The sequence below is a fragment of the Lysinibacillus sp. NPDC093197 genome, assembly GCF_044754025.1.
In the GTDB taxonomy this organism is placed as follows: Bacteria; Bacillota; Bacilli; order Bacillales_A; family Planococcaceae; genus Lysinibacillus.
Window position 1 is genome coordinate 815,502 of sequence record NZ_JBIVOH010000002.1, and the last position, 46,750, is coordinate 862,251.

Sequence of the window (46,750 nt, forward strand, 5' to 3'; positions counted from 1 at the left end):
TTGTCTCCAACGATTTCCTGGCAAACTTAAAACTGTTAACACTACTTTTGAACCTCGTTCATAAGCTGCATCCAAGTCTGCTTTTAATGCTTCAAAATCTTCTTCTACAATACCTTCATAATGATCTACATTACCAATTAAAAAATCTTTTTTGGGATTTGAATCTGGCTGATCATTAAATAAAAAATCTCTGTCCTTTGACCATTTATCTGGAGCTAAGCGTATAAATTCGATGTTTTCTTTATTAGCTTCTGTATAGTTTTCTGGTATGGATTTTGAATTCATGAAATTGGTACCTTTTTTCTGTTCATCCCAAAATGATAACTTGCTTGCTAGTGTACCTGCCTCTATATTTATTTGTTTTTCTTCTTCCTGTTTACTAGCACATCCTCCTACGAGTAATAGGACAAAAACTATAATTAACGAAAGAATACTCCTTTTCGAACGATTTTGATTGACTCTCATCTCCTCACCTCACAAGCATTGTAAAATACTAATGTCACAAGCATGTCACATAAAAAAATTCATTAATTACTACGTTATCTCTTATGTATATAAAATAGTCATATTAAACACTTGGTACAATGCTTTTTGAACGAGGCAGTATTCAAGATACAAGGTGATAGAATTCTACAAAAAATTTAGCAATGATAGCCTAAAAAGCCAATTTCCCAGCATTTTAGGAAATCGGCTATCAACTTTTTTAATATGAAAATAATCCACATTATTCTTTGCATACCTTACTGTTGTTAACTCAAAAATAATTAAGAAAGTTCATATCGAGGTGTAATACAGAATTCGCCAGCAGCTGGTAGTGCTACTGTTGCACCTGTTGCAAATACACGAATCGTATCGAATCGTGAAATTGTAAAAGTAAAGGCTCCTCCAATTGGCACTACAGTTTGTCTAACGACAGTACCACCCGTTCCTGCAACAGGGTCAGCTCCCTTTACAAATTGAACAGTAAGAGGGAAGTTACCAGTATTTTTTATAAATCCGGACGCAAAAATAACCTCGTTTGCATTTGTAGCGTAAATGATTTCAGCACCAACTACATCGTCACCTGCAACTGTGAAACTATTACATACTTTATCTTGTACATATTTTTTAGGCTCGCAACAACTAAAGTTACCGACAATATTTCCAGAACTTTGACACATAAATTATTTTCAACTCCTTCTAAAGTAATTTAATCGTTCTATATAGTAAATGCTTTGTGTTAAAAAGAATTTAGACTACTGTAACGCTATATTTAAAAGCCCATAATATTTTTAGTTGCCTATCCTTTCCATAATAATTTAAATGTTTGAAGTTTCTTTTCAAATTAATAACCAATTTCTACTTAATGCTTTATAAACCTTATTAAAGCTAGGAATTAATGCTCAAACATCGCCGTGACCACATTAATTTTAAGAACATAGTCTAGATAAAACTATTACTTTGAAGGGAGGAACAAGGAGAATCATGAAAAATGAGAAACCATCCGTTCATTGTGTAAAAGTATCTAAACTATATGATTGGGTTAATAAATCAACGGTTATAAAGTTAAAAGAAATTATTCAGCTAGATCAAAAAAAGTTTGATGATGTGATTTGTTGTAATTTTTCGGTTCCAAGTGGCGAATTGGAACGCACCATTTTATGGACAACGTACGGCATTAACCAAATTGGTGGCTCAATTTGCATTAATTTTAAAAGTGGCCATGGTAATATTTTATCTGTATTTGTTAATGGTGGAAAACAAGCAGAAATTAACGAAGGTAGTTCATTTTCAGCAACCTTTACACATCTCGAATCTATTGAAGTCCAATGTAATGGCGAAAATACGCCAAGCTGCCACGGGGAATTTAAAATAATGTTTCATTATCACCCAAGCGATGATTACAAAATAAATTCAACGAGAGATATTAAGAAAACAATTTGTTATGTATGTGATTGTCATGGGAATCCTATTACTTGTGATAGTAGTTGCTTAATTACATGCAAAGAATTGACATGTTCAGAAAATAGAGAATGCGTTCAAGTTAAGGATGAGCGAGGAGAAACTATTTTACTTCATACAGTTGATTTTTTAGTAGAAGGTTTTATTTGCGTTCAATTTATAAATAATAAAGGTGAAATTTGTTCTAAATATATTTTTCCATTTTCTGAAGTTGAAACTGTTCTTTTATGTGCCCCTCCCGATACAGAAATTAATTCTAGAGTAATCGATGTTAATTGCAGAACTCATATTATTCCGTCATCTTCGTTTTATAACAATACAAATTGCATAGAGTTGGTTATAATGCTTTCGATTTGTCAAAGCATCTATTCCTATAATAAGGTCATCATTGAACTTATGGCCACTCTTTGTCAACCACGTAAAATTACTGATTTGCATTCAGAAGTTCAGGAAAATGTTCCACTACAATCTTTAATTTCACCACCAATTATATAGGTAAAAGTTCTCCCAAAGGATTTCGAAGATATTTTCCGAAAACCTTTGGTTATTTGATGCTAATAACATATTTTCATAAAGTACTTTCCTCTAATTCCTCTTTGCTTCTAGTTTTGTGTTTGTGCGCATTCATCACCTCATACCTCTAATAATTTTATCGAAATGCATTATGTCTGCTAACGTAAAAAACTTTATACGGACGAGATTATCTTTGAAATAGAAAATCCCTCTTGTTCAAACTAGTTGAGAAGAAGGATGAGTAATTGCTTAACAAATATTACGTTTTAAGAGGACTAATCCAATAGCTATGAAAGCCACAATGGAACATACAATAAACATAAAGGCATACGATGAATACTGTACGACCACTCCCATTGCCAAACTCCCAAATGAAAATCCTAAATCATAAGTTGCAAGATAAACCCCTAGTAAAATATGTTTTTTCTTTTCTGGAATGGCAAACGATATGTAGGTCACAATTGTAGGATATAACATGGCAGATGCTAAACCATTAAACATAGCAGAGAGATAAATGAAGTAGCCAAGATGTTCCCCGAAAGCTAGCATTGTTGTTCCAATGCTGGATGACAAAAGTACAAGTATAATGAAACTCGGATGCCAATGTCCGTCAGAGGGGATTCGTTTTCGCAAAATAAAACGACTTCCTACTACGACAAGCGCTTGGATAAATAAATATACTGCTAGATTCCCAAGATTGAACTTTAACATATATAGAGGTAAAAACGTCGATATTGCACCAATTATTGTAGAACCTAATATCATTGTAATAGCTGCAATAACGAGTCCTTTACTACTTGTCGTTTTTTTGACTGCACCAAGCAATTCTCGAAATGAAAAAGCAAGAACTGTCTTTTGCTGATTTGGTAAAGGTGCACGAAAAAATAATAATAGAGGCAAAATCGCTAATACAACGATACAACCAAATAAGTATTTTGCATCTAATTGTTGCCAAAGATTTATAGCCAATATAGGACCATAGAGAGAAGGCATAACTGTTGAAAGAGTATACATTGACATGCCTTGTCCACGATCTTTATTTCTTAACAAGTCACTTATGCCTAGTTGCATCGACATTGAAAAAAAGGCGAGTACGATTCCCTGCAACACTCGCACAACGTAAAGGCTATGAATACCAAATAATATATAAAGCGTAAGTGTGACAGCATGCCCTATTAAAAGCCATTTCATCATTTTTTTCACACTATACTTCGCAATCATCTGGCCTGCCCACGGTCTTAATATCATACATACAAACATGGTGATGCCCATTATAAAGCCTATTTCACCTTCAGAAAAACCACTTTTCTCAGCTTGCAGTGGGAAAATAATTGTTAAAATTGAAGACGCTGTGAAAAATAACATAGACAATAAATAGAGTTGAAGCATTGCTAAAGAAAGTGGTGTAAAAGTACTTTCCATTAAACTACTATTTTTACCTGTCATGATGTTACGCCTACCTTTTACTTTATAACCTCACATTACATTCTCCATCATTCGATTGAGAATCATTTTCATTTAACGATATAGTAGTCTATTCTCTTTTTTTCGTCAATAACTTTTAATAATTTTTCGGAAGAGAAAAATACACCTAACCCAAGGTCTTTAGCGGAAAATATTTTCTTTAGTTTCCTCCAGGATTTCTTTCTTATTTACTATTTTATAAGAAAAACAAAACAGATTTGCCTCGTTTCTTTTCAATTTACAAACAAAGATATATGTATATAAAATAGATAAAAAAGTAGTTATGGGGGTGGAGTAATGCATAAAAGCAATAGTTCATTCATTGTAGCGTCTACAAATATTATCATTATATCTTTAGCCCAAATTCTTTATTGGACATTCCTAGAAGACTCAATAAATATGATGATTTATCAATTTTTACTTTTCCCATTTACCTTAGTGTTGATTAATATAATTTTTTGGTTTAGCAAATTTAAACTACAGTTTTATCAACACGCACTTTTTGCCTACACTGCGTTCTTTAGTTCGATTATTATTACGTTTATTGCAGTTCTATCAACTCCTGCTCAAGAATTGCCACCTGGCGAAATTGTATTATTTGCAGATGTGTTATTTGTTGTCATTACAATAACAATACAGATGATTATCTTGTTGTTGTTAAATTCCATAATTTATGTGGTTTATAGAATCTACCATTCCCGAAATAAAATTTTTAATTAAGGTTGATAATATGTCAATAATGTCCCTTTAGTATTGAAAGCATTAATACATAAAAAACAATAAAGCATGATATGCTCCCAGGTGTAAGCGTATAAAACAAATAAAATTTTGAGAGCATATCAATTGGGATAGTGAGGTGCTTTCAAATTAGCTCCTCTTTACTTCCAAAAGGTATTTACTTTGTATTACATAGCAGTTGTATTTTTAATGGAGGACATCAGTATTATTTGTAATTACAATGTTTTCTTTACTAATATTTGCTTCCTCCGAATCTTGTTTGAAAACATTGATGATTCCATCTACTACGTTTTGAATAATTTGGTCATCAAATGTTGACTCCGTGCGTAGCACAACTGAACATGTTATTTCTTGATTCTTTGTATCGCCTATATTTGATTCAGAGGTTGCCGAAACTAGCACATCTTCACCTTTTAAACCTGTTTGTTCTGCTATGAGTGATTGTATATCTGCTTTTTTTTCGTCAAACCACTTCATTGTTTCTTCATCGACTTTTTCCATAATTGATACCTTCATTTCACCATTTGGCAATATCTCAGTCAATTCACTTGTAACCTCGGGTTTCGGTTTTGGTTGTCCAATAAGATAGTACGATACAGCAAAAGTCACAGGAAGCATAGAAAATAGTATTGTTTTTTTAGATTTGCTATTCATCGATATCACACCTTTTTAATTTACTTGATATGAATAGTTAACTACTAAAGTTCCACCGACAAGGCTTCCTAATGAAACATCATTGAAATTTATAGTTTTATCCGCTAGAAGAACACGTTTATATGAGATATATCCTCCCGTACTTACAATAATATTATTGTTATTTCTTATGTAGGTGTTATTATTTCCTACGCTATAGCCAGAAGGAGGTGTACCAATTATAGAAACATTATTTACCGTTATTCTATATACATCTTTTCCAGGAGCAATTGGACTACCCGTAGTATAATTCACAGTATATATAGTTACATCTCCAGAGCCTACTATGTTCGTAAGTCTTAAACTATAATTATAATTTGTATTTGCTTTAATAGAATCTCTACTACTACCAATTGCTCTTGTTCTTAAAACCTCTTGATTAGAAATTTCAGCATTTACAATAACCCCTTCTCCAACTGGAATATCATAAACTAATGAAGGTTGATTATTAAAATCTTGATTTGCATGTTCATTTAAGTAGTCAAATACAATTCCTATTCTTCTATCAATTTCTTCTTGATCAATATCAATATCATTTTCATTCCCATAATTGACTTCCGAGGAAATTGATTCTGCTAAAGCTTTATTTTCTCCTATACCTATTGAAACTAATAATAAAAGTAATACAAACATGAATTTTTTCATAAATTTTTCACTCCTATATTTTTACTTTAAGGATGTTTACGTTATTTCTTTACTTTTTATAGATTCTAGTAGAGAAATAGTATCACTAGGCAAATTTGTATTTTTCTAATGTACTCCGCTACACATCATTTGTGTAAAAGCGATAGAAGACAAACAACTAAAAAAATTCATTTACTTAAGTTTAACTACTATTAAATTTCAAATGAATCATCATACCTATTCAAACTCCTTTCAATTTCTTTAATAATTTATCAGAAATTTTTTGTTTTTTCAATTAATAATAGAGGGAAATTATTAAATTTTTTTCACTTTGATAAACTTAAGTTAAGTGCAACTCAGGAGCTGCATATACAATCGAAGATGATAATAACCGATTTTTCGATATTCTAATACAAACTAAAGATCTTACTTATACTACTGATTCAAACATGTAGCCCTCCACTTCCTCAAGATAAAATAGCAATACACACCACACCAACTCCTGGTCTATCAACATATAAAATCCATGTCATTATTACTCGGGGTATGCTATGGTAAATTATCGAAACAATTATATTAAAGGTGGATAATTATGTTAGAAGTAAGTGAAAGTAAGTTAGCACAATATGTTGTACATTATGTAAGCGAAACCCTTGTTTTAGGAGAGGAAGCATTTTCTCAACCTGAGGTCATGCTAGAAGCAGCGTTTACACAATTAGCATTTAACAAACTAGACTTTGAGCAGCAATATGAATTTTTTCATGAATCAAATATTGGATTAAATGAAGTGTATACGTACGTGAAAGCCATTTTTGATGAGGAAGCTAGTTTCCTTGAACAGTCCAAACATATTGCCACGCACTTACATAGTGCATCTGGTCATCCAAATATTAAAAGCGGCGAGTTATTTATTGGACTATTTGACAATTGTTTTATGTCGACAGAGGTAAAGAAAGTTATTGCCATTGTCAAAATTGAAGAAAAAGAAATGTTTTTAGATGTAAAAAATGAACAAAATAAAGTGACTGTCAATGGCATCGACGGCATTAATGTAAAGAAAATCAATAATATGGCCGTCATTGTAGATATGGGGGCAGACGAAGCGCCAGTTGTCTTTATGAAAACGAAAAAGAAAGAAGATGTCGTTTACTGGCAAGAACGTTTTTTGAAAGTTAAAGTAGCTGATGAACATTATCATAAAACAAACTTAGCATTAACTGAATGTAAAAAATTTATTTTAAAAGAAGAGAGTTTCTCCAATCCCGAAAAGTTGGGTCTTTTAAACAAAACGCTCGATTATTTCCGTAGTGAAGAAGAATTCCAAGTAAACGACTATATTGAAACTGTATTTGAAGCAGCTGATTCAACGCAAAAAGATATTATCGTCAATTCAGTCAAGCCCTACGAAACTGTAATTTCCGAAAGTGCCATTGCAAAAGCTGAGAAAAGCTATAAACGTAAAATCAAACTGGATTCCGCAATTGAAATTCAAGTGAACGTCCGTGATATTGAGCAAATGGATGAGCTAATTGAAGTTGGCTTTGATGAGGAAACGAATCGCAAATTTTATAAAATCTATTTTAATGAAGAAGTATAATCCGAAATAAGAGTCTGAGACAAAAGAGGAAAAGTGTAAGATTGACTGCAATCAATCTTACACTTTTTGTATTGCTGTTAATGTCCGTTACAGCGGGTTTACTGGCGATTCATGGACTATTAGTGGCGATTTCCCTTGATTTCCTGGCGATTCACCAGCTTTTAGTGGCGGTTTCTCCTGCCTTACCGGCGTTTCATGGACTTCTATCGGCGGTTTCTCCTGCTTTACCAGCGTTTCATGAACTTCTTTCGGCGATTTCTCCTGCTTTACCGGCGGTTCATGAACTTCTATCGGCGATTTCTCCTGCCTTACCGGCGATTCACGGACTTCTATCGGCGGTTTCTCCTGCTTTACCGGCGGTTCATGAACTTCTATCGGCGGGTTTCTCCTGCCTTACCGGCGATTCTGGAACTTCTATCGGCGGTTTCTCCTGCCTTACCGGCGATTCACGGACTTCTATCGGCGATTTCCCCTGCCTTACCGGCGGTTCATGAACTTCTATCGGCGATTTCTCCTGTTTTACCGGCGATTCATGAACTTCTATCGGCGATTTCTCCTGCCTTATCGGCGGTTCAGGAACTTCTATCGGCGATTTCTCCTGCTTTATCGGCGATTTACTTACCGCTGCCAGCTCTTTTGCATCTTCCGTATATACATAATTTGACCAATATGGTAGGCATTATGCGTTGTCACATTCCCCACTACTTGCCACCAATTTGCATTAAAATACCCTCTTACTTCGCTTTCAAGCTGTTGTTCTGATAATAATTCTTGCCAATATAAAAGGACTGTTAATAGCTGTTGCTGAAGTTCAACGAATGTTTTATTTTCTGAAATGGTAAACGTACTGTCATTACTCCCTACCGCCTGAACTGCATGTATACTATTTTCTTTATATCTCGTTTGCCACGTTTCATTCCAATAAAGTAAATGCTGTACAATTTCAGCAATACTATTACTTTCCTCACTTACCTTCCAAGAAGCTTCCTCCTCTGTCAGATTTTTAACAGCCTCTGTCAAAGGGACGTACCAGCTTGGATCGTTTGCATTCGCTAACAACTGATCGGATAAAACATCTTTTAGGTGAAACATTTACCCAACTCCTTCTTTTCCTTAATGTTAATCATTCGCTTCGAGATGGGAATCCCCTCTTTCTAAAGATCAACCGAAGTCAAAAAGATGCTCAAAAAGGATCGCCTCCCTTTTGAACATCTGAACTTTATTTCATTGGAATTTTCAATTCAATATTTTCTCCAATAGGATTGTAGAAATAGACTATCTTTATTTTGGCTTTACCATCGTAGTTTTTAAAGGTTTCCGTTGAGTATAGATGTTCATCATCATCTGAGTACGAGCCCCTTGCAAATTCTAACACTGTGCCATCTGCTTTTATAGCATTCGAAAAAAACGAATGGCTCCTCATGAGATTATCCCATTTCTTTGCAGCAGTTTTTAAGCTTTGTCCCTCTACAGCTATATCCCAATCTAAATAATCTGGTTTTGATATTATTTCCTGTGTAGCAAAATCAACTTCGATAAAATCTTCACCCTTTGGCACTGCTTGAACAGCACCAATCATCAACGTCAATTCCTGTGGATCATTAAAATAATTACTTTGCAAATATACCGTGAATTTTCCATTGGCATTATAATATGTTGATGAGCGATTTCTAAGTGTTTTTCTACGCTCACCACTTTCCGTTTCGACTGCAATATCATCCAGTGCTAATATTTGCATTGTATTGTCTTCGTCTACTTCAATATCGAGTGCCATTTTTAATGGTGACTGGCGAATTTGTGTCACCGTAAATTTCTGACCAGCGACATCAACTGTACGATTCGCAGTAAATACTTTCTCCTTGGCGATATCATTTTGTAAAGTAAACGGAATCGTCATTTCAATATTCCCTTTTTCTTTATCATTAAAGTGAAAAATTGCTTTAAAATCCTTTGAAGTATAGGCGATAGGCTCTAAAAAACTAAAATCGACTGAAGATGAGATGTTTGTTTGATTACTTGCATTATGAGTAAAAGAACAACCGCATTCAATTTCATCCTCTCCTTGGAACAATTGCACTTTCTCCAAAAATAATTCAAATGGCGCATCCGCATCATAGTAAAGGACAAATCCCGAATAATCTGCTATAACCCCTTGCAATGTAAGCGATAAGCCATCTTTATTTTGCGTCACATTGATTTCTTCATAGTAATGATTATCCACAATATCTTTTATCCCTTTATCTCTTCCTACCGCTAATACAATAGCCTCGAGACCAGGTATTTTTGCAACATAGCTTGCAATTGTTGGCGATACGCGAATTGAAAATAAAAGACTTAAACAACACAAAAATACGATTGCAACCGAAGCAATTCGCTTCTTTGTTCTTTTTTCTCGCCTCACTTTACTCAATGCATTAACCCGAATTTGTTGAAGTTTGTCCTTTGGAACGTCAATCGGTAGTTTACTCATAGCCAGTCCTCCTTTTCTCTTGCGAAGGTTCTAAGTTTTTTTAGAATGTGATGAAGCTTAGACTTTACAGTACCCTCAGGAATATGATTGAGTTCGGCAATTTCTTTATTTTTTAGTTGCTGAAAATATTTCATATAGACGAGTTGCTGCTCTGATAAGGTTAATTGCTCTAACAATTTCTCAATATCTGAGTAAATGGCCCATTCAAATAAGTGATATTCTTCAATTTGAACGGTTTGTTGGCGTTTACGTAAATGATCTTTACAACAATTGATTAAGACACGCACGAGCCATGTTCTGGCATATTCGTGCTGTTGAACGGTATGCATTTTTTTAAGTGCCTTATAAACTAGCTCCTGCATTACGTCTAAAGCGTCTTGCTCATTTTTCATATATGTAAAAGACATGCGATATAAAATATCTTCATCCATTTCAATAAGAGAAAGTATCGCTTGATGATCCCCACATATAGCACGTTGTGTGATTTCAAATTCCATCCTTTTCGCCTCCTTCCTTCATTAGACTGTAAAATACTTCATTTCGTTCAAAAATTTTAAAATATTTATTATGTAAGAAATCATAAACTATTTGATAAATAAAAAAATCCATTTCAAAAAGTCTTTAAAATGGATTCCTCTATAACTTAGCTATATTTTAATTTCCTAATATCCTCAATTAGTATTTCTACATCTTCCTTTTTAGTTGCCCAGCTAGTACAAAATCTTACAACACTTTGCGTAGCATCGAACTGTTCCCAAAAGGAAAATGAATAGTTCTTACCTAATTTAGTTAACACATCATTTGGTAAAATAGGAAACTGTTGATTTGTTTTCGAATCATATCTTAATGAATAACCTTCTTCAACAAATGCCTCTCGGATCATCATCGCCAGTTCCACAGCATGATTAGAAATCTCATAGTATAAGCCATCTTCAAACAATGTTTCAAACTGGATTCCTAACAGTCTCCCCTTAGCGAGCATTCCTCCATTTTGTTTGATAAAATAGCGAAAATCCTTTTTAAGATTATCATTTATGATGACTACTGCTTCCCCAAACATTGCACCTACTTTCGTTCCACCGATATAGAACACATCACAAAGTCTAGCGATATCTTCTAAGGATAAATCGCTATCTTTGGACACAAGACCATATCCTAATCGAGCTCCATCCATAACCAATGGCAAACTACATTGTCGGCAAACTTTGCTTAACTCCTCTAATTCGGATTTACTGTAAGTCGTCCCATTCTCGCTAGGATGAGATATGTAAACTAAGCCTGGCTGAACCATATGTTCATGCGTGACATCATTCCAATGCGCATCATATAATTCTTTTACTTGTTGTGCTGTAATTTTGCCATCATCACTCGGTAAAGTAAGTACTTTATGACCTGTGGCTTCAATTGCGCCTGTTTCATGTACAGCAATATGACCTGTAATAGCAGCAACTGCACCTTGATGTGGACGCAAAATGGACGCGATAATTGTCGTATTCGTTTGAGTTCCTCCAACTAAGAAGTGCACATCTGCATTGTCTGCACCACACGCTTTTCGAATGTAAGATCTGGCTTTATCACAATGTTCATCCATTCCATAACCAGGTGTCTGCTCTTCATTCGTTTCGATTAGTCGGTTCAGAATTTGCTTATGAGCACCTTCTGCATAATCACTTTCAAAACGTATCATTTTATATTTCCTCCAACATATTTAATTTCTTTTGAATCATTAACATAGAGGCATGTATTTCGTTAATCTCCATTGGTGACAAACCTTGCAGTAATTTCACGATTTGTTCATCAGATTTCTCATTGAGTTGATCAAATAAAGCAAGCCCTTTAGGTGTCAATCGAATCAATTTTGTTCTGTTATCCAGTATCGATGATTCTTTACTAATTAGTCCATCATTACTAAGCTTAGTAATGATTCTGCTCATGTAACTACGATCAATATTTAGATTTTCAACTAAATTGTTTGAAATACACTGTTCCAACAAACCAATCTCAACAATTACTCGTGCCTCTGTAAAAGAATAACCGGTATCCAAAACATGTTTATCTAATAACCCAAGTAAATTCGTATAAAACCGATTGAATTGCCGTATATCAGCGATAATATTATCATTTACGTTCATATTCGCATTCCTTTATTTGTGGACTATGTCAACAAATATTAATGAATTTAGTGGACAATGTCAACATTTTTTGAAGTAATAAGGTATCATTTGTTCAATAAAAAAAGAGCTGCTTATGCAACTCAATGATTTGCGTTTATAAAGTAGACTAGGTGATCAGTCCATTTGTCGTTCTCGTAGATGAAACCTTTCCTTGTACATTCATAGACCATTCCAACACTTTCTGCCAATTTTATAGACGGTATATTATCAATATTTATGTGAGCTTCTATTCGATGATAATTTAATTTTTCAAACGCTAAATCAATCGCTGCTTTTACAGCCTCTTTACCATAACCTTGTCTCCAAAATTGGTTATGGATCGTATAACCGAATCTAGCCCATTGAAATTCTCTCCTCATAATTGTCGAAAAGTCTATAAAGCCAATATGAGTATTATCGACTTTTCTAAACACACCAAATATATATACTTTGTCATCAACAGCCAGTTGAAAATGTTCTGTAACTAAATCATGAAACCATTCTTTCGTACAAATACTCATATCTATTTTACCTTCATCGTATTTATGCTGAGAAGGTAAACGATTTTCATATTGGGAAAGCCAAGTAGAATAATCTTCCTCTTCTATTAATCGAATAACTAATCTTTCTGTTTCGGTTTTTATCTTATTCAATCAAACACCTCACTCCTTATTTATAAAATTCTCCACTTTCCATAAATACCCTTCCTCCCAAACCTTCACCTGTTGTCGCCAAAATAAGGACCTCACGATAGTGAAGTCCATTAATATACTATTTAAAAACCGAATTTCATATAATAGTTATTTCTACGTTACTCCTTCTTTCGGCCAATTCTAGAAATAAGATCCACTGCCCCTAACAACGATGGTATTAAAATCGGCAACATTATAAAGCTTAGTAAGAAAAGACCGAGTATAACAGTCATGGCTACTTCTATAAGCGTAATGACCCCTGAAGGAATCAATGCCGCAAATGTACCTCCTAGAATAATAGCTGCTGAAATCACAACACCACCGATATGCCGTGCTGCATTGACAATCGCTTCTGTAGAATGACCTCCCGACTCTTTATAACGCATCATTAAGAAAATACTGTAGTCAACGCCTAACGCTACAATCATGATGAAACTAAAGAACGGTACATTCCATCCTAGCTCACTTACATTTAATAATTGGCCACTTATTAACTCACTCATTCCAAGTGAAGTAAAATATGCTAATACTAATGATGCTATAATAAAAATTGGTTTCAAAACTGAACGAGTAATGATGATTAGAATAATCCCAATCCCAATTAGCATAATAGTTGCTGTTCGGGTGAAATCCCCACTCGCAATCTCTTCAAGATCTACATTTTGAGATGTTTTTCCTCCGATTGCTACCTTCACATTACTTAGCTCACCATTTTTGATAAAAGCCTGCACTTCGTTGTCTACTCGCTTAATAATTGTCATTGCTTCTTTTGAATATGGATTAACGTCTAATATGATACCGATTTTAGCAATTTTTCGATTATCAGACATATACATATTCAACGATTTTTGAAACTCATCACTTTCTAAAACTTCTTGCGGAATATAGAATTTCTCAGAAGCATTTGATTCACTAAGACCCGATAAATAATCTCGGGCATCGGTTAAACCTGTGCTAATTTCATTTAAGCCTTCCGTACTTTCTGTTAATCCCGATTGTAAAGATTGCATTTTATCTGCTAAATCAGTTAGACCTGTAAGTAGTTGTTCTTGCCCCTCATTAATAGTCGTCAAACCTGACTCAAGGGCAGGTGTTTGACTTCCAATTTGTCTGGAACCGTCAGCAGCTGATTGCAATCCTTGCTTTAAGCTCGATGAACCTTCATATAGTTGATTCACACCAGTTTGTAATTGTGAGAAACCACTGCTTACTTTGGCAAGTGAAGCATTTGCTTCTCCAAATGAATTCATTACCTCATTATGCTGTGCTCTCAATGCTTGTAGTTCCTCTGATAATTGTCCTAGCTGCCGCTTTCCAGCTGAAGCAATCTCAAGTGTCGTTTGTACATTCACATCATTAGACAACTCTGGTTTTGATTGTACTAAAGCGTTCATTAACGCTTCAATTTGTTCAAAGCCATTTTGGGCATTTTCAATGGCTTGACTAATGTTTGAAAAATAGGTGTTATATGAGGTTAAACCCTTTTCGATTTCCGTATAACCATTCAATACTTGTGACATCGACACCGATAAAATATTCATATTTTCTTTTACAGATGCTAAACCATTTTCTAAATCTTGAGCACCACTTGCGCCAGCACCTACACCGTTCGATAATTGATTTACGGCATTCCCTAAACTAGAAACACCTTTTTTCACTTCATTTGTTCCATTAATTAATTTTTGGATATTTTGTACACTACTTGTGTCTGTTTGGTTGAAATGTTGCTCGGCTGAGGCCAACCCAGTATTTATTTTATCAACACCGTCATTCGCATCGCCTAGACCATTATTTAATGCTTTTGTTTGCTCAGAAATATATAAGTCATCTATTTTTTCTCCTGTTGGACGAGTTACAGTCATTACTTCAGATACACCGTCGACCCGTGATATTTGTTCAGCCAGTTCATCTAATGCTTGTAATGATTTTGCATTATCCAATGCATCCTCGGACTGAATAACAAGGCTAGCTGGTGAAGAAAATCCAGAAGGATAGTGCGCTTCAATAACATTGATTCCTTGCTTAGAAGCAAAACTATCATCTACTTCCAACAAATCATTGTAACTTAGCGCATTACTATAATTAATGACAAATGGAACACACAGGATAGCTATAAAGACTAGAACTAGTAAAGGTCTTAAAACAGACGTCTTAGCTAAATATCCCCAGATTTTACTATCACTATGTCCATTAAACGTTTTAACCGGCCAAAACATCTTCTTCCCTAGTAATGCCATAAAAAATGGATTTAAGGTCATTAAAACTAGTACAAGTACAGCTACCCCTATCGCTACAGCTGAACTTGCTTGGTATAAACTAAATTCTGCTAAAAGAAGGGTCATAAAACCAATAAACACTGCAAGTGCACTATACAGGACGGTTTTTCCAGCAGTTTTATATGTTACTCGAACTGCTGTCCAAGTATCTTCTTGCTTCACCAGCTCTTCTTTGAATCGTGTGAATAGTAATATATTATAATCCGTTCCGATACCGAATAAGATTACGACTAAAAACACTTGCGTGAAATTAGAGAAAGGGTAATTAAACTGATTTACTAAGTGCGCAATGATTCCTAGCGATACTAAATAAGAGACTCCTACAGATATAAGGGAGATGAGCGGCACTATTGGAGATTGGAATACAAGAATGAGCACAGCAATAATAAAAATAATCGCGATTACTTCTGTTTTCTTAATGCCTTCTTGCGTTGATTGCACAAAATCTTCCATTACAAGACTGTTTCCCGTCAAATATGTGTCTACTTTCTTATTATCTACAATTTTATAAAGTTCCTTTGTTACCTCAGAAATTTCCCTATCAATTTTCTCTACTGAAAGCTGTGCTAAGATAGTAGTTTTATCTTGAGAAATGAGTTGATTAGCTGTTTGTTCATTATCTAAATGCGTTACAATATCATTAATACCAAGCTGTAATCGTTTATTTTTTAATTCATCAATTATATTTCCTACATCTTCTTTTTGTTCCTCTGTAAATGCTTTATCATTACCACTATTAAAGACAACGATAATTTGATAACTTTCTCCATTACCTTCATCCATTTGATTAAGCATATCCTCCGCTAGATTACTTTGGGCACTTTCAGGAATCGTAATTTGTCCTTTTTCTCTTACCAATTGATCTAAATTCGGCATCGTCGCAACAATAATAACTGTAACTGCTATCCATATAACGAACGAAGCTAATCGCCAATTCACTACTTTCTTCATGATTATCTCTCTCACTTTCAGTTCACTAAATAAAGGTTTATTTTGTTTTTTTTAAGTCATCACAAAATCGTACAAGTGTATACTTTTGATTATAGATACAGTATACTTAGCCTCATAAATGGGAGCAATGTTCAATTTTCGCCTATATGTACAACTTTGAACATTTCCTTATAATAATGTTCAACTTTTAAAAAAATTTTAGGAGAGAAAATAAATGAGTGGGAAAGCAGAATACAAAAGCGCTATTCGATCAAGAAAAATGATTAGGCACGCATTTATTGAATTAGTGTTGGAAAAGGATTTTGAAAAGATAACTGTTAAAAATATTGTAGAAAAAGCTGAAATAAGTAGAGGGACATTTTATGCCCATTACGCGGATATCTTAGCTGTCATCGAAGAAATTGAAAATGAAATCATGGGGAAAATGTTGGAGTATCTCAATGATTTTAGAGCCATCGAATTAATTCAAAATCCTATGCCATTTTTACTTAAAATGAACGACTTTTTACAGCAAGATATTGAATTTTATCGAAAGTTAGTTTTTGTACAACAGGCACCTTGCTTTGTAGTGAAACTAAAAGACGTTCTTGTAGAGAAAATAATGAGTTATAAAGAAACAATTCAATCCGAACAAGAACGTCAAGAATTTATGTTACGTGTTCATTTTTTAGTAGGTGGGCAAATGTCGGTGTATCAGGACTGGTTAGCAGGAAAAATCGTCTGTTCTTTAAAAGAGCTAACAGAGTCTGTTAGCGAAATTATGATTCAGGGCTTTCAAACTTATACTTTGAAATAAAATGCTATACATATCAGGAAAGAAGCTGTGAGTGCAGCTTCTTTTAAGTTGTATTAGCAACTTGAGATTTATTTGGATTAAATCCATTAAAGTCGTCGAATTTCCAATTTATGTTTATCTTTTTGTAGTGGTAATTCTCATCGGGTCATTTTTCAAAGCGTTGCTAAAATTTCCTTTGCAATTTCATCAAGTTCTTCTGCAAGCTCAACTTCTGTAGGGGTTTCGGCCACCCTCGTTAAATATTCTTTAAACTGCTCTCTTGACTCTAATGGCAATTCAATAACTAAAAAGTGAAGAATAAACCACTTCCAGTTATCATCATCTGAAGATAAAACAGCATGTACATGGGGGACAATTTCTTTAGGGAAAGTTAACAGAATTTCCAATATACCGGGTGCAACTGGCCAGTTCATATCCTGCGTAAATACGAGTAGCTCAGGCAATAAAGACACTAGTATATTGCTATCCAGTTTTTTAATTTCTTCAACCTTATCGACATCATGTTTATTTCTTGGGAGGAAAACTTCAAACTCTTCCAAATTCAGCACTCCTTCGGTTCTTGTACATAGCAATTATTATTGCACTCGGCTACACCGTTAACTGGGAGCTATAACGCAGTTAATTAATCAACCATTTCCCAAAATTGAGAGGCCGCTTTGGAAACTTGTTGGCCCTTTAATTTAACTAATACAGGCTCTAGATGAAAATCAAATTGTTTCAATTCAAAAAGCGTTGTATGTTCTAAAAATGGTGATGTGTAATCCATTCTTGGAATAACGGATAATCCTAATCCTCTACTAACAAGCGCCTCAACCATCCTCAAATCTTTACACTCAATAATGATATTTGGCTTAACCTGATGTTCATCAAACACTTTGAAGAGGTCTTCATGAAAGGAGAGGCCTTCCATTGATCCTAGCATTATGAATGGAAACTGGGCAATCTGTTCAATCGTCACATGCTGTGCTGAAAAAGATGTTGCCCAACTTTTAGGGATAATCACAGCGGTTGGATGTTCTTTTAATTTTTTCATCTCATACTGTTCGTTATTGCCCAAGCGTAAAAGTAAGGCAACATCAATCTCTCTTTGCTCGAGTCTTTTTAATAATTCTTCTGAATTCCCTGTTACTATATTCATCTTAACATTCGGATATTGTGTTCTAAACATACTGACATAGTCAATAAGCATGTTCGAACATGAAGATGATACACCAATACTTACTGTTCCTCCTATACCTTGTTCAATTTCTTGAATTCTCTGCTTTACATCTTGCATTTGCATTAGCATTTGATTGGCATATTGATATAGTATTTCACCTGTTTCTGTCAGCTCCCATTTTTGACGATACCGATGAATTAATGTTGTGCCTAAATCATTTTCAAGCTTTTTTAACAACTGACTAAGCGGTGGTTGCGCAATATGTAGCACTTCTGCTGCTTTCGAAATACTTCCTTGTTTCACAATTTCTTTGAAGTAATATAGTTGTCGAAAATCCATTTCATCTCTCCGTTATATGTTTTTTAATATGATTAGTTTATCATATATATATTTTTCATATCTTGAATTTGGCATTATAATTCTATATATAGTGCTTATATTAAATAGGAAGTGAGAGATATGATGAATCATCAGATTAAAACCTTGAAGCGTATCATTTTGTACGTGCTCGGGTTATTTTTTATGTCGATTGGTATTAGCCTGTCGATTCAAGCAGGATTTGGCGTATCGCCTGTATCATCTTTAGCATATGCAAGTACACTAACGACTGGTTTATCGGTTGGTGTGACAATGGCACTTGCAAATGTTTTGTACATTATTATTCAAGTAATATTAAGTAAACGAATGGCGTTAACTGAATTTGCAGGTCAATTCATAATTTCGTTTTTATTTGGGTTCTTAATGGATGCAGCGCTCTCTGTTGTACAACTTTTCCCTACACCTGAAACAATCTTTACTCGAATTGTATTTTTAATTATTAGCTTATTTGTTATAGCAGTCGGCTTAATGGGCTATACAACTGCCAAACTTCCATTAATGCCGTACGATGCGTTAACTTACGCAATTAGTGGAAAATTTAAAATAAAATTTGGTAGAGCAAAAATTTCTATCGATTTAATAAATATTTGTGTGGCTGGTGGAATCTGTGTAATTTTCATTCATTCATTAGGCTCAATAGGAATCGGTACACTTATTGCCGCCTATTTTATCGGCAAAATTTTAGGTTGGATACTACCAAAATATCAACAACCTCTTCAACAATGGATATTTAAAGCAGAGAGGACTTCCCATGGATTTATACAGGAAAAGGAGAACGTGTAATTGTAGATGTACATTTAGCAAATAGGCAAAGGATGGATGCGGGAGGAAGGTCGATAAACTATGATGCCTTGAGCCCTTGTAATTATTCATTTATAAAATTAATATCCAATAGTTCAGGCACCTATAGTTTGCATCTTCACCATTTGTTTCTTATTAATTTTGAACGCTTTGATTTGCGACTATATCTTTTTTCATATCACTCTTTTTTGTATAGTATGAAAACAAAAAACATCCCCCTATTGCTATGACACTCCCTATCCCTTGTATCCAACTCATTTTTTCACCTAATAGTAGAAAAGCTAAAATGGCAGTAAATATTGGATTAAAATTTAGGAAAACGCCTGATGTTGTTGAACCTATATTGTAAACACACATATTCCAAAATAGCATACATACGACTGTTGCTAATACGCCTGTATAAAGAAGCCCACAAATGAAAGAAGTATCTATATGGGAAACAGTAAATCTAGGTATGCTTATTGGTAAAAGCATTATTAGTCCAAAAATAGCTGAGTATAAAGTAGACATTAAAGCCGAAGTTTTGGCCATAGCCCACTTACTACAAATTGTATAAATTCCCCATATACATACTGCAGCAAGCATCCACAAATCTCCTGTATTAAACTTCAATGATAACAAGTAGTCTATTTTCCCTTTTGATAGTACAAGAATGACACCACAAAAGGAAACACTCATTGCAACAATTTGTAGCATATTCAATTTCTCTTTCAAAAATATAGCTGAACAAGCAGCGATGGAAATCATATTTAAAGTTGATATTAAGCCAACATTTGTTGCAGTTGTCTGCTCTAATGCTAAAAACTGTAGAAGGTTAAATAGAACAACACCTGTTAACCCCATTAAAACTAAAGGAAGTATTGCATTTTTTGGAGGCAAAATCTTTTTTTCTTTCCACCATACAATAGGCACAAGACAAATGACAGCGATCATCCATCTCAAAGTCGTCAGGGTGATAGGTGAAGCATGTTCAACAAGCGTTTTACTAACAACAAAACTTCCTGCCCATAATAAACAAGTTGAAAGTAACAAAACATAATACTTCTTCACCTTTTATTCCCCCTTCTTCCAAACAGATTTATTCTTCTACAGGTTCTTTAGGACCTTGCAACTCTAATTGATAAAAATCTAAATCTAGCCAACTATTAAATTTAAAACCTGCTTTTTTAATAGTACCTGAATAGACAAAGCCAAAGTTTTTATGCATATCAATGCTTTTCTCATTTTGAGCATCAATTCCAGCAATTAATGTCATGTATTCTCTTTCTGTTGCAATAGCTATTAATTCTTTAAGCAATGCCTTTCCAATTCCATTTTTTCTATAGTTTTTATCTACATAAATAGAATGCTCAATCGAATATTTATAAGCTGGCCACGCTCTAAAAGGACCAAATGTCGCAAAGCCTACCACTTTTTTATCTAGCTCATATACGAGTATGGGATTTCCCTCCTGCATCTTTTGGTCATACCAACTTTGTCTATTTTCCAGAGTTTGGGGTTTATATGTGTATACAGCAGTCGTATGGAGAATTGCATCATTATAAATGTTTAAAATGTCCATTAAGTCCTTTGGCGTTGCTTCTCTTATCATGTTTTTTCTCCCTTTCTTTTTCGCTTTATTTGTAATCCTCCTTTTATATTAAATCTCTTCATTCATAAGGTAAAATTGAACTTTTTATCCCCTTGCTATAGACTAAAGTTATAGCAAGAAAAGAAGAGTGGGTGAGGAAATGACATTTCAGCAATTTCGTTATCTTGTAGAGATTGCCAAACATAATTCAATTAGTAAAGCCGCTTCAGCACTTTTCGTAACACAACCTAGTATTAGTAAATCAGTGCGTGATTTGGAAGCAGAGCTAGGGATTACAATTTTAGATCGAACGAACAAAGGGGTAGTGTTTACAAAGGAAGGAACTGAATTATTGTTTTATGCGAAAATGCTACTGGAACAAACGGAGGCTGTTAAACATCATTTTGATAAAGACAAGAAAATGGGCCTAACGAAGTTTTCTATTTCATCACAACATTATGGCTTTGCAATTGAAGCTGTTGCGAATTTAATGGAGCATTTTAAAGAACGAAAATATGAGCTGGCAGTTCGTGAAGGTAAATCTACAGACGTTATTGATGACATCTATTCAAGCAGAAGTATTATTGGTATTTTATCTGTAAGCGAATTAAATAAACACTTTTTTGACCGTCATTTCATTTCCAAAGCTTTACTATTTACTCCACTGACTTCATTGAAGCAGCACGTCTTTTTACGCAAAGAACATCCTTTAGCTCATTTTCAAACGATTACATTTGAACAATTACGAGACTATCCTTATTTAAGCTACCAGCAGGATGATATGCTTTTACATTTTGCAGAAGAAACACTCCATGTCAATAATATTGAAAAGCTAGTCTATGTAACAGATCGTGGCACGATGAATAACCTATTGTCTAATACGAATGGATATAACCTTGGAACAGGGTGCATCGTGAATAATTATATGAATCCCAACGTCATCTCGATTCCGTTAGAAGAAAGTCATCTAATTCAAGTAGGATACGTGAAGCGAAATGATGTATTTTTGCCAGAAGAGCTTCTAATATATCTCGACTTTGTAAAATTAGCATTGGAAAAATCGATGCCTAAAGAAAATTAAAACGCTCTTTCTTTTACTGAAAGAGCGCTATGATGCGTAGTAAAGCCCCAGTCAAACATTCATTAATCTAAAAAAAGAGCTGCACATGCAACTCAGTTTTTTTATAAGATAGTGCCCAGCTGTTTGAATAAAAATATCAGTAGCTTGTTAAAAATACTTTTCCATTCGTTTTTTTAGTCGATTCAACTGCGTCAATCGCCTTGTTAAAATCCGACAAGTCATACTTCGAATCGACCATTTTTAAACGTAATTTTTTTCCTTCTATTAGCTTTATCAAATGATTAAAAGTTTCTTGCCATTTACTTGTTGAGACATTTTTATTCCAATGCCGTAAATGAAATATATTCGCATTCACTTTTGCTTGATTGACAATAGCTGCCCAATTTACTTGTATCCCAGATAAAAGACCAATAGTTAAAAATTGACCATTAGGGTGGACACTGAAAGCTAATTCATTGCCATCTGTACCTCCAATAGAATCGATTGCAGCATCTGCCCCCATTCCGTTTGTTAATTCCATAACGGTTTCAATTAGAGCACTTTTTGAGGTATCAATTACAGCAGAAGCTCCAAGTTGAAGTAGTTCCTCTGTATAGTCATTATTTCTTGTCACTGCAATCAATTGAAAACCCAAAATATTAGCAAATTGCGCAATAACATGTCCAATAGCAGAACCACATGCATTCACTAATAAAACATCATTTGGTTTTAACTTTAAAACTTCCGAACAAACCACCCACGCAGTAACTGGATTGATATACATTTGGGCAGCTGTAAAATCATCAATAGAATCAGGTATAGGAACGACAAATTCTGCCGAAGTCTTTACAACCTCTTGCCATGTACCTTCCCCTCGTAAAGGTAATACTCGTTTACCAATAAGATTTTTCGAAACAAAAGGACCTACATCTTCTACAATCCCAACTCCTTCATAACCAGGAATGTTAGGTAATGAAATACGATGGGCATACGATCCTCTAATTGGAATTAAATCAGAAGGATTAATAGGTCGAACCAACATTCTTACAAGCACTTCATTATCTTTAGGTCGTTCAATCGTTTTATATTCAATTGTTAACACTTCTTTAGGACAGCCAAATTCGTTGAATTCAATATACTTTGCATCCATATTATTAAGGCTCCTTACATTTTGAAAAAGTTTGAGTACAATAGATTCTTTTAAGACCAGTCTATTTTAGCAAGTTAAGCTTGTTTCGTAGACATCGCTTTAAATTTCTGTAGTTTCATAAAGACGGGTTAGCCTCTTCTCTTTTCGTACTTCTAACACTTGTGGTATAAAAATACCTAATAAAATACAAACAATTCCAAGCCATTGCAAAGGAGAAACGACTTCATGAACAAGAGTAATAGACGCGATAACCGCCGTTGGTAGTTCGACAGCTCCTAAAATTGTTCCAAGGCCTGTCCCGACTTTTGGTATACCAGTGGAAAAACAAATGACTGGTATTACGACACCAAAGAAGCCTAGGATTAATGCATATTTCCATAATCCAGCCTGCAGTGTACCATCAATCAAGTAAGTCGGGGGGAAAACTAAGCAAACAAATAGTGTTGCACTCGTTGTCATTAGAAAGCTTTTTGAATAGATTGGTACTTCGGTGGAAACACGTCCACTTGCAAATATATAGAGAGAAAAGGTTATAGCTGCTAGTAACCCAAATATTATTCCTTTAATAGATAATTGCTGCCCTAATCCTTCAAATACCCCTCCAGCAAACAACGTTCCTACAAATAAGATAATAATCGAAATGACCTTTTCACGACTTGGAACAGTTTTATTAGCAATTGCTTCAATTAGAACACCCATCCATGTGAATTGAAATAACAACACAATAGCAATAGATGCAGGTAGTTCTTTTACAGATAGCCCGTAAAAAATACTTGTTAAACTCATTGTTATCCCAACTGCTAACAGTGATAATATATTTTTAAAAGATACTTTATGACGTGAAAAACAAATAACGAGTAATAATAGTCCAAACCAGCCAAATACATACTGTCCACCTAAAAGTTCAGGAAAGGTAAATCCGTTTGAAAATCCAACTTTTAGAATGGAAGATAGGACCCCATAGCTACAGGCACCTAATAAAACCACTAAAGAAAACTTCAATTTTTCCAAAAAAAATCCCTCCAAAAAATAAAAAATCTCGTCGTCTATAAATAGACGACGAGCGAATGAAACAGAGCTAAAACTCTACAAAATTCCGCCACTCACGAACTCATGAATGTTTGCTTATAAAATTAGGACAATTATATTCAAATATTTTCTAAGTGTCAACACTATTTGAGTTTTTTTGCACAATAGCTTTAGAATAATAATTGGTTAACAAGTTTCATTAAACTTTTATGATTAGTTAAAGGAACCATGTTTAACTAATACACTTAAGTACATTCTTAGTACTAAAGAGACCAATAAAATGCGCCTTAATTCAAAATATCAACTAGTACCTTTCTTAATAAAATATTTTCTAGAATCTTCTCTCATTTTTTCTGATAACACTGAATCGAGCTCCTGATTCAACCAATCAAGTGTCTTTTTTTGAAGAAACACACGCATTTGATTTTCTGCTTCTAACATAACCATGTTAATCGTACAAGTAGAGTTAGTTGTACATGATTGGCATTTCTCATCGTCTTGATACATCACATTATTTTTTAAAATATTTTTACATTGAAAAATTGGTTTGATACCTTCAACTGCCCTAATAACATCCCAAAAAGATATATTACTTGCTTCCTTTGCTAGTTTATAACCCCCATTCACCCCTGGAACAGAGATTACAATGCCAGCCTTTGATAACTTACTGAAAACTTTCGATAAATAGGTTTCTGATAACCCTTGAAATTCTGCTAAATCTTTAATTCCAATCGTTTCATCAGAAGGTATATCGATCAAATACACCAAACTGTGTAAAGCATATTCCACCATTACACTATATTTCATATTTATTCACCTACTCCTATAAGAAGATATTTTAATATTTCACATAGAAAAAAACAATAAGTCCACATCATTGACGGAAAAAGAAAAAAGCTATATATTAATTACGGATAAATATTATCCACGATTATTATTATCTACAATCAATATTGTATAGGAAATTTTAGGAGGAAAACAACTTTGAGTAAACTTTTGGTCATCAATGCACATCCTGAATTCGATTCTACAACTTCCGTTAGTTTAAATGCCTTACGTAATTTTATGAACTTTTATAGAGAAGAAAATTCTAATGAAGAAATCATTGAGCAAATAAATTTATATGACGATTATATTCCTCAGTTGGATAAAACTATTTTCGACGCTTGGAATAAACAAGCAAACAAAGAGGAGCTAACTGATGAACAATTAAATGCTATCACACGTATGAATGAGTTAGTCCAACAATTTAAAAGTGCCAATAAATATGTCATTGCTTATCCATTGCACAACTTCAATGTACCTTCAAAATTGAAAGATTATATGGATAATATTTTGATTGCTCGAGAAACATTTAAATATACTGAAAACGGTTCAGTTGGATTGTTAAATGACGGTAGGAGTATGGTTATTATCCAAGGAAGTGGTTCTATTTATACTAATAACGATTGGTATACAGAAGTAGAGTACTCCCATAAATATTTGAAATCTATGTTTAATTTTATGGGCTTAGAAGATTATAAAATTATGCGTGTTCAAGGATCCTCTATAATAAATCGGGAAGAACTTTTGAAAAATACTGCAAAAGAAGCCCAGCAATTAGCGTCCCAATTAGCTAATAAATAAAGAAATGAAAAAGGGAAGAAAGCGATATTTTCCGCTTCTTCCCTTTTTACTACTATATTCTGGCTTTGGGACCTCATTGGTGGAATAAGAAAAATTAGTCTTGATAGCAAGTCTCATAATCATCTTTCATTAACAAGCTTTTACAAGCCAACCCATTTTCATGATAAATTTCTTTTTCAACTTTTAATTCGATACTTCTATTTGAATTCGGAAAATTAGGTTCATCATTAAGAATGTACAGGGTATCTGTATCGAGCCACTTCATAGCAAAATTACTTTTTGCATCACTATAATAAATAATTTGTACTTTATCATTCACAATATTATTTGTAATTTCCACCCATACATTAACACCACCTGCTGCACCACCAAATGGCTCGTAATAAGCATTAGCAGTATACTTTTCTGTAGGGGATATAACAGGTCCGGGTCCCTTTTGGACGAATTCTCTGTCTATTTCACTAAATGTAAAAAAATATGTTTCATATAGATAAATGGACGAAACTAAAGCAATCCCAGATAGCGTTGCCAACAGCATTTTTTTAGGAAAAGGTTTCTTTTTAATGAAGGCAATTATTATGTTAGTACATAAAATTAAAAATAAAATAATAGTTATAAATGCAATTAAGAGACCGAATAAAATTAAAATAAAAATCCTCCTTTCTTAAGCTCAAACACAATCATTTCATATAATAATTCCTTCAATATCCCACCTTATAACAACTCTTCTATTTACATTTCTCCATTTTCCCTTTTCAGCTAACTTACCTCGTTAACACAAGAAGCGATTGCTCTAATTGAACAATCGCACTCCGTTAAATGAAATGTTACTTAAGTATTCGGTAACGTATTCCTGAGAGATCCTTACTAATTTATCTTATATAATAGTTTTCAAAATCGTTAAGATAATGCCTATGAAAAATCCGCATACAGCTCCATTCACTCGTATCCATTGTAGATCCTTACCAATGTTATTTTCCATCATATTAATAAGTGTTTCGTTATCCAATTTTTCCAGATTTTCTTTCACAAGAACGCCTATTTTTGAATGGTTCTTATCAAGGTAGTATATAATTTGATTTTGAATCCAATTTTCAATACTTTCCATTTTCTTAGGTGTTTCTAGTATGTTATTTATAAAGCTTCGAATAAATGAAATGATATACCTTTCAATAAATTCTTCATCTTCAGCTAGAACTATCAACTTTTTCTGTAGTTGCTTTAGAATCTCAGTAATTTGATCTATCGAGCTCCAATTGTTTACTTGTGTATCCTTCCAATTATTAATTTCAACCATTAATTCTTCCTTATCAGGTAAGCCTTCTAACTCTTCGCGAATTCGGGAAAGAATCAAATGCCTATATGGGTTATCCTCTCTTTGTAAAAGAGTGATTCTTTTAAGAATAAATGGTTGAAGCATATTCCCTAGCTTTTCCTCATTTACTAAATTGCGAAAAGAACTAATAGCCAACTTTAAAAAACCCTCTGCTTCGATATTATCAAGTAATTGTTTGGCTATTACTCCTATTTTTTGCTTTGTCTCTTCTTTTGATATCCACTTTTCGATTTCAGTCAAGCTATAGTTCAAAGTTTTTTCATCTAATTTTTCGTTTAGTGCTAGGGTAATCGTAGATTGAAGAATTTTTTCTACTTTTAAAGCGTGAAGATATTCCTTTACCTCTTTTTCAATAGACGGAGCTATTTTTTCTAAATTTGCAAAGCTGATTATCTCCTTAAGAATCGAACTAATTCTTCTTTTCAAAGTTGCTGCTGACAATTCTTTCTCAGCAATTTGTAGGAGTTTATCTGCAAATTGAATTTGTTTGATTTTCTCTATAATACTTTCTTTAGTCAGCCAATCTTTTTCAAGCATAGATATAAGAGCTTTAATCATTCTATCTCGGTTTTTTGGAAGCAATGCCGTATGTGGAATGGGGATACCCAGAGGATGTCGAAAAAGAGCTGTAACAGCAAACCAATCTGCCAGTCCACCAACTAGTCCTGCCTCAAATCCACCTTGCAATAATCGACCCATAAAGGTCTCTTGAAAAGGAATCGTTATAAGAAAACCTGCACCCATAACGCCTAAAGAAATTTTCGCTAAATAATTTGATTTTTTTCCGTTTTTCATCAATGTAATCAACCTTTTAAATTATTCTTGATACAAATTTGTTTTAATTAAATTTTGAATTTTATTATTTACATTTGTCGTTTTTTCCTCTGTTTTTAAAAACCGCACTTACTTATGATATTGTTCACCGAAACTAATATTAAATTCTTTATAAAAATAAAATTTTATAACGTCAATTATTCAAAAGAGTATCTCTAGCCGAGTTCAAAAAAGCTTCGATGGCAGGCGAAATCCATTTCTCTTCATGCCAAAACATTTGGGTTGCAAATGATGTGGCTGTCAAATCCCACGGCAACGGGACCAATTCTCCCCTACTTACTTCTGCTGTCACGGCCATTTCAGGCAATATGGCAATGCCCATTCCTATTATCGTACATTGTTTAATCGCCTCGGCGCTGTTAAATTCTAATTCGGTAATTCCACCCATGCCTTTTTGCGAAAGACTTCGTTCAAAAAACGTGCGATAGGAGCATCCCTTCTCCGTCAACAAAAAGGTCTCACCATTAAAATCTCCAATAACTAACTCAGTACGTGCAGCCAAAGGATGATCAGGTGATGCCAATAAATAAAAGGGCTCATCCAGCATTTTTTCTCCGCAAAATCCTATTTCACCCTTGTCCTCATCCAGCATAAAAATAATATCCGCGTCCCCTTCCCGCAAGCTCTGTTTAAGGTTCGAATGAGCAAGCGGCCGAAACATAAGTCGAATTCCTGGATAGCGTAAGCGAAAGCGGCGTAGTACTGCTGGAAGCCGATACGCGCACAATGTTTCATCCGCACTGATGATCACCGTACCCGTCACCTCGCCAGATTGCTTAACGGCATGCTGCGCTTCTTCAAGTTCACTCAATATGTCTGCTACATAGCCGAGAAAACGTCTCCCTGCATCTGTCAGAATCACTTTTTTACCTAGTCTGTCCACTAGCTTGACACCTAGTTCTTCCTCCAATGCCTTCATCTGCATCGTAACCGTTGAGGGGACATAGTTTTGCACTTCTGCAGCGCGGCTAAAATTGAGTGTGGAAGCAAGCGTATAAAAGGTCTTTAGTTGGCGTAATTCCATCTTACCTACCACCCCTTAGTTCAAAAATAATGAACGTTCTATTCAAAAACGTTTCTTTGACTTAACAATAGCACCATCGTACAGTTATCACAAGAAAGGCAATCCATCTTTAACTATGAAAAGGAGTTTTTTACATGAAAGATTATGAACTTTACGAACTAGGTGATGTTCTGTTGCAATCTGGTGACACTCTGCCAAATGCCATTCTCGCCTACAAAACATACGGAACACTAAATGCAGAAAAAAATAATGTAATTGTTTATCCTACCTGGTTTGCAGGTCTACATACCGATAATGAATGGCTAATCGGAACTGGCAAGGCACTGGATCCAGAAAAGTATTTCATCATCATACCAAATATGCTTGGTAATGGATTATCCTCTTCACCAAGCAATACGCCACCACCTTATCATAAATCGAATTTTCCACTAATTTCGATTTATGATAACGTGCGACTACAGCATCAATTGGTTACTCAAAAGTTTGGTATTACAAAAATTGCACTCGTTGTTGGCTGGTCACTAGGTGCTGTGCAGACCTTTCAATGGGGAGCAAGTTATCCCGATATGATCGAACGAATCGCTCCATTCGGTGGTACTGCCATGACCCGACCACATGCAAAGGTTGTATTTGAAGGAATGATTGCTGCCCTTCAGGCTGATTCTAACTGGAAGAATGGCTTTTACACACAGCAACCTACAGCAGGATTGGCAGCCATGGGGCGAGTCTATGCAGCTTGGGGCTTCTCGCAGGCTTATTATTTGGAACAGCTTTATCAGCAAGAAGGCTACCAAACACTCGAGGAATACCTTGTAGACTACTGGGATCAAGTGTTTTTGACCTTTGATGCCAATGACCTGATCACCATGTTACGTACCGGAATGACTGGCAATATTTGTGCAAATCCAGCATATGACGGCGATTTTGAACTTGCTTTAAGTAAAATTACAGCACGGGCGTTGGTCATGCCAGGAAGTACAGATCTTTTCTTTCCCCCCCAGGACAACAAATATGAGGTACAACAAATGCCAAATGCCCACTTTCTCCCGATTGAATCGAAGTGGGGGCATTGCGCAGGAATTGGACAGCATGATCCAGATTCCGTATTTATAGATAAAAACCTAAAAATGTTACTACTTGAATAAAATCTTCAAACACTTGATTTTCCCTTGCATGGGAAGCTGTCTACTTCCATTATGTTATAGATTGAGAGTGATATTTTAAAAAAATCAGTATGTTTACTAGGCCATGTAAAGTATTCTTAAAAACATTCACTATTATGATCAGATTGGAACTTTGCTTGTACAGCCTGTGTTGCTTTAGCAAAATAGATTGTGAAAAATAACTATCAGATTTAGGAAAACGAACTTGGTAGGGAAATATATTTACCATTATCTACAACAGAAGAAGCACTATTACTGGAAATACAAATTCCAATTGCAAATAGATAACTAGAGGAGGAGTGGTGGTTGAGCTGGGCAATTGGCAGATGCAAAAGGATCGAGATTCACAATTTGTCTCGGATTGCTTTTACAGGGACTAACGCTTATTGTGTTCGCTATAGCTGGAGTCAATCTCTTTGTCTTGATCTTCGTTTTAATGATTTTTATGTTAGCAACATGGAGTATTTCCCCTGCCCAACAGCTTTTTCTAGTCACTCTAGTGCCTCGAAATCCGGACATTGCCCTAAGCGTAAATACGTCCTTTATTCAATTTGGCTTTGCGCTTGGATCTGGATTAGGTGGGCTTGTCATCAGTCGTACCTCTATTCTAACTTTGAATTGGGTTGGTTTGGGTGCTGTAAGCATCGCTTTACTTCTTGCCATCTTGCTTTTTAAAAAAATGAATAGTGGAATTAAAACTACTATTCATCTCTAAAGAAAATGAAATAGCCCCAATATGCCTACACCCTTCCTTTATATTGAAATACCAGGTTAATCATCGGCATATTCAAATATAGGTAGGGTGTTTTTATAATAGCAGAAATTTTAATATTTCAATCCTCTGGCGGTCAACTTTTCACACCACGCATTTCAATGTAAATGCAACTATGTACTTTTTCAATTAACACCCCCATTTTTACACGAGCAATTATTGTTGCAACGATTGAATCTTAAAGATTTTTTGTGTAATAATATCTTTTACCCGTTAGCGGATAATCATGAAGTACAAATTCTTCTTTATAGCCTAGCTTGACGTAAAAATCAGGTGCTTGAAAACTAAACGTATTGAGGAAGGCGTATTTGCATCCTCTATTAATAGCAATCTTCTCAACTTTCCTCATCAATTCAGTACCAATATGCTGACCTCGCAGTTCTTCACTTACCCATAAATACTCTACTTCTAACCAATTTCCATGTGTCTCACCAATTAAACCTGCAACTCTATTTCCTTCTTCATCCTCTACAAATAGACCAATATCTTTTACTAACTTATCTTCAATGTTCTCAAGATTGTATTTTAATAACTGTTGAAAAATATGTTCTTTTTCCTCTTTCGTAACCTTTTCTGATTCAATGTATTTCATTTTACCGCCTCCTATTTGTGATTCGTTAACTGTTTAAAGAAGAAACTTCTTTTTTAAAATACTCCTGCCGTTTTGCTGCTGTTACAGCCTTCAATGCTAATAACCCTAATAAGAAAAAGGCAATTGAACCTATTAACCCTATAGGACGGATTGACGTTAATTCAGCAGCTAAACCTATTAAAACTGTTAAAGCAACAATGAAACCTGCTTCTATAACACTAAAGATACTTCCGAATCTTCCCATCATCCCTACAGGAACATGATTTTGGTAGAACGTCAAATATCCTGTATTGGCAAACGTTACAGCAAATCCTATTAAAAATACACTAGGTGCTGCACTAAAAAAGCCGTTCGAACTATAAAGTACGAGATAACCTATTGATGTAAAAATGGTACCAATACCTATTAATAGATTAACTGCCAGTTGTTTCGAAAATACTGAATTAATAATTGATCCAATTATTATGCCAGCTCCAAAAATACTTAATAAAAACCCATAATTGGTGTCTGATATTAAAAGTACACCTTTAGCAAAGGCTGCCTCGAGAGAATCTATTGCAGTCATGAATATCGTAGTACCACTAAATAATAAATATATCTTTGTGATATAGGTATTGCCCTTACTGAAATTAATAACAACCCGAAAATCATTTTTTATTAAATCCCATGTAAATCTTTGCACTTCTGTTTCTTTGAGTTTTGTTTCAACATTAGGTAGCATCATTATAATTAGTGCTGAAAAAAATAAAGCGACTGCATTGATATGGATGGCGGTATATGGGGTAGCCATCCAAAATAAAATCCCAGCAATGGCAGGGCCTATTAGTGAACCACAAGAGTTGATAAAACTACGTAGTGCATTAAAACGTTGCCGATCTTTTTCTGGTATTAGTTTCGTCATGTAAACCATAGAGGTAGGTTGAAAAATAGCACTTCCCATATTAATGATAAACGCTAGTACATACACGTAAATAAATGAAGGTAAAAAAGGTATTAACGCAATACAGATTGCTCTGAAAATATCTAAACCCATCATTAGAAGCCGTGTATTAACCCGATCAATTAAGCTTCCTGCCCAAGCATTCGAACAAATCGTTGCAATAGGGCCGAGTATATATAAAAAAGCAATTGCAAGTGGGGAACCTGTTTCATTCAATAGAATTAAATTCAGTGCGATTAGGTAAACCCAAGCACCGACATTTGAAATACCTATTCCCCCTAATAGTATTAAAGGATATTTCCATCTGGACATCATCACCACTCCTATTTTATTTGTTGTTAAACAAAATAAAAAAACTCACCCCCAAGATTTTTATCTTGGGGGCGAGTCATATCGCGGTGCCACCCCAGTTCATTTCTACATTGCTGCAGAAGCCTTATCAAGTACAGCTGTGTGAATAAGTCACCAGCGATACTCTATCTCGTTAACGTGAGAAGACGTTGCATCATCATTGTTCCTAAACAAATCCAATGCACAGCTCCAAGGCTTGTTTCAACACATTTCCTATCCCTCTTTTTCAGCTTCCAGAGGTCTCTTTAGATAGTACGCATGTTTACTCTTCTTTTCATAGCTTTTTATATGTAATTTTGTAAATCTTATACTATTTTAAATCGAAATTCAATACAAAAACGGCTATTTATTATTAAAACCCAACTTATTTATTTTTATTGAACTAATATGCTTCTTCCGTGTTAGTTCAATAAGAAACTATCCCATATTTTTTCATCAACCCTAAAAAAACCTTCGTGCGAACATGCTGCTAGTAAACATTGATCATCTTGATAAAACATTAAATCCTCAGGTAATTCCGGTGTAATCCACCCAAAAAGTGAGTCGCTACGTTGCTTTAGAAATTGTGTGGTAACGTTATTTAAATGAAAATAATAAACATATGCTGTACCTTCACCCAGCACTGTTGTCTCCCACTTTCTTTGAATTTTTCTTTCGATTATTTGGTCTTTAATTTCTGCTATTAATTCATCAATAAAGGCTAGTCTCAATTGTTCATCATCCATTAATCGACTATTCTCTACGAACGCAAAACGGTTACATCTTGTTGCTAAAAACTCGATAAGATGTTGATATCGTTTTCCTTCAACTTTTTCTGTAATCATTATCAATTTTAAATCCCCCTCATTTTTTGATTGGCTATCACAATACCTTCTTTGCCATCAATAACCAAATTATAGCATTCACTCTAAAATACCATATTTTATAGTAGACTGTGAGCATTACATATTAAGTTGATTGGAGCGGAGGACGGGCGACTCCTGCTGGAACGCACAGTACGTAAGACGCAACAGACCGCGCGTTAGCGAGGGTTGGGCTTACCGTGTGCCCGCGGAAAGCCCCCGTTCGTAGCGAAAATCAACGGCAGGAGACATCACTTCAATATTAATTTTAAATAAAAAAGGACTGTAGACAAACTCGAAAATCTTCGAGTTTGTCTACAGTCTGAGCTTGGTAGTAAAACATACCAAGTTGTTTTCTTTCTTGCGCATTTAGTGAACATAACAGTCGGCTATGAACAAGCACCTTCAACGTGCGCGTTGCTCAAAATTTATTAGTACATTACTTTTGTGTACGTCTTCAGCACATTTTAAATACCTTTTCTCCTCACTTTAAGTGAATGTTCAATGATTAAGTCAAGTAGCTTATGATAAGGAATACCCGCTCCTTGTGCACTTTTTGGTAGCAAACTATTTTTCGTCATCCCTGGTAATGTATTAACTTCCATCACATAAGGGATACCATTTTGAATCATCATGTCGATTCGGGCGTAAACACTACATTTCAATGAATTATAGCAAGTCATAGCAGCTAAAGAGACACGTGCCTGTGTTTCGGGAGGGAGTTGAACTACCTCTTCAATCGTAGCCACATCATTATATTTGGAGGTATAATCAAAAAACTCTCCCTGATGACGAATCGAAATCACCGGTAAAAGCTTTCCATCCAAAATGGAACATGTAATTTCCTCTCCCATAATTAGCTTTTCAATTATCACTTCGGAATCCCATTTGAATACTTCTGCAATTGCTGGCTTTAGTGTTTCTTTATCATAAACAATTTTTACTCCCACACTTGAACCGCCTGAATTAGGTTTTACAACTAGCGGGAAACCCATTTTGTCTAGTTCATCTATTTTTATTTCTTCCATGTTTGTAAGGTGAATCCAATCCGGTGTTTGCACGCCTTCAAAGCGGATGATTTTTTTTGAGATATTTTTATCCATACATAAGCTGCTGGATAGGATGCTACTCCCTGTATATGGAACTCCCATAGTTTCAAGAGTACCTTGAATAGTGCCATCCTCACCGAATTTGCCATGCAGCGCCAGTAGTGCAATGTCAAGATTGTTTACCTTTTCCACTAATTCTTCTTTGTTCTCTATGTGAATCGGTACAATTTCATACTTATGTTTATCTAAATGTGCGATCATTTCTTCACCTGTCATAATCGAAACTTGTTTCTCAGAAGAAATTCCTCCCATAATTATGCCAACTCTCATTTTTCTAGCCCCCCATAATTATTTTTTAACGTTTCCCCAATGATTTTTATGCCCTGAATAATCTCTCTTTCATTCAACCGAGAAAATCCTAATCGTAAAGTATGGTTTCCACTGCTGTCCGTATGAAAAACATTTCCTGGTATGAAAACAACGCCTCTTTGATAACATTTTTCTAAAAGCTTTCGTGAATCAATGTGGTCTTCAAGTTCTATAAAAATGTGAAGTCCTCCGTCACCCGTTATTCGTTTGAAAGGAATAAATTGCTTACAATAATGAACGGTTAATTCATACTTTTTCTTATAGACAGATTTAGCTTTTTTTATATACTTCTCAAAGTATCCATCAATCAAATATTGATATAACACAGCTTGATCTAATGTGGACGTATGAATTGTTCGAGCTCTTTTCATACTTTCTAAGTAATTAATTAAATCTTTATCTGCCAATATCCAGCCAATCCGTAAACCAGGAAAAAGAATTTTAGAAAAGCTGCTAATATAAATAACATTATTACCTTGTCCGGCGAAGGACGCCAATGATGCGAGATGTGACCCTGAATAACGTAATTCTTCATTAAATCCATTTTCAATGATAGGAAGCTGATATGCAGAAAACAAATCCATGATTTCTTTCCTTTTTTTTGAAGACGTTACGATTCCAGTGGGATTATGGTAGGACGGAATTAAGTACGCAAAATCATATTCTTTTTTTGATAGCATTGTTTCCAGTTGACTAATATTGACACCATCATTATCCATTTCGATTCCTTCAATTTCGAAGCCATGTAATCGAAAGAGCTTAAGAGCAGAGTCATTGGTTGGATTTTCACAAATAACACGACCGCTCTTTTTATTTAAAGATGATAAAATGAGATCCAGACCTTCCGTGAACCCATTGGTAATTAAAATATCTTTATTTCGAGTGTCTACTCCTTTAATTTCCATGTAGCGAAGTAAGTATTCGATAAGTGGTTTATAGCCCTTTGCATATCCATAGTTAAGAACAATATCTCCTTCAATGGACATCCGATTTAAAAAAGCCCGTTTGAAATTTTCTATATCAAAAAGCTTTTCATCGGGTGCGATGCTATTAAACGAAATAATTTCCTTATTCCAGCGTACACCTTGCTTTTTTAGGTCCAATTCATCCGCCAAAAAGGTTTGCTCGTTAACTTTTTCAGTCCAATTTAACTGGATGGATGGGGATTTGATTATCTCAACATGACTGACAAAGTTTCCCTTTCCCTTTACCGCATAGATAAGCCCTTCTTGTTCCAGATCCGCATAAGCTGTTAGAACGGTATTTCGGCTAATTGATAATAAAGAACAGAGTTCACGAGTGGATGGAAGCTTTTGGTGCTCAAGTAAATGCCCGTTCGTTATCATTCTTTTTAAATATTCCTTAAGTTGTATATATACAGGACGACCTTCCGTAATCTTAAAATCGTTAAACACTCCATTCATCTCCTTGCTAACATTTTTACATTCCTGCACTGATTTCAAAAGGTCCACCCAATATGTATTTTTACTGTCTTGTGGTAGCTGAGTGGAACTAACATGTTTTTAAATAGGCAATTGTTCATTTCATTTTAATACAATATATAGAAACTTGAAATTTAAGTAATTATTATTACAGTGTTTCTAGTGAAATTGGAAAAACTTTAATATGCTATTCAGGTTGAACATGATAAATAATTATGGAATTATATCTGACCTTATTCATGATGAAAGACCCTTTCCTTATCCAAGGAAAGCGCCCAATTGTGGAAGATTCAGATTAGTTTTTCCATAAACCGTTTGTGTCTAGGAAAGAATATTTTTTTCAATTCTCATTCTAAAATGGGTCAATAACTTCTTTTAGTTTTATAAATAAGAGAAGCTTTTCTAACAAATCCTTTGGGAGATCATTTTCAACTTGGTATCCCTCGATGATTGCTTTTGTAATACAGCTTCCATATTCAATGATGTTCCCACCATCGACAAATGCATACTCTATCGCACTATATATTGGAACAGCTCTTAAAAATCAATCATTGACAGTTTTAAATGACACTAACTCCAACCACTCGATAGCCTCCCTATGTGTAGTGTATGAGTCAACATATTGGTGCTGGTCTGTTAAATATGAAATAGGCTCGATTCCCATTTAGTGGAATCGAGCCCCTTTTTTTATATCATTTTTCAACTGTTGCTTTATTAAACTAAAGCACCTGAATGTTTAATACCCGAAAATAACGATATACCGTCCTCACATTTGGAAATTAGTGCATTGAGGATTGAATATTTCGTTCCTCACACTCGAAAGGTTCTTCGCATGAGAAAACTTCATGGAAAAATCCCTTATATGGTATATCTTCTTCGAGGCATTTTATACTATATGACAACTCTTCATCACACGCCAGCTCTTCACCGCTGTTCCGCATAACCTCGAAATCATCTATAATATTTTCCATAACAGTAATTTGGATAAATAAGGGCAGATTATTCAACATCGAATCTTCGATTTTGGTTTCAGATGTGTATCCCTCGAGTACTGTTTTAAAATAATCATCCATAAAGTCTTTTCGTTTACCCGCATCTGGTTCGAATTGTATCCAGCCCAATCCAAGCATCCAGGCATTTGCCAAATCATACATATACCAACAGAAACAAGAGTTATCGAAATCAAATACAGTGATTTGCCCGGTATCAAAGTCAATCATATAATTACCATCATTGTAATCAAAATGTACCATACCGTATGACTCAGAGTTCTTGTCCAACCCTTCTAATGCTGTAAGGAGCTCAACCATCTTCTCCTTAAGCAGTGGTAACGTATCCGGTATCAGATTGTCGATATACTCGGCATTGTATTTATCAAAGAAACTATATCGGCGATGAACAGGAGCATAGCCTTTCGACAATTGGTGCAGCTTCCCGAGAACTTTGCCACAGTTATAATAGTATTCCGTAATTGGAACTCCTTCGCGATACTGATAATGATTTTCGACAAGCATTTTTCCCCTAGCCTTTTCAAACAGGCAAACAAAAAAGGTGTGATTATTATGAGTGATCTCTTCCAGTAGATTCCCCTTCCGAGAGCTAATCACATTCGAGACATTACCGCCATGCTCGAATAAATATTGAATATATTCAACTTCTCCCAGCAAATCCTCTCGGCTCCTGTCATTTAAAAAGGCGATTCTGAGTATTTTTGCACTAGCGCCTTCTTTCTCACAGTTATAAACGACATTCCGCCCTCCGTCATGAGCATTAATTAAACTTATTTCATAGCCTTCCAACTCGTACAACTCTGAAACTAGTGGACTTAAATAAGCTTCGTATATTTTAGCAACTTCATTATAGGTCATATATCTTCTCCCTTAGCTCTATATTAGTTAAAAACACTGTTAGTAATAATCTGAAGGATCTGCAACCTTTGTGCATCAGTTCAAAATTAATTAAATTCTGATTACAAAATTTTATAAGCTGATCTTTAAATATTCCAACATCCCCTTTTTCTATTGAAATAATTGACTAACTTTACTTACATTTCTCTACAATCCATCTTTAATGTTAACATAAATACCATTTTTAGAAAAATATGTTTTTTTAATAAGCTGACCTTTTTACCGAAAAAGGCTCAATTCATCTTCAATAATCGCATCTGATTGTGGAAAATGATAAGCATTTTCCTTGTTTAACTATAGCCCTCAGTTACTTCAATAAGTACATACTTTATTCAATAAAGGTAATAATACAATTTATTATGTAAAGACCTTAAAGAGGTGTATTTAGGAACATGAAAAAGAAAATACTCGTTTTACTCCTATCCCTTGCACTAATTACATCTTTTCAAACAACAACTGTTTCATTTTCTGAACCGATGCAGGATTCTAACGAGCTAAGATTAGAGGATATGCTCATGCTCATGCTTACTCCTTATATTGAAAAAGATTTGAATAGCTATTATTATCCGAAGATTTTTAAGGATGTTTCACCACATGTTACTCCATGGAAAATTGAAGTTATTGAAACTAGAAGAGTAAATAATTTTCGTGGCTTTATATTGCAAATTACATTTAAAATTGAACCTACAGATGGTGGTCAGTATATCCCTTTGGGGAAGGACCGAATGACTTATGAAATATCTTATGGACCTGATGTTAAACTGATAAATCACACTCACCTCAAGACGTATAAATATCCACCAGAATAATCTGGGGCATTGGAATAAAGTTTGATTAGAAAAACTTCACAAACCTATATTCAAAAATAAAAGACTCTCCTCTACACAAATATCAGCAAAGGAAAGTCTTATTAAGTAATATCTATGTTGTTCAACCATCGCGCCCGATTGTTGAACAACGAATATAAAACCTTTTTACCACATACCCTCGATATTTAACTTTGATACGGTTCACCGAGATGTGGCTAAGTGAGGTTTTTTACTTTAAATCTATTATTGTGCATTTGCGAATTTCATATAGCCACAACTTCACTTTGACTCAACAAAACGAATACTATTGTGGTAGCTATCTACTACAAGAAGGGATCCTTCAGGTAATACTAAAATGTCCGTTGGGTAGTATAGTGGGCTTTCACTGCCGCTAGTTCCTCCGACAACGGTTGTTACTTTACCATTCGACAAGTAGCGAATGGCATGATTTAAAGTATCTGTAATTAAAAGTCCACCGTCATTTGTAATCGCTAAACCTTTTGGAAAATTAAATTGAGCGGATAACGCTAAGCCATTTTTGTAATCTCCATCAGCATACAAATTAGTAGATTTGGAAATTGTGCTACTTTTAGTAACGTTCCCAGCAACAGTTGAAACTGTATTAGAAGCAAAATCAATATACCGAATAAGCTGATTCCCACTATCGCTTACATACAAGTTCCCTTTTTTGTCTATCACAAGGGCAGAGGGTTCATTAAATTTTGCGTCCACTAGTTTTCCATCTGCAAAATCTCCAGCTAATTCTATTTCTCCTTCTTCTATTTGTGCCACTCTATCGGAATAAGCATTTAACGTGCTAACTTTTCCATTTGTATCAATCTTTCGGATAACGTGGTTTAATGTATCCGCCACATACAACGTTCCATCCTTTGCAACTGCAACATCTTGAGGATTATTAAACCTCGCTTGCATGCCATCTTGATTGCCGATAAAACCATCCCCTGCAACTGTTGCCACGTTACCATCTTTCGTAATCTTACGAATAACATTGTTGTTGGCATCAGCAATGAAAATCGTATCATTTTTATCTACTGCCATTCCCATAGGATTGTTAAATACCGACATTTCTTTCTTGTCATCATGCCAGCCACCTAGAGGGTTACCATGCGTATCGGTATCAAATGTTATGCCCGCATAAGTAGAGACAACGTTACTTTTGATCATTCGTATTGTTTGATTTTTACTATCTGCAACTAAAATAGAACCGTCTGATAGTGAAACAATACTATTTGGCTTACGGAATGAAGTAGCTTCTGCTTTGCCATTTGCACTACTATATTCCCCGTTACCTGCAAAATTAGAGACAGAAACGCCATCCTTCAAATAAGCCGGCAAAACTAATTCATCCTGCCTCGAACTACTTGCAAATACAGTAATTGATGAGAATAATAAAGCCGCCGTTATTGCGGGGGAAACAAATAATTTCATACACTTATTCTTCACTAGATATCCCTTTCTTTCATCATGGAGTAGGAACTAAATCTTCTATAGGATTCTCTGTTTGAAAGTTGATCGTTTTATTGGCTAGAACATTCGAACTTTCATCTAATGCTAAAATTTCTAGTATATAAGACTTTCCTGACTGTAACTCATCGTCAGTAAAATTATAGACATCAATTATTTCATCGTACGTTTTTACTAATTCTCCGTTTAAGTAAACTTCATATATAGTAGCATTAACATAATGAGCCCAGTGTACTTTTATATAATTAGTACCAACACTTAATTCCTCTATAACTAGTTCTGAAACGATAGGTATTTCAACTAGTCGCTCAACAGCATTTTTTATCGCTTCTGTTTTTTCTACTTTTTCACTATCATTTGTTTCATTCATAGCTAGTGCCGCTACTAATCTTTCCCAAGTATCCGGGGTATAGCGTATTGAATTTGTTGGGATGCTAGACTTGGCAATCATTAAATTATGGTCAATAACCGTTATTAATCCAGCTACAGCTAATTTAATAGCTTCTGTTTTCTCTATTTTTTCACTGTTACTTGTCTCTCTCAGTCCTAATGCAAATACTATTCGGCTCCAACTTTCCTCGGTATAACGCTCCGAAGATATGGGAACTGTTGCTTTTGCTTTTGCAAGATTAGTATCTATATCTGATGTAACTGGACCAGGGTTTTCACTTGGTTGTGATGGTGATGTAGGAACAGGAGCTTCTGCTTCTGCTTCTGCTTCTGCTTTTGATTTAGAATCTGATGCCGCTTCTTCTTGTTTCTTCTTTTCTAATTCCAATGCTTTTAATCTTTCTTCTAATGCCTTTCTTTTTTCTTCATCCAGCTTTAGTTGTAGATTTTCTAGTGCTTTTTTTCGCGCAGCTTCTTCCACTGCTTTCTTCTGCTCTTCTTGCTTCCTAAGCTGTTCTTGTAGCTTATTTAAAATATCTTGGTTCTGTTGCTTTAATTGTTCTTGCTTTTGTTTTTCTTCCTCTTGTTTCTTCTTTCTTTCCTCTTCAAGCTTTTGAAGGAGTGCCATTTTTTCTTTTTCTGCATCCGTTAACTGTAGTGGTAGTGTTTTATCCAAATCGAGGTCAAAGTTTATATTGTATTGTTCCTTTAGTTTTTTTATTAATTTTTCAATTTCCTGTTGGCTTATTTTTTTCTGTTGAATAGCTTCATTTACTATATTACCGACAAGGTTTTGTAAGTTTTGGTTAAGTCGATTTATATCTTCTTTATTTAATTGTTGCCCCTGTTGAAGTTCTGCTATATATTGTTCATTCTCTTTATCTATGGCCGCTTTACTCCGAAGTATTGCTTCTATTAAAGTCGGGTCCATATTTGTTATAAGACCATCTAAATCAACGATATTCACATCTCCGCTATTATTTAATAATTGTTGACTTGGAAACACAAAAGTACTATCTCCACTTCCCTGATTATTTGGGCTCACATTAACAATTCCTGATCCAACAAAAACTGAAGAATTACCTGTATTTGGATCAACGCCTACAAAAAAGTTTGTACCTTTCACATTCATTGTAGAAGAGGGCGTTCCTATTTCAAATTTATCTTTTGAATGCTTTAAAGGTGTTACTTTTGCCCAAATGGAACCGTTCCACATTGTTAGCTTAGTGCGTTTATTTTCTTTAGCTTCATCTAAATTAACTATAGAAAATTCCGTATTTTCACTAACAGTAATTTCATCATTCGTATCTGGAATAATTAATCTCAAACTAGCATACGGATTTGTTGAAATTCGATCTCCTTGTTGCAATGTCATGCCCTCATATGCCCGTATTAACTTAACACCAGCACTTTTTTGAATCATAACAGTTCCGCGGACTTCCTCAATTTTAATACTTCTATTGGTTGCCGCTTCCGCATCAATAACGCAATATTTAGAAAAAATAACACACAACATGATGATAGGAATAAACAGAATAAATAGTTTTTTACTATACGATTTTATTTGCATACTTTCCTCCTTAGAAATAATTTTTACTAAATAAAATAGTTTTCCATTAATTTTAACTAATTTCCCCTAACTACAATACTAACAAATGTTAATGTTTGTTAAATAAATTTGATTAACATAAAAGCATTTATATTAAAGTTTATATTTTAACTAAATTAAATAGCCCTACTAAAGACAAATTTCTATACTCATTCAATGCCCTAAATCGCTCTAGTGGATTTACGAAGTATGCTGTAACTTCTGACAATGATATTAAAATATTTTATTCATATTGCTGAAGAAAACTTTACAATGGAATCTAAAAAAAGTCTTAGTTAAAATGATTATCGTATTCCGCTCAAGATGCGTTTCCGAAACTTATGTAATTTCAATGGGCTTAAAAGAACCACCTAGAACACTAACGTTCTAGGTGGTCATATTAAATTAAATATTGAGTCCATTTCTGTTCCGGTTCGTGCAGTTTTATATAGTAGAAACCCACTCGTTTAGCACAAATACTGATCAAAACAAGTGGGTTTCGTTTTTGTTTGAGCATAATTTTTATAAAAGAGATTGATTAACACGCTTCGTTTTTGTAAAACTGCTTCTACAGGTAGGAATGTTCCCAATTAAAAACTACACATGTTGCGGCGTTATCCTTGCAAGCCATACATGTGTAGTTTCTATTTATTTATTGACTATTCTTTCGGTTGCAGCCGACTCGATTTCTCCAATAGCCCAATGGGTAGAAGGGACATCACTAAAGGTAGACATTGGGATGTCTTCTAAAACTGGACGTTCGAATAATTGGTTAAGTACTTTCACAGCTTGTGCACGTGTTAAGGAACCGTTTGGATTAAATGTCGTTTCACTATTACCCGTCATAATTCCCGATTCACTCACTTGTTCGATTGCACTTGCGGCCCAGTGGGTTGATGAAACGTCTGTATAGGATTTGGCTTTTCCAGAGACATGGCAGATTGTTTTTGATGGCTCCTTTACACATCCAGTTTCGAGCCAATGAGTTACTACAGTGGCCATTTGTGCACGTGTAATTGTGCCGTTTGGATTAAATGTCGTTTCCGTTGTGCCATTAAATAAACCTGTTTGCTTCACTACTTCAATCGCATCTTTTGAATGGTGGTAGATTGTATCTTTAAAAGAACTATTCATAGTTGTTGGGATGTCTCCGTTGGTTAAAAAACGCGCTAACATCGTTGCCATTTGTGCACGTGTCACAGGGGCATTTGGTTTGAATGAGCCATCAGGGTACCCCTGGATGTAGGGTGCTAATCGGTTCACTTCTTCATCTTGCACTTCTGAAGTATAAAGTAGACTAAATGTTGAGAAGTGATCTACTTCAAACTGGAACCCTTTCACACCTGGTTCAAATTCAACAATACGTCCTCGTTTTACTTCTGCTGTTCCGTTACTATGCTCAATATAAACGACTAATGATGCTATTTGCTCCTCTGTCGCATCAGCTGGGATTGGTAAAGTGACTATTACTGGTCTACTTTGCAGATTCGTTTTTATTGCGACTGTATCCCCTAATAGGTTAACGGACATTTTATTTGTTATGAAATCTTGTACTTTCTGATTTTGAGCAGCGTTTTCTTCGATTACTTTCCGTTCTGTTTGCTCAATAGGAGCGATTCGGAAAAATAGATTGTCTGTAAAATCATTTAATGATGTATGTGGAACACGTATTGTGGCGTTTGCTAATTGAATGAACAAGTCTACTTTCTGTTTTGCCAAATATTCAACGGCAGCACGTTGCACTGTCAGTGTTGTATCGACATTAGCTGCTTCTGCTGGGAAAATAACACCGACAACTCGCTCTTTCTCGCTCGCCAATTGCTGAATAATCGCCTGTACATTTTCTAAGGTCACGTTACCCAGATAGCTTATTTCGCCATTTTCCACAACACGCTGTATCAAAATTTGATGCGATGGCGATGGCGGTGACGGGTTCAGGCCCGATGTACCTGCTGGCAATAGTGTGTAACTCTCACTCATAATAGGACTGTTGGGAATACCTACTTTTATCGCAATCGCTTTAATTGTCATATCACTTGTTACACTGATAGGCGATGTATAAGGAATAGAAGTATTACTTGGCGTACTACCATCTGTTGTGTAATAGATTGTTGCTCCCACTGTAGCGGTTGATAACGTTATAGTTGTACCGGACGTTACAGTTCCGCCACGTATACTCGCAGTAGGTGTTTCTGCTGGTATTATCGTGTAGCTCTCGCTCATAACTTGGCTGTCTGGAGTGCCTGCCTTGACGGCGATTGCCTTGATTGTTATATTGCTCGTTACGCTAATTGGCGATGTGTAAGGTATAGAAGCATTACTTGGCGTACTACCATCTGTTGTGTAATAGATTGTTGCTCCCACTGTAGCGGTTAATAACGTTATAGTTGTACCAGACGTTACAGTTCCGCCACGTATATTCGCTGTAGGTGTTTCTGCTGGTATTATCGTGTAGCTCTCGCTCATAACTTGGCTATCTGGAGTGCCTGCCTTGACTGCGATTGCCTTGATTGTCATATTGTTCGTTACGCTAATTGGCGATGTGTAAGGTATAGAAGCATTACTTGGCGTACTACCATCTGTTGTGTAATAGATTGTTGCCCCCACTGTAGCGGTTGATAACGTTATAGTTGTACCGGACGTTACAGTTCCGCCACGTATATTCGCAGTAGGTATTTCTGCTGGCATTATCGTGTAGCTCTCGCTCATAACTTGGCTGTCTGGAATGCCTGCCTTGACTGCGATTGCCTTGATTGTTATATTGCTCGTTACGCTAATTGGCGATGTGTAAGGTATAGAAGCATTACTTGGCGTACTACCATCTGTTGTGTAATAGATGGTTGCTCCCACTGTAGAGGTCGATAACTCTACAGTTGTGCCGGACGTTACGACTCCACTAGGTGGATTCGCCGTAGGCATACTGGCTGGTGATACAACCGTATGGGCTGTTGTAAGGGAAGAACCGTCTATTGCGTTTCCATCCCTTGTGTACTCGATTCGCAATTGATGATCACCTAGTGCTAAATTCGTAATTGCGAAAGAGGTCGACGAATAAGCATAGTTATCAAGGTTTAAATTATAGGGTTGGTAGTTATTAGGTGAAGTTCCTTGACCCTTGAGAGTTATCGTCCCGTTCGCTTCCAGTATCATTTCTCCCACGTAACGAACTGGCGCTACATTTTCCCACACCTTAACAATACGATTCATTGAATCTACCGCTACAAGCTTTGTGTATTCAGTATTGGCTGAATACGAAAAGGTCCAATAAGTAAGGCCGTTCCATTCAATCGTGTCCACAGTAGTGTAACCGCTGGAGCAGGTGGCACAGATCAAGTTTGCGCCCGCCACAGCAGGTGCATCATATTGAGACCTGTTCTTAATAATCGGTTCGCTGCTTAAGATCTCCGTAGAATCTAATAAAGTATTACCATCATATAACTTAATGACAGCCCCTGGAACAAACTCATTAACAGAAGCATTAATCTGAACACTACTGCCATAAACCGATGTGGAGGGAACTTCTAATCTCACATCCAACGACGTTGAAGCTCCAACTGCCAGCCTTTGGAATGACCCCACGTCCTTTGGTATCATCACTGCTTGATTATTAATTTTATCAGGTATGGTAATATCTTTAGCTGTTCCTTTGTATTTTGTAATGGTTACGCCTGTACTATTGGTCTGCATTTCAAAATCTACTTCACTATTTACTGCACTAGCGCCATATACTGTTATATTTCCCCATTGTAAATGAATGAGTAACACTATTAGGAATAGGCTAGGTATTTTTTTCATGTAGTCTTCTCCCATTCTCTTTTTTTCCTCTGTAGTAGCAATCTCCACTCAATTTGCTTACATATAACTTCATAATAAGTTAAGTTAAAAGATAGTAATACTGACAAATGTTAATGGTTTGACAATTAACATTCCAAATGCGGAGCCAGCATGCAAGTTTACGGTAAAAAATAGGTTACAGAGTTGTACCCTTACGAACCTAATCTTCTAAGAAGTTCATAGTTCATACTTCTCCTATTTTGTTTGAATGCTCCTATTTTATTGACATAAAAACACCCCTTTAGACTGAAGTGACCCCTAAAAGTTAGACACGGTTTTTTCATTTAGGCAGCTTGGGTAAACTGAGTTCGGTATTGTACCGGACTCAGTTTTAATTTTGCC

At 35.1% G+C, this 46,750-nt stretch carries 41 protein-coding genes, 2 pseudogenes and 1 other annotated feature (1 of these 44 running past the window's edge); of the genes and pseudogenes, 11 read left to right on the plus strand and 32 right to left on the minus strand.

Going from position 1 to position 46,750, the window contains the following annotated elements; translation table 11 throughout:
* Both ACIP9G_RS09910 and ACIP9G_RS09915 read right to left on the minus strand, forming a co-directional pair.
* A protein-coding gene (locus tag ACIP9G_RS09910; RefSeq protein ID WP_401019024.1) for a glycoside hydrolase family 5 protein crosses the window boundary here: on the minus strand, positions 1-465 show its beginning. The gene continues 861 nt to the left of window position 1, outside the view; only the first 465 of its 1,326 coding nucleotides appear in the window; its start codon is at positions 463-465; its stop codon lies off the left edge, out of view.
* Positions 466-764: 299 nt separating this feature from the next.
* Positions 765-1,160, minus strand: coding sequence for a DUF3992 domain-containing protein (locus ACIP9G_RS09915; RefSeq protein WP_401019026.1), 396 nt, complete (start codon positions 1,158-1,160; stop codon positions 765-767).
* Positions 1,161-1,464: 304 nt separating this feature from the next.
* Here ACIP9G_RS09915 and ACIP9G_RS09920 point away from each other — a divergent pair, with 304 nt between their 5' ends.
* Positions 1,465-2,436 carry a BMQ_0737 family morphogenetic spore coat protein gene (locus ACIP9G_RS09920; protein ID WP_401019028.1) on the plus strand — a complete coding sequence of 324 codons (972 nt, stop codon included), beginning with the start codon at positions 1,465-1,467 and terminating at the stop codon, positions 2,434-2,436.
* Between the two features lie 267 nt (positions 2,437-2,703).
* Here ACIP9G_RS09920 and cntE read toward each other — a convergent pair whose 3' ends face one another.
* On the minus strand, positions 2,704-3,900 hold the full coding sequence (gene cntE / locus ACIP9G_RS09925) for a staphylopine family metallophore export MFS transporter CntE (RefSeq protein ID WP_401019030.1): 1,197 nt from the start codon (positions 3,898-3,900) through the stop codon (positions 2,704-2,706).
* 315 nt (positions 3,901-4,215) lie between these two features.
* Between cntE and ACIP9G_RS09930 the strand changes: the two genes are divergently transcribed.
* On the plus strand, positions 4,216-4,638 hold the full coding sequence (locus ACIP9G_RS09930) for a hypothetical protein (RefSeq protein ID WP_401019032.1): 423 nt from the start codon (positions 4,216-4,218) through the stop codon (positions 4,636-4,638).
* A 204-nt stretch (positions 4,639-4,842) separates the two neighbouring features.
* Here ACIP9G_RS09930 and ACIP9G_RS09935 read toward each other — a convergent pair whose 3' ends face one another.
* Together ACIP9G_RS09935 and ACIP9G_RS09940 are read right to left on the minus strand one after the other, a co-directional pair.
* Entirely contained in the window at positions 4,843-5,310 is a 468-nt protein-coding gene (locus ACIP9G_RS09935; RefSeq protein WP_401019034.1) for a hypothetical protein, read from the minus strand.
* A gap of 15 nt (positions 5,311-5,325) precedes the next feature.
* On the minus strand, positions 5,326-5,994 hold the full coding sequence (locus tag ACIP9G_RS09940) for a hypothetical protein (protein WP_401019035.1): 669 nt from the start codon (positions 5,992-5,994) through the stop codon (positions 5,326-5,328).
* Between the two features lie 571 nt (positions 5,995-6,565).
* Between ACIP9G_RS09940 and ACIP9G_RS09945 the strand changes: the two genes are divergently transcribed.
* Positions 6,566-7,570: a nucleoid-associated protein gene (locus ACIP9G_RS09945; RefSeq protein ID WP_401019037.1), complete on the plus strand. Its 1,005-nt coding sequence runs from the start codon at positions 6,566-6,568 to the stop codon at positions 7,568-7,570.
* Between the two features lie 41 nt (positions 7,571-7,611).
* A complete protein-coding gene (locus tag ACIP9G_RS09950) occupies positions 7,612-8,064 on the plus strand; it encodes a hypothetical protein (protein WP_401019038.1) in 453 nt (150 codons plus the stop codon).
* Positions 8,065-8,188: 124 nt separating this feature from the next.
* Here ACIP9G_RS09950 and ACIP9G_RS09955 read toward each other — a convergent pair whose 3' ends face one another.
* The 7 genes from ACIP9G_RS09955 to ACIP9G_RS09985 form a co-directional block, all read right to left on the minus strand.
* The gene (locus ACIP9G_RS09955; RefSeq protein ID WP_401019040.1) at positions 8,189-8,662 is read right to left on the minus strand and encodes a DinB family protein; all 474 of its coding nucleotides are present in this window, start codon (positions 8,660-8,662) and stop codon (positions 8,189-8,191) included.
* Between the two features lie 127 nt (positions 8,663-8,789).
* Positions 8,790-10,040 (minus strand): DUF4179 domain-containing protein, encoded by a 1,251-nt coding sequence (locus tag ACIP9G_RS09960; RefSeq protein WP_401019041.1) that lies wholly within the window; start codon positions 10,038-10,040, stop codon positions 8,790-8,792.
* Positions 10,037-10,537, minus strand: coding sequence for a sigma-70 family RNA polymerase sigma factor (locus ACIP9G_RS09965; RefSeq protein WP_401019042.1), 501 nt, complete (start codon positions 10,535-10,537; stop codon positions 10,037-10,039). Before ACIP9G_RS09965 ends, ACIP9G_RS09960 begins: the two co-directional genes overlap by 4 nt.
* A gap of 146 nt (positions 10,538-10,683) precedes the next feature.
* Positions 10,684-11,727 (minus strand): threonine aldolase family protein, encoded by a 1,044-nt coding sequence (locus ACIP9G_RS09970; RefSeq protein WP_401019044.1) that lies wholly within the window; start codon positions 11,725-11,727, stop codon positions 10,684-10,686.
* Between the two features lies 1 nt (position 11,728).
* On the minus strand, positions 11,729-12,172 hold the full coding sequence (locus ACIP9G_RS09975) for a MarR family winged helix-turn-helix transcriptional regulator (RefSeq protein WP_401019046.1): 444 nt from the start codon (positions 12,170-12,172) through the stop codon (positions 11,729-11,731).
* Positions 12,173-12,294: 122 nt separating this feature from the next.
* The gene (locus ACIP9G_RS09980) at positions 12,295-12,846 is read right to left on the minus strand and encodes a GNAT family N-acetyltransferase (protein ID WP_401019047.1); all 552 of its coding nucleotides are present in this window, start codon (positions 12,844-12,846) and stop codon (positions 12,295-12,297) included.
* 158 nt (positions 12,847-13,004) lie between these two features.
* The gene (locus ACIP9G_RS09985; RefSeq protein WP_401019048.1) at positions 13,005-16,112 is read right to left on the minus strand and encodes an MMPL family transporter; all 3,108 of its coding nucleotides are present in this window, start codon (positions 16,110-16,112) and stop codon (positions 13,005-13,007) included.
* A 214-nt stretch (positions 16,113-16,326) separates the two neighbouring features.
* On the opposite strand from ACIP9G_RS09985, the gene ACIP9G_RS09990 reads away from it, so the two are divergent.
* The gene (locus tag ACIP9G_RS09990) at positions 16,327-16,908 is read left to right on the plus strand and encodes a TetR/AcrR family transcriptional regulator (protein WP_401019049.1); all 582 of its coding nucleotides are present in this window, start codon (positions 16,327-16,329) and stop codon (positions 16,906-16,908) included.
* Positions 16,909-17,060: 152 nt separating this feature from the next.
* Here the strand turns inward: ACIP9G_RS09990 and ACIP9G_RS09995 are convergent, their stop codons facing one another.
* A complete protein-coding gene (locus ACIP9G_RS09995; protein ID WP_401019050.1) occupies positions 17,061-17,447 on the minus strand; it encodes a DUF5071 domain-containing protein in 387 nt (128 codons plus the stop codon).
* Positions 17,448-17,530: 83 nt separating this feature from the next.
* A complete protein-coding gene (locus tag ACIP9G_RS10000) occupies positions 17,531-18,406 on the minus strand; it encodes a LysR family transcriptional regulator (RefSeq protein ID WP_401019051.1) in 876 nt (291 codons plus the stop codon).
* Positions 18,407-18,529: 123 nt separating this feature from the next.
* Here ACIP9G_RS10000 and ACIP9G_RS10005 point away from each other — a divergent pair, with 123 nt between their 5' ends.
* A complete protein-coding gene (locus tag ACIP9G_RS10005; RefSeq protein ID WP_401019090.1) occupies positions 18,530-19,228 on the plus strand; it encodes a YczE/YyaS/YitT family protein in 699 nt (232 codons plus the stop codon).
* A 153-nt stretch (positions 19,229-19,381) separates the two neighbouring features.
* Here the strand turns inward: ACIP9G_RS10005 and ACIP9G_RS10010 are convergent, their stop codons facing one another.
* Positions 19,382-20,296, minus strand: coding sequence for a DMT family transporter (locus tag ACIP9G_RS10010; RefSeq protein ID WP_401019052.1), 915 nt, complete (start codon positions 20,294-20,296; stop codon positions 19,382-19,384).
* Positions 20,297-20,324: 28 nt separating this feature from the next.
* Positions 20,325-20,837, minus strand: a complete 513-nt coding sequence (locus ACIP9G_RS10015) for a GNAT family N-acetyltransferase (protein WP_401019054.1) — start codon at positions 20,835-20,837, stop codon at positions 20,325-20,327.
* 139 nt (positions 20,838-20,976) lie between these two features.
* On the opposite strand from ACIP9G_RS10015, the gene ACIP9G_RS10020 reads away from it, so the two are divergent.
* Positions 20,977-21,897: a LysR family transcriptional regulator gene (locus tag ACIP9G_RS10020; protein ID WP_340825644.1), complete on the plus strand. Its 921-nt coding sequence runs from the start codon at positions 20,977-20,979 to the stop codon at positions 21,895-21,897.
* 136 nt (positions 21,898-22,033) lie between these two features.
* Here the strand turns inward: ACIP9G_RS10020 and ACIP9G_RS10025 are convergent, their stop codons facing one another.
* From ACIP9G_RS10025 to ACIP9G_RS10035, 3 genes are all read right to left on the minus strand, one after another.
* The gene (locus ACIP9G_RS10025; RefSeq protein WP_401019055.1) at positions 22,034-23,026 is read right to left on the minus strand and encodes a zinc-dependent alcohol dehydrogenase family protein; all 993 of its coding nucleotides are present in this window, start codon (positions 23,024-23,026) and stop codon (positions 22,034-22,036) included.
* A gap of 99 nt (positions 23,027-23,125) precedes the next feature.
* On the minus strand, positions 23,126-24,037 hold the full coding sequence (locus ACIP9G_RS10030; protein ID WP_401019057.1) for an EamA family transporter: 912 nt from the start codon (positions 24,035-24,037) through the stop codon (positions 23,126-23,128).
* 318 nt (positions 24,038-24,355) lie between these two features.
* Positions 24,356-24,862: an RrF2 family transcriptional regulator gene (locus tag ACIP9G_RS10035; protein WP_401019058.1), complete on the minus strand. Its 507-nt coding sequence runs from the start codon at positions 24,860-24,862 to the stop codon at positions 24,356-24,358.
* 177 nt (positions 24,863-25,039) lie between these two features.
* Between ACIP9G_RS10035 and ACIP9G_RS10040 the strand changes: the two genes are divergently transcribed.
* Positions 25,040-25,681 (plus strand): FMN-dependent NADH-azoreductase, encoded by a 642-nt coding sequence (locus ACIP9G_RS10040; RefSeq protein ID WP_401019059.1) that lies wholly within the window; start codon positions 25,040-25,042, stop codon positions 25,679-25,681.
* 94 nt (positions 25,682-25,775) lie between these two features.
* On the opposite strand, the gene ACIP9G_RS10045 is transcribed toward ACIP9G_RS10040, so the two are convergent.
* From ACIP9G_RS10045 to ACIP9G_RS10055, 3 genes are all read right to left on the minus strand, one after another.
* Positions 25,776-26,213, minus strand: coding sequence for a DUF5412 family protein (locus tag ACIP9G_RS10045; RefSeq protein WP_401019060.1), 438 nt, complete (start codon positions 26,211-26,213; stop codon positions 25,776-25,778).
* Between the two features lie 345 nt (positions 26,214-26,558).
* Positions 26,559-27,812, minus strand: coding sequence for a DUF445 domain-containing protein (locus ACIP9G_RS10050; RefSeq protein ID WP_401019062.1), 1,254 nt, complete (start codon positions 27,810-27,812; stop codon positions 26,559-26,561).
* Positions 27,813-27,984: 172 nt separating this feature from the next.
* Entirely contained in the window at positions 27,985-28,875 is an 891-nt protein-coding gene (locus tag ACIP9G_RS10055) for a LysR family transcriptional regulator (RefSeq protein WP_401019063.1), read from the minus strand.
* 134 nt (positions 28,876-29,009) lie between these two features.
* Here ACIP9G_RS10055 and ACIP9G_RS10060 point away from each other — a divergent pair, with 134 nt between their 5' ends.
* Positions 29,010-30,020: an alpha/beta fold hydrolase gene (locus tag ACIP9G_RS10060; protein ID WP_401019065.1), complete on the plus strand. Its 1,011-nt coding sequence runs from the start codon at positions 29,010-29,012 to the stop codon at positions 30,018-30,020.
* Between the two features lie 331 nt (positions 30,021-30,351).
* Positions 30,352-30,753 (plus strand): annotated as a pseudogene (locus ACIP9G_RS10065) (MFS transporter); the annotation flags it as partial.
* Positions 30,754-30,988: 235 nt separating this feature from the next.
* On the opposite strand, the gene ACIP9G_RS10070 reads toward ACIP9G_RS10065, so the two are convergent.
* From ACIP9G_RS10070 to ACIP9G_RS10100, 7 genes and pseudogenes are all read right to left on the minus strand, one after another.
* Positions 30,989-31,402, minus strand: coding sequence for a GNAT family N-acetyltransferase (locus ACIP9G_RS10070; RefSeq protein WP_340825655.1), 414 nt, complete (start codon positions 31,400-31,402; stop codon positions 30,989-30,991).
* Between the two features lie 25 nt (positions 31,403-31,427).
* Positions 31,428-32,654, minus strand: coding sequence for an MFS transporter (locus ACIP9G_RS10075; RefSeq protein ID WP_401019066.1), 1,227 nt, complete (start codon positions 32,652-32,654; stop codon positions 31,428-31,430).
* Positions 32,655-32,718: 64 nt separating this feature from the next.
* Positions 32,719-32,980 (minus strand) — a binding site (T-box leader).
* A 114-nt stretch (positions 32,981-33,094) separates the two neighbouring features.
* A complete protein-coding gene (locus ACIP9G_RS10080; protein ID WP_401019092.1) occupies positions 33,095-33,517 on the minus strand; it encodes a stage III sporulation protein AH in 423 nt (140 codons plus the stop codon).
* A 485-nt stretch (positions 33,518-34,002) separates the two neighbouring features.
* Positions 34,003-34,914 carry a D-alanine--D-alanine ligase gene (locus ACIP9G_RS10085; RefSeq protein ID WP_401019067.1) on the minus strand — a complete coding sequence of 304 codons (912 nt, stop codon included), beginning with the start codon at positions 34,912-34,914 and terminating at the stop codon, positions 34,003-34,005.
* Positions 34,911-36,368 carry a MocR-like pyridoxine biosynthesis transcription factor PdxR gene (gene pdxR / locus ACIP9G_RS10090; protein WP_401019093.1) on the minus strand — a complete coding sequence of 486 codons (1,458 nt, stop codon included), beginning with the start codon at positions 36,366-36,368 and terminating at the stop codon, positions 34,911-34,913. The genes ACIP9G_RS10085 and pdxR overlap by 4 nt, the downstream gene beginning before the upstream one ends.
* 388 nt (positions 36,369-36,756) lie before the next feature.
* Positions 36,757-36,930: pseudogene (locus ACIP9G_RS10095) on the minus strand (protein kinase); the annotation flags it as partial.
* Positions 36,931-37,174: 244 nt separating this feature from the next.
* Positions 37,175-38,263 carry a phosphotransferase enzyme family protein gene (locus ACIP9G_RS10100; protein ID WP_401019069.1) on the minus strand — a complete coding sequence of 363 codons (1,089 nt, stop codon included), beginning with the start codon at positions 38,261-38,263 and terminating at the stop codon, positions 37,175-37,177.
* A gap of 431 nt (positions 38,264-38,694) precedes the next feature.
* On the opposite strand from ACIP9G_RS10100, the gene ACIP9G_RS10105 reads away from it, so the two are divergent.
* The gene (locus ACIP9G_RS10105) at positions 38,695-39,111 is read left to right on the plus strand and encodes a DUF3888 domain-containing protein (protein WP_401019070.1); all 417 of its coding nucleotides are present in this window, start codon (positions 38,695-38,697) and stop codon (positions 39,109-39,111) included.
* A 279-nt stretch (positions 39,112-39,390) separates the two neighbouring features.
* Here the strand turns inward: ACIP9G_RS10105 and ACIP9G_RS10110 are convergent, their stop codons facing one another.
* From ACIP9G_RS10110 to ACIP9G_RS10120, 3 genes are all read right to left on the minus strand, one after another.
* On the minus strand, positions 39,391-40,560 hold the full coding sequence (locus ACIP9G_RS10110) for an NHL domain-containing protein (protein ID WP_340825666.1): 1,170 nt from the start codon (positions 40,558-40,560) through the stop codon (positions 39,391-39,393).
* Positions 40,561-40,594: 34 nt separating this feature from the next.
* Positions 40,595-42,556 (minus strand): FecR family protein, encoded by a 1,962-nt coding sequence (locus ACIP9G_RS10115; protein ID WP_401019072.1) that lies wholly within the window; start codon positions 42,554-42,556, stop codon positions 40,595-40,597.
* A gap of 666 nt (positions 42,557-43,222) precedes the next feature.
* On the minus strand, positions 43,223-46,369 hold the full coding sequence (locus ACIP9G_RS10120) for a chitobiase/beta-hexosaminidase C-terminal domain-containing protein (protein WP_401019073.1): 3,147 nt from the start codon (positions 46,367-46,369) through the stop codon (positions 43,223-43,225).
* Between the last annotated feature and the right edge of the window lie 381 nt (positions 46,370-46,750).

Bases quoted from the DNA above. Each gene is read 5' to 3' on its own strand.
- ACIP9G_RS09940 (WP_401019035.1), bottom strand. From the start codon at position 5,994: ATGAAAAAATTCATGTTTGTATTACTTTTATTATTAGTTTCAATAGGT.
- ACIP9G_RS10005 (WP_401019090.1), top strand. From the start codon at position 18,530: ATGAATCATCAGATTAAAACCTTGAAGCGTATCATTTTGTACGTGCTC.
- ACIP9G_RS10075 (WP_401019066.1), bottom strand. From the start codon at position 32,654: ATGTCCAGATGGAAATATCCTTTAATACTATTAGGGGGAATAGGTATT.
- ACIP9G_RS10080 (WP_401019092.1), bottom strand. From the start codon at position 33,517: ATGATTACAGAAAAAGTTGAAGGAAAACGATATCAACATCTTATCGAG.
- ACIP9G_RS09945 (WP_401019037.1), top strand. From the start codon at position 6,566: ATGTTAGAAGTAAGTGAAAGTAAGTTAGCACAATATGTTGTACATTAT.
- ACIP9G_RS10085 (WP_401019067.1), bottom strand. From the start codon at position 34,914: ATGAGAGTTGGCATAATTATGGGAGGAATTTCTTCTGAGAAACAAGTT.
- ACIP9G_RS10020 (WP_340825644.1), top strand. From the start codon at position 20,977: ATGACATTTCAGCAATTTCGTTATCTTGTAGAGATTGCCAAACATAAT.
- ACIP9G_RS10115 (WP_401019072.1), bottom strand. From the start codon at position 42,556: ATGCAAATAAAATCGTATAGTAAAAAACTATTTATTCTGTTTATTCCT.
- ACIP9G_RS10035 (WP_401019058.1), bottom strand. From the start codon at position 24,862: ATGAAATATAGTGTAATGGTGGAATATGCTTTACACAGTTTGGTGTAT.
- ACIP9G_RS09990 (WP_401019049.1), top strand. From the start codon at position 16,327: ATGAGTGGGAAAGCAGAATACAAAAGCGCTATTCGATCAAGAAAAATG.
- ACIP9G_RS09915 (WP_401019026.1), bottom strand. From the start codon at position 1,160: ATGTGTCAAAGTTCTGGAAATATTGTCGGTAACTTTAGTTGTTGCGAG.
- ACIP9G_RS09920 (WP_401019028.1), top strand. From the start codon at position 1,465: ATGAAAAATGAGAAACCATCCGTTCATTGTGTAAAAGTATCTAAACTA.
- ACIP9G_RS10055 (WP_401019063.1), bottom strand. From the start codon at position 28,875: ATGGAATTACGCCAACTAAAGACCTTTTATACGCTTGCTTCCACACTC.
- ACIP9G_RS10105 (WP_401019070.1), top strand. From the start codon at position 38,695: ATGAAAAAGAAAATACTCGTTTTACTCCTATCCCTTGCACTAATTACA.
- ACIP9G_RS09955 (WP_401019040.1), bottom strand. From the start codon at position 8,662: ATGTTTCACCTAAAAGATGTTTTATCCGATCAGTTGTTAGCGAATGCA.
- ACIP9G_RS10025 (WP_401019055.1), bottom strand. From the start codon at position 23,026: ATGGATGCAAAGTATATTGAATTCAACGAATTTGGCTGTCCTAAAGAA.
- ACIP9G_RS10100 (WP_401019069.1), bottom strand. From the start codon at position 38,263: ATGACCTATAATGAAGTTGCTAAAATATACGAAGCTTATTTAAGTCCA.
- ACIP9G_RS10000 (WP_401019051.1), bottom strand. From the start codon at position 18,406: ATGGATTTTCGACAACTATATTACTTCAAAGAAATTGTGAAACAAGGA.
- ACIP9G_RS10070 (WP_340825655.1), bottom strand. From the start codon at position 31,402: ATGAAATACATTGAATCAGAAAAGGTTACGAAAGAGGAAAAAGAACAT.
- ACIP9G_RS10050 (WP_401019062.1), bottom strand. From the start codon at position 27,812: ATGAAAAACGGAAAAAAATCAAATTATTTAGCGAAAATTTCTTTAGGC.
- ACIP9G_RS09985 (WP_401019048.1), bottom strand. From the start codon at position 16,112: ATGAAGAAAGTAGTGAATTGGCGATTAGCTTCGTTCGTTATATGGATA.
- ACIP9G_RS10015 (WP_401019054.1), bottom strand. From the start codon at position 20,837: ATGATAAGAGAAGCAACGCCAAAGGACTTAATGGACATTTTAAACATT.
- ACIP9G_RS10120 (WP_401019073.1), bottom strand. From the start codon at position 46,369: ATGAAAAAAATACCTAGCCTATTCCTAATAGTGTTACTCATTCATTTA.
- ACIP9G_RS09975 (WP_401019046.1), bottom strand. From the start codon at position 12,172: ATGAACGTAAATGATAATATTATCGCTGATATACGGCAATTCAATCGG.
- ACIP9G_RS10110 (WP_340825666.1), bottom strand. From the start codon at position 40,560: ATGAAATTATTTGTTTCCCCCGCAATAACGGCGGCTTTATTATTCTCA.
- ACIP9G_RS09970 (WP_401019044.1), bottom strand. From the start codon at position 11,727: ATGATACGTTTTGAAAGTGATTATGCAGAAGGTGCTCATAAGCAAATT.
- cntE (WP_401019030.1), bottom strand. From the start codon at position 3,900: ATGACAGGTAAAAATAGTAGTTTAATGGAAAGTACTTTTACACCACTT.
- ACIP9G_RS09960 (WP_401019041.1), bottom strand. From the start codon at position 10,040: ATGAGTAAACTACCGATTGACGTTCCAAAGGACAAACTTCAACAAATT.
- ACIP9G_RS10060 (WP_401019065.1), top strand. From the start codon at position 29,010: ATGAAAGATTATGAACTTTACGAACTAGGTGATGTTCTGTTGCAATCT.
- ACIP9G_RS09935 (WP_401019034.1), bottom strand. From the start codon at position 5,310: ATGAATAGCAAATCTAAAAAAACAATACTATTTTCTATGCTTCCTGTG.
- ACIP9G_RS09965 (WP_401019042.1), bottom strand. From the start codon at position 10,537: ATGGAATTTGAAATCACACAACGTGCTATATGTGGGGATCATCAAGCG.
- ACIP9G_RS09930 (WP_401019032.1), top strand. From the start codon at position 4,216: ATGCATAAAAGCAATAGTTCATTCATTGTAGCGTCTACAAATATTATC.